The following is a 55351-nucleotide window of genomic DNA, read 5'->3' as shown; positions in this document are numbered from 1 at the left end:
AAAGCTTTGCCAAGGGACTGCAAAAGGAACATGAAAAAATGATAAAAGCGCTGATGAAGGATCCCGACTATCAACAGATGATGATGGACATTTTAAAAGATCCAGAAATGGAAAAGGCCATGATCGAAGTAGTGAAAAGCAAAGAGTTCCGCCAACACTTGCAAAAGGTGGTTACAGAAACGCTAAACAGCCCGCTGTACCAAGCCAAAATTCAAGATATGCTGACAAAAGCGGCGGAATCGCTCCAACAAGGCGCTGAAAAACAAGGAGAAGGGGAAGGGGAAGGAGAAGGAGGAGAAGGGGAAGAAAGCGACGGAGGCAACCAACAAGGCGGGGGAGGATAATCAATCAAAAAAGGTGTCCGGCGGGGGACGGGATCGCAACGTTCCAAAGAGCAGGCGATGCAATGCAGTTCCGCGCCATCGGACACCTTTTTCGTTATTCCCCTTAATATTTCTCCGCTATTTTGCGGGCGATGTCCATATAAATTTTTCCGATCGGATGATCTTCGGCGTAAATGGACGGAGCGAAATCATCATCGTTCCAGTCCGGCTGCTGAAGGGGCAGCTGCCCGAGCAACTCCGTGTTCAGCTCCTTTGCCAGCTTTTCCCCGCCGCCTTTGCCAAAGACGTATTCCCGCTCACCCGTTTTCCGGCTTTCGTAATACGACATATTTTCAATGACACCGATAATTTCGTGGTCGGTGCGCAGCGCCATCGCTCCGGCGCGGGCGGCGACAAACGCGGCGGTCGGGTGCGGAGTGGTGACGATAATTTCTTTGCATGACGGCAAAAGCGTGTGCACGTCTAACGCGACATCGCCGGTGCCTGGAGGCAAGTCGAGCAGCAAGTAATCCAAGTCGCCCCACTCAACTTCTTTGAAGAAGTTGTTCAGCATTTTTCCAAGCATCGGGCCGCGCCAAATGACCGGAGCATTGTCCTCGACGAAAAAGGCCATCGAAATGACTTTCACCCCAAACCGCTCGACGGGGATGATTTTATCGCCCCGCACTGTCGGACGCTGAGTAATTCCCATCATGTCTGGAACGCTAAACCCATAAATATCGGCGTCGATCAACCCGACTTTTTTGCCAAGCCGGGCGAGCGCGACCGCTAAGTTGACGGAAACCGTTGATTTTCCGACGCCGCCCTTGCCGCTGGCGATGGCGATATACGTCGTTTTTTGCGGATTGTCGCTGTATTTCTCAACCACTTCGCGCGGCAGTTCGGCAAACCGCAAGCCGACGGATGCGGCGCCAGCCTCTTTCAGCTGCTGGACGATCGCCGTTTGCACGCGCAGTTGGTCAGGCGTGCCGGTTTTGGCAAGCGCGATCTTTACGCTGACATGGTTTTTCTCTTCCTTAATTTTAATTTCTTGAATGGCGTTTGTTTCCTTAAAGGTCTTGTTTAAAAACGGGTCTTTCATGTTTTCAAGAATGGCTCGCACTTCGTTTTCCGTCAGCATCGTATTCACCAACCCTTTTTCAAATCAATAGTTCCCTTATATATTTACTATACCATAAACCGCCAGATGGCTTCCATTTCGGCCCCCTGCCTGTCCCGGCTTTTCGGCATTCGTTACATTGAGTGTTCTTTTCAGATGTATGAATGGCGATGGCGCGCTTTTGGACGGGGGAGAACGGTTCTCTCGCCTTGGCCGTTCTTCCCCGCTTGGAAGCAGGGCCTTTCCCGCTTCGGGACGATAAAAAACCCCGCTATTCGCGAGGGGTAGGTTCGTTCGAAAAGTAACGCAGCACTCCTTTGTAAATCGAGGCGGCGAGTTTCGTCTGGTAATGGTCAGAGGCGAGCAGATCCCGCTCGTCCGGATTCGATAAAAATCCAACTTCAACGAGCGCTCCGGGCTTTTTGGCATGCTTTAGCAAATAAACGGTATCAATCATTTTCGCTACCCGGTGGGTGTTTTCCAAGTTGCGCCGCAACTCGGCTTGGATGAATTTGGCGAGCCGCTCGTTTTCGATGAGCGAGCCGTAATAAAACGTCTGTGCCCCCCGCCAGCGCGGGGATGGAATGGCATTGAGGTGAATGCTGATAAACAAATCCGCATCGGAATGGTTAATGAATGATGTTCGTTCGTGCAAATCTTCCGTTTTCCGCCGGCTGTAGCCGCGCGTGGACGGGCTGGCCAAATCGCGGTCTGTCTCCCGCGTCATCAGAACGAGCGCTCCTTGTTGCTGCAAGTAGTCCCGCAATTTTTTCGCGACGTTGAGCGCGATTTCTTTTTCCAGCACCTCGCCGCCGACCGCCCCGCCATCCGGCCCGCCATGGCCGGGGTCTAGGACGATAATTCGCCCGGACAATGGGAGATTCCACGGTTTTGTTGAGGTCAGATCAGAAAATAAAGACGGAAATAACAAAATTCCCGCAATGGCAGCCGCGGCAAAGGCGACAAGCCACTTCCATTTTTCTTTCATCGTTTCTCCTCCCGCACGTTTCCCTTCTCTATCTTATATGGGACAAGGGGCGGGAATAGAACTTATTCAGTGAAGTTTTAGGCGGCGCCGTTTTTTTCCCCGTTCAAACCCTTCGGTCCACCAGCCGACGATATATTGCTCGCAGGCGTAATAGAGCGACTGGCCGAGCAGATCGTCGTCGATGTTGCCCCAAAAGCAGAGAAAATCAAAAAGTGTGTCAATTAAATATTTCTCCTCTTGCGCGCAACGTCGGCGCACGCTGTCCACAGACTCCCCATAATAGCCGAACCGGCTGTAATGGGCGCCGAGCAAATACGCTTCAATGGCCAGATCAATGCAGCCTTCCTCAACAGTAGATGGGAAAATCCGGTACATTTGATAGAAAGGGGCAAAATGTTCCAACACTTTGGCCCGCAATTTCTCCAGCGACAACTCCCGCAGCATTTTCCGCTCATAGCGGAGCTGCTTTTCCTGCCTTTTTTCCGCGAATGAAGTGATGACTGTCATCGTGTTTCACGCTCCTTTACGATGTAGTGTTTAACGATCGAACGCAAACATGCGCGCGGGCCAAAGGCAGAAATAAGCAAAAAACCCAGCCAAACTGGCTGGGTTGGACAACACGGTTAACGTTTCGAGAACTGCGGAGCGCGGCGGGCGCCTTTGAGCCCGTATTTTTTCCGCTCTTTGACGCGGGCATCGCGCGTCAGCAAGCCAGCGCGCTTCAATACGGTGCGGAATTCCGGATCGACTTGAAGCAACGCGCGGGCGATGCCGTGGCGAATGGCGCCCGCTTGGCCGGCAAATCCGCCGCCGTGAACGTTCACCAACACGTCGTAGCTGCCGAGCGTTTCTGTCAGTACAAGCGGTTGCTTTACCATTTCGATAAGCGCTTCTGTCGGAATATATTCACGAATGTCTTGTTTGTTGACGATGATGCGTCCATCGCCCGGGACGAGGCGGACGCGAGCAACCGAGCTTTTGCGACGACCTGTACCGTAATATTGTACTTGTGCCAAAATAAATACCCTCCCTTGTCAATTATCCGCGAAGTTCGTATACTTCCGGTTTTTGCGCTTGATGCGGGTGTTCGCTTCCGCGGTAAACATGCAGTTTTTTGAACATTTGACGGCCAAGGCTGCCTTTTGGAAGCATGCCGCGCACCGCCCGTTCAATCATTTGTTCCGGATAATTCGTGCGCATTTCGAGCGCCGTTCTCACTTTCAAACCGCCTGGATATAAGCTGTGGCGATAGTACAATTTTTTCGTTAACTTTTTCCCTGTCAGTTCCACTTTGTCAGCATTGATGACGATCACATGATCCCCGCAGTCAACGTGCGGAGTGAACGTCGGTTTATGTTTGCCGCGCAACAGCGCTGCGACTTCGCTGGCCAGACGACCCAACGTTTTGCCGGCTGCGTCGACAACGTACCATTTACGCTCTACTTCATTCGGTTTCGCCATATAAGTCGTACGCAATGTAGTTCCCTCCTAAAAAGAAAAATGAACAAGTAAAGTTGTTTATTTCAACACGATTGCTGTCCGGGGCTAATCGTGGAAAATACATGCCATATGATATAATAGCTTGCCGGAACGCCAATGTCAAGAAGATGTTACACGGGGACTCGTTGTCTTCACTTATGGCGCCCCGGTTTTTTGTCATCTAAAAGCGTGAGACGACTTTCGAACACGGTGTTCACCACCGGTCAACTGACGGCGAAAAACTCATCATCATAGTACACCCGCCATAAATACAATCCTTCCGCCGGCGCCGTCGGGCCAGCGAGTCTCCGGTCTTTGGCTGCAAGCAATGCTGCAATGTCTGCCGGGGACCGCCTCCCTTGGCCAATTTCAAGCACTGTGCCGACGATGATGCGCACCATGTTGTACAAAAAGCCGCTGCCGATGAACCGGAATTCCATCATCGAACCGTCGGTTTCCACCTCTGCCTGGTAAATGGTGCGTATGCGATCCTCCATTTCCGTTTTGGCGGAGCAGAAGCTCGTAAAGTCATGCGTCCCGATCAGTTGGCGAAGCGCTTCATCCATGGCGCCGATATGCAGCGGGTATGGATGCCACGCGCAGTAATGGCGGCGAAAGACGTCGCGGTCGGCGGCAGTCCACACTTTGTAGCGGTACTCTTTTGCCTTGGCCGAAAAGCGGGCATGAAAGGTGCTGTCTGCCTCCTCTGCCGAACGAACGGCGATATCGTCCGGAAGCTGGGCGTTTAACGCTCTTTTCCACTGTTCAGGAGAAAGCACAAGCGCCGTATCGAAGTGGATGACTTGCCCATAGGCGTGAACCCCGGCATCCGTCCTCCCGGAAGCCGTTACACGCACGGCTTTCCCTTTATGCATCCGTTTGAGCACTTCCTCAATCTCGCCTTGCACCGTCCGTTTTCCCGGCTGAATTTGATAACCGGAAAAATGGGTGCCGTCATACGCTACCACGCATTTGATCCGTCTCGTCATGGCCTTCCTCCGCTATGAGCGTAATAAAAAGAGCAACAGCGCCAGCAGGGCCGTAGCGGCTAACAACACGGTGTCTGCCGGCTTCCAAGCAAGTTGGCGGAGTTTCGTCCGCCCTTCGCCGCCGCGGTAGCCGCGCGCTTCCATCGCCGTCGCCAGCTCATCCGCCCGCTTGAACGAACTGATAAACAGCGGCACAAGAAGCGAGACGATCGCCTTCATCCGCTCAGAGAACCGGCCGCCGGAAAAGTCGACGCCGCGGGCGGCTTGCGCTTTCATAATTTTTTCTGTTTCTTCCATTAAAGTTGGAATGAAGCGGAGCGAAATCGCCATCATTAAGGCGAGCTCATGAACCGGCACGCGCCATTTTTTCAATGGACTAAGCAAGCTTTCGACGCCATCGGTCACTTCAATCGGCGTTGTCGTCAGCGTCAGCATCGTCGTCATGAGCACAAGGAGCAAAAATCGCATGGAAATAAAAATTCCTTGCCGAATGCCGCCTTCGTAAACGGACAGCGCGCCAATCCGGTAGAGGACATCCCCTTCTTTCGTCATCAATACATGCAATAACAACGTAAACAACACGACCCATAAAATCGGCTTTAAGCCGCGCAAAATGAAAGAAAGCGGGATGCGCGACAGGGCTGCAAAAGCAAACGTAAACAACGACAGCACCGCATACGTCACCGCATTATTCGCCAAAAAAACGATGAAAACATAGGCGAATACGATCAGCAGCTTCGCCCGCGGATCTAAGCGGTGAATGAGCGAATGGCCGGGCACGTATTGCCCGATAATGAAATGATTAGTCATGAATGCTCACCCTAGAAAACAGTTGCTGGATGGCCTCCACCGTCTGTTCGATCGTCAAACACGGAGAGGGAATGGCGACCCCAAACCGCGCTTCCAGCTCCCGCTTCAACTTGACCGTCTCCGGTACGCTAAGGCCAATGGCGGCAAGCCGATCGGCATCGCGGAACACCTCTTCCGGCGCTCCCTGCCCCCACACCGTCCCTTCATGCATGACGATGATTTGGTCGGCATAGCGGGCGGCATCTTCCATACTATGAGTCACGAGCACCGTTGTTAACCGTTTTTCGCAATGAAGACGGTAAAACATCTCCATAATCTCTTTCCGCCCGCGTGGGTCCAGCCCAGCGGTCGGTTCATCAAGCACCAGCACTTCCGGTTCAAGCGCCAGCACGCCGGCAATGGCGACGCGCCGCATTTGCCCGCCGCTTAAATCGAACGGCGATTTGGCCAACACATCCTCGCTGAGCCCGACTAGTTTGATAAGCTCTCGCGCTTTCCGTTTCGCCTCTTCTTCGGAAACGCCGAAATTAAGCGGGCCAAAACAAATATCCTTCTCGACCGTTTCCTCAAACAACTGGTGTTCCGGAAATTGGAACACAATCCCAACCTTTTTGCGCAGCGGTTTGAGCTGCTTCGGCCGCTTGTCGCCGGTGATGATCTCATCGCCGACTTTTATCGTGCCGCTTGTCGGTTGCAGCAAGCCGTTTAAGTGTTGAAGGAGCGTCGATTTGCCCGAACCGGTGTGGCCAACGATGGCGACGTATGCCCCACTGGGAATCGACACATTCACATTATACAGCGCCCGGCGGGCGAGCGGCGAACGGGCATTGTATACATGTTCTACTTTTTCGAATACAATGTCCATAGCTCTTCGACCAACTCCTCCGTCGTCAAGTGTGCGGAACGAAGCGGAATGCCTTGTTCCCGCAAACGGCTGCCCATTTTCACGGCAAACGGCAAATCAAGGCCGATGCGCTCGAGCTTGCCCCCAAGCCGAAAGATTTGCTCCGGCGTCCCTTCCGCCATGACCTCACCTTTGTTCATCACGATGATGCGGTCGGCTTTCGCCGCTTCCTCCAAATCGTGCGTGATCGACAATACTGTAATGCGCTGTTGCCGGTTCAAGCGGCGAACCGTCTCGAGCACCTCTTCCCTTCCCCGCGGGTCGAGCATCGATGTCGCTTCATCCAAAATGATCATATCAGGGTGAAGCGCCAAAATGCCGGCGATAGCGACACGCTGCTTTTGCCCGCCGGAAAGCCGGTGCGGCTCGTGTTCGAGAAACGCCTCCATATGCACCAGGCGGATGGCTTCACGGATGCGCTCAATCATTTCATCGCGCGGAACACCATTATTTTCAAGGGCAAAGGCGATATCATCCTCGACAGTTGTCCCGACAAATTGGTTATCTGGATTTTGAAACACCATGCCGACGCGCCGGCGCACCTCCCAGACGGTCGTTTCATCGAGAGGACGCCCAAACAGGCGAATGACGCCCCGCTCCGGCCGAAGCAAACCGATTAACAGCCGGGCAACGGTCGACTTGCCGGATCCGTTATGGCCGACAATCGCCAGCCACTCCCCGCGTCCGGCCTGGAAGCTCACGTTTTGCACTGCATACTCCGATTGGTTCGGATAACGGAAGTACACTCCTTCGATCGAAAGGATCGGTTCGGCCATGATTGTTTCTCCTCGCCTTGGCACGTTTCCGGCCGTGCCTTGCTAAATGATGGTAAACAAAAAAAGGGCATAGATCCAGTTCAAACGAAACTGTCTCGCCCTTGTTGAAATGAAACCGTTACACGAGCTCAATAATGACCATCGGCGCCCCGTCTCCGCGGCGAGGACCAAGTTTCATAATGCGTGTATAGCCGCCTTGGCGGTCTTGGTAGCGCGGCGCAATGTCACTGAACAGCTTTTGCAGTGCATCTTGGCCGGTTTCACTGTTGGCGACTTCCTTGCGGATAAATGCCGCTGCTTGACGACGGGCATGCAAATCGCCGCGTTTGCCGAGCGTGATCATTTTTTCGATAACCGAGCGCAATTCTTTTGCTCGCGCTTCCGTCGTTTCGATGCGTTCATTGATGATTAAATCTGTCGCTAAATCGCGAAGCAATGCTTTCCGTTGAGAAGTCGTGCGTCCTAGTTTTCTGTACGACATCAAATGTCCCTCCCTTTTAAAATGATGTGTTCCTCATTGCTGTCGTAGTCGATCGGCGCTTAACGCCAAATCTATGGCCAACGCGCATGTCCGCCCCACCGGGCGGGGCTGGCGCTTAATCGTCTTTACGGAGGCTAAGCCCCAGCTCCGCTAACTTCGCTTTCACTTCTTCGAGCGATTTGCGGCCGAGGTTGCGCACTTTCATCATATCCTCTTCCGTTTTTTGCGTCAGCTCCTGAACGGTGTTAATGCCGGCACGCTTCAAGCAGTTGTAGGAACGGACAGACAGATCGAGCTCCTCGATCGTCATTTCCAGCACTTTTTCTTTTTGATCGTCCTCTTTCTCTACCATGATTTCAGCATTTTGCGCTTCATCTGTCAAGCCGACAAAAATGTTCAAGTGCTCGGTTAAAATTTTCGCCCCAAGGGAAATGGCTTCTTTCGGCCCGATGCTCCCATCGGTCCAAACGTCGATCGTCAATTTGTCATAGTCGGTCACTTGGCCGACCCGTGTATTTTCGACCTGATAGGAAACACGGGAGACCGGCGTATAGATGGAGTCGATCGGAATCACGCCGATTGGCTGGTCCTCGCGCTTGTTCGCCTCGGCCGGGACATACCCACGTCCCCGTCTGGCGGTCATGCGCATGCGCAGGCGACCGCCTTCCGCCAGCGTAGCAATATGAAGGTCCGGGTTTAAAATTTCTACATCGCTGTCGTGAGTAATATCGGCAGCCGTGACAACTCCTTCACCCTGCACATCAATTTCCAACGTTTTCTCTTCGTCTGAATAAATCTTCAACGCCAATTTTTTGATATTCAAGATGATGGCTGTCACATCCTCGACGACGCCGTCAATCGTTGAAAACTCGTGCAGTACACCGTCGATTTGCACCGATGTCACAGCCGCACCAGGGAGTGAAGACAATAGGATACGACGTAAGGAGTTCCCTAAAGTTGTACCATATCCACGCTCAAGCGGTTCGACGACGAATTTGCCGTATTTGGCATCTTCGCTCAGTTCGACCGTTTCAATTTTCGGCTTTTCAATTTCAATCATCGATTATTATACCCTCCTTCAAAACGTCGAGACCCCGACCAAACGGTACACGCCTAATAACATTCCCCCATGAATCTCTCTCTTTCAGCTTGCCGGCGGCCAAAGCCGGCTTCCCTGTCACGGTCTTTATCATATCCCATTATTGACAATGGTTCAAATTCTATACAGGGGCGTTACACGCGGCGACGTTTTGGCGGACGGCATCCATTGTGCGGGATTGGAGTGACGTCTTTGATCGCCGTAATTTCCAACCCGGCTGCCTGCAACGCACGGATCGCTGCCTCACGGCCAGCCCCCGGACCTTTGACGTTCACTTCGACTGTTTTCATGCCGTGTTCCATCGACGCTTTCGCTGCCGCTTCGGCTGCCATTTGCGCCGCAAACGGCGTCGATTTACGCGAGCCTTTGAATCCGAGCGAACCGGCGCTCGCCCAGGCGATGGCGTTGCCATGAACGTCCGTAATCGTCACGATCGTGTTGTTGAAAGTCGAACGGATATGAGCGATGCCAGTGTCAATATTTTTTCTCACCCGGCGTTTGCGAGTGTTTGTTCTGCGTGCCATTCGTCAAATGACCTCCTTTGCGTGATTATTTTTTCTTATTCGCTACCGTACGGCGCGGACCTTTGCGCGTGCGGGCATTGTTTTTCGTGTTTTGGCCGCGAACCGGCAATCCGCGGCGATGGCGGAGTCCGCGATAGCAACCGATTTCCATCAGCCGTTTAATGTTTAACGATACTTCGCGGCGCAAATCCCCTTCCACTTTTAAGCGGCCGACGATTTCGCGAATGCGGCTAAGCTCTTCTTCCGTTAAGTCACGGACGCGCGTGTCTTCCGATACCCCTGCTTCTTTTAAGATTTTTTGCGCCGTTGGTTTGCCGATCCCGTAAATGTATGTTAACGAAATGACTACGCGCTTGTCGCGCGGAATGTCAACACCTGCAATACGTGCCATCGTAGTACACCTCCTTGGAAATTACCCTTGACGTTGTTTGTGTTTTGGATTTTCACAAATGACCATGACTTTGCCGCGTCTGCGAATAACTTTGCATTTTTCGCAAATCGGTTTGACAGATGGTCTCACTTTCATGTTGTTTACCTCCTTATTAAACGGAGTGCAATCTTTTATTTATACCGATACGTGATTCGTCCACGCGTCAAATCATAGGGCGACAATTCCACCGTCACTCGGTCGCCGGGCAAAATGCGGATGAAGTGCATGCGGATTTTGCCGGACACATGGGCCAATACCGTATGCCCATTTTCTAATTCTACACGAAACATCGCATTTGGCAATGTTTCAATGACGGTGCCTTCTACTTCAATGACATCGTCTTTTGCCATCGAGCGGCTCCCCCTCCTTCGAATGAGTAACATTGTGTTACGCAAAACCGGACGGACATAAGGCGGCGCAATTGTCCACGGTGAGCGGGAAGGTCGGTAAGCGGCCGCCTTGATCGCGGAATCGGCGAAACAGCTTTAGACAACTGCAAACGTTGAAAACGGTTCGCCGATCTGCCCGAGCGCCTCGAGGCGGCTCTGCCTCGATCCGTTCACGTTAAAATTTCATAGCCATTTTCCGTAATCACAATCGTATGTTCAAAATGGGCACACCGTTTTCCGTCCGCCGTCACGACGGTCCAGTCATCAGCCAACGTTTTGACATGGCGGCTGCCCGCATTGACCATCGGTTCGATGCATAGCGTCATCCCCGGACGCAAAATCGGCCCTTTATTCGGCGGCCCATAATGCGGGACTTGCGGGTCTTCATGTAAGTGTTGACCAATTCCATGCCCCACATACTCGCGAACGACGGAAAAATGGTGCGCTTCAACATACGTTTGAATCGCATGAGAAATGTTCGTCAAACGAGCGCCTGGCTTCGCCTCGGCGAGTCCGACATACAACGATTGTTCTGTTACGTCGAGCAGCCGCTTCGTCTCCGCATCGATCTCCCCAACGGGATACGTCCAGGCGGAGTCGGCGTGATACCCTTCATACTGGGCGCCCACATCGATCGTAATAATGTCGCCCTCGCATAACACACGGTCGCCGGGAATGCCGTGCACAAGCTCCTCATTGACTGAAGCGCAAATGCTTCCCGGGAACCCTTGGTATCCTTTAAACGATGGAACGGCGCCATGGGAACGAATCACTTCCTCCGCGATGGCATCCAGTTCCTTTGTCGTGACCCCGGGGCGAATATGGTTTTTCAACTCTTCCAACGTAGCGGAAACAATTTTTCCAGCCTCGCGCATGAGGGCGATTTCGTGCGCGGTTTTGCAAATGATCATCGAGCAAGTCCCCCGAGCAATTCACGAATATCGGCAAACACCTTTTCCATGTCCTGTTCGCCGTTAATGTGGCGCAAATAGCCTTTTTGTTCGTAAAAGTCAAGGAGCGGCTTCATTTGTTTCATATTCACTTCGAGCCGGTTCGCCACTGTCGCTTCGTTATCATCGGCGCGCTGGTACAATTCCCCCCCGCACTTATCGCAAACACCCGGTTTCGCCGGCGGATGAAAAACAAGATGGTACGTCGCTCCGCAGTTGCGGCAAATCCGTCTGCCGGTCAAGCGCTCCATTAAAACGTCTTGGCGGACATCGATATGGATGACATAGTCAAGTTTGCGGCCGATGTCGGCCAACATCGTTTCTAGCGCCTCCGCTTGAGCGACCGTGCGCGGGAATCCATCGAGCAAAAAACCGTTTTGGCAATCGTCTTTGCTCAGCCGTTCACGGACAATGCCGATCGTCACTTCATCCGGAACAAGGTCGCCGCGGTCCATATATTGCTTCGCTTGAAGCCCTAGCGGCGTTCCTTCCTTCATCGCCGCCCGAAACATATCGCCCGTTGAAATGTGCGGAATACCGTAAGCCGCTACGATTTTCTCGGCCTGCGTGCCTTTGCCGGCACCCGGCAGCCCCATCAGCACTAAATTCATCCTAACTCCCCCTATCGGCAAGGGATGCCCGCTCTTGCCTTCTTTATTTGATGAATCCACGGTAATGGCGTTTCACCAGCTGGCTCTCAAGCTGTTTCATTGTCTCCAGCGCCACGCCGACGACAATGAGCAAGCTCGTACCGCCAATTTGCGCAGAAGGTGGCAAGTTCGCAACGTTCACGAAGAACACCGGCAGCACGGCAATGACCGCTAAAAAGACAGAGCCGACGAGCGTCAGCCGGTACAAAATTCTCGTTACATACTCTTGTGTATTCTTTCCAGGACGGATGCCTGGAATGTAGCCGCCTTGCTTCTTCAAATTCTCCGCCATTTGCTCCGGGTTGACTTGGACGAACGCATAAAAGTACGTAAACGCGATAATAAGCACGACGTAAATCGTCATGCCAATCGGATGGGTATAATCAAACGTTCGGCGAATCCACAATGTTACATCATTCGTACCAAAAAACGATGCGATCGTCGGTGGTGCAATTAAAAATGAGATCGCAAAAATCACTGGAATAACCCCGGCCGGGTTCACTTTTAACGGCAAGTGGGTGGAATGGCCGCCAACCGGACTCCGGCCTTCAAGCCGTTTGGCATATTGGATCGGAATTTTCCGGAACGCCTGCTGGATGTAAATGACCCCAACGATGACGGCGATGACCGCCAACGCCACGAGCAGGAGCCGGACGATGCGCAAAAACAAATCTTCCCCGACATTTTCAAACTGCTGGGCGTAGATTTGGTTTAGGACTGTCGGAATGCCGGAGACGATCCCTGCAAAAATAATGATCGAAATCCCATTTCCGACGCCTTTGGCGGTGATTTGCTCACCGAGCCACATTAAAAATGCGGTGCCGGCCGTCAAGACGACCGCGATCAGCAAATACGTGCCGATGCCCGGATTTCGAATGAGCATCCCGCCGGCTAAATTGTTGAAGCCGTACGACATGCCAAGCGCTTGGATAAACCCGAGCACGATCGTGAAATAGCGGGTAAACTGAGCTAATTTACGCCGGCCAACCTCGCCTTGCTTCGACCATTCTGTAAATTTCGGAACGACGTCCATTTGCAGCAGCTGGACGATAATCGACGCGGTGATGTAGGGCATAACCCCCATGGCAAAAATTGAAAAGTTTTGCAGCGCCCCGCCGCCAAAAATGTTCAGGACGCCGAACGCATTTAATTCATCTTGCAGCTTGAGCACATCGGTGTTCACGCTCGGAACCGGGATGAACGTTCCGATGCGGAACACGATCAGCATAAGAAGAGTGAAAATGATTTTGTTTCGAATATCACTGACGCGCATAAAGTTGGAGATTGTCCGAAACATTAAATCACCTCAGTTTTACCGCCAGCCGCCTCAATGGCCTCTTTCGCCGATGCCGAGAACTTATGCGCTTTGACCGTCAGCTTTTTCTCGATTTGGCCTTTGCCCAAAATTTTCACGCCCGATTTCAACTTGCTAATAACGCCCGTTTCAAGGAGCAATTCCGGCGTTACTTCCGTTCCGTCTTCAAAACGGTTCAGTTTTTCCAAGTTCACGACTGCATATTCTTTCCGGTTGATGTTCGTGAAGCCGCGCTTCGGCAAACGGCGGAACAACGGTGTTTGACCGCCCTCAAAACCGAGGCGAACCCCCCCACCCGAGCGGGCATTTTGACCTTTTTGACCACGTCCGGACGTTTTGCCGTTGCCTGACCCGATCCCGCGGCCGACACGAACCGCTTTCTTCCGGGAACCCGGCGCTGGTTGCAATTCATGAAGTTTCATGGCGAAGCACCTCCTTACGATTATTCCTCAATTTCTTTCACTTTGACCAGATGAGCGACTTTGTTGATCATCCCGCGGATGGCAGGATTGTCGTTATGGACGACCGTTTGATGCATTTTCCGCAAGCCGAGCGTTCTGACGGTAATGCGCTGATCTTCCGGACGGCCAATCACGCTGCGCGTGAGGGTAATCGCCAGTTTTTTTGCCATGATCGTTCCCTCCTTATCCTAACAGTTCCTCGACTGTTTTGCCGCGCAATTTTGCTACGTCTTCGGCGCGTTTTAATTGTTTCAACCCATCGAACGTGGCGCGCACCATGTTGATTGGCGTGTTCGAGCCGATCGATTTTGACAAAATGTCGCTGATGCCCGCCAGCTCTAATACGGCACGGGCCGGACCGCCGGCGATAACCCCGGTACCTTCAGAGGCCGGTTTTAAAATGATTTCCCCAGCGCCGAAGTGGCCGATGACTTCATGTGGAATCGTTGTGCCGACGATCGGCACTTCAATTAAGTTTTTCTTCGCATCTTCAATGGCTTTGCGGATCGCTTCCGGAACTTCTTGCGCTTTCCCGGTGCCAAATCCGACGTGGCCGTTTTTATCGCCGACGACGACGAGAGCTGAAAAGCGCAGGCGACGTCCGCCTTTCACGACTTTTGCTACACGGTTGACCGCGACTACACGCTCTTCGAGTTCGAGTTTATTTGGATCGATACGACGCATCGTTGTCCCTCCTTTGTGATTAGAATTCCAGACCGGCTTCGCGGGCGGCATCCGCTAGTGCTTTCACCCGGCCATGGTACAAATATCCGCCGCGATCGAAGACGACTTGTTTGATGCCTTTTTCCAACGCCCGTTTGGCGACAAGTTCGCCGACTTTTTTCGCCGCCTCAATGTTGTTCGTCGAATCTAAGCCGAACTCTTTATCCAATGTCGACGCGCTGACAATCGTTGCTGATTTTGTATCATCAATAATTTGTGCATAAATATGTTTGTTCGAACGGAACACGCTCAACCGCGGACGTTCAGTCGTGCCGAAGATTTTTTTCCGGATGCGCGCGTGTCTTTTTTTGCGGACCGCGTTTCGGTCAACTTTTGTGATCATCGAGTGTCACTCCTTTCGCTTCGCTATGCCGCGTTATTTACCAGTTTTGCCTTCCTTCAGGCGCACCAATTCGCCTTCGTAGCGAATGCCTTTGCCTTTATACGGCTCCGGTGGGCGTACAGCACGAATGTTGGCTGCCAATTCGCCGACGCGTTGTTTGTCTGCCCCTTTGACGATAATTTTCGTTTGGGACGGCACTTCGATTTCGAGCCCTTCCTCTGGCTCAATTTCTACCGGATGGGAGTAACCGACGCTCAACACAAGCTTTTTCCCTTGTTTGGACGCCCGGTACCCGACACCAACGAGTTCGAGCGCTTTTTCATACCCTTTCGAAACGCCTTCGACCATGTTGGCGAGCAAGCTGCGCGTCGTGCCGTGGAGCGCGCGGTGATGTTTTTCATCGCTTGGGCGCGTAACGGTGATCACATTGCCCTCAACGGTGATCGTCATATCCGGATGGAACGTGCGGGTTAATTCCCCTTTCGGCCCTTTGACCGTAACCGTGTTGCCGTTGACCGTAACGGTGACACCGGCAGGAATTTCAATTGGTTTTTTGCCGACACGTGACATGTCAAACACACCTCCATTCTTGAGCAAATAAATTACCAAACGTAGGCGATTACTTCGCCGCCCGTGCCTTTTTGCCGTGCTTCTTTGTCCGTTAAGACGCCTTGCGATGTCGAAAGAATCGCGATGCCTAAGCCGTTTAAGACGCGCGGCACTTCATGAGCCTTGACGTATACGCGCAAACCGGGTTTGCTGATGCGTTTCAGCCCTGTAATGACGCGTTCATTGTTCGGGCCGTACTTCAAGAAGATGCGGAGAATGCCTTGTTTGTTGTCTTCGATATATTCATAATCACGAATAAACCCTTCGCGCTTTAAAATTTCGGCGATTTCCCGCTTGATTTTCGAAGCCGGGACTTCGAGCTTTTCGTGACGAACCATATTCGCATTCCGAATGCGGGTCAGCATATCAGCAATTGGATCTGTCATCACCATTTTGTTTTACCTCCTTCCCAATCAATGGGTTGATTACCAGCTGGCTTTTTTGATGCCAGGAAGTTGACCTTTATATGCGAGTTCACGGAAACAAATACGGCAAAGTTTAAACTTGCGGTAAACCGAATGCGGGCGGCCGCAGCGCTCGCAGCGGGTATACGCTCTTACTTTAAACTTCGGCGTCCGTTTTTGTTTCGCGATCATCGATTTTTTAGCCACGATTTCGCCTCCCTTGCCTTATGGGATCATTATTTTTGGAATGGCATGCCCAGCAACGCCAGCAGTTCACGCGCTTCTTCGTCCGTGTTGGCCGTTGTGACGATCACGATATCCATGCCGCGCACTTTGTTCACTTTATCGTAGTCAATCTCCGGGAAAATGAGCTGCTCTTTAATGCCGAGCGTATAGTTGCCGCGGCCATCGAACGCTTTTTTCGATACCCCGCGGAAGTCGCGCACGCGCGGGAGCGAGACCGAGATCAACTTATCAAGAAATTCATACATCCGTTCACCGCGCAACGTTACTTTTGCACCGATCGGCATCCCTTGGCGGAGACGGAAGCCCGCAATCGATTTTTTCGCGCGCGTCACAACCGGACGCTGGCCGGCGATCAACGTCAGCTCTTCGACGGCGCTGTCTAATGCTTTCGGGTTTTGCACCGCGTCGCCGACACCCATGTTGATGACGATTTTTTCGATTTTCGGCACTTGCATGATCGATTTATAGTTGAACTTGCTCATCAGAGCAGGAACGACTTCTTTTACATACTTCTCTTTTAGGCGGTTCATAAAGGTACCTCCTTTCCTGCGTCACGATTATTTATCTAAAATCTCTCCGGATTTTTTCGCGTAGCGCACTTTTTTACCGTCGACAATTTTGTAGCCGATGCGCGTCGGTTCGCCTGTTTTCGGATCTAACGGCATCACTTTCGACACGTGGATCGGCGCCTCTTTTTCGATGATGCCGCCTTGCGGATTCGCTTGCGACGGTTTCGCATGCTTTTTCACAATGTTGACGCCCTCAACGATGACGCGGTTTTTCTTCGGAAACGCCGCCAGGATGACGCCTTGTTTGCCTTTGTCTTTGCCGGAGATTACTTGCACTTTGTCACCTTTTTTTACATGCATCGCATTCGCACCTCCTTGAAACGTGCTTCCGTCCCATTAGATAACTTCCGGGGCTAACGAAATGATTTTCATGAAATCTTTGTCGCGCAGTTCGCGGGCAACCGGCCCAAAAATACGCGTGCCGCGCGGGCTTTTGTCATCGCGGATGATGACGCAGGCGTTCTCGTCAAAACGGATATATGAACCGTCCGGACGGCGCACCCCGCGTTTTGTGCGGACGACCACCGCTTTTACGACTTGACCTTTTTTAACAACGCCACCTGGCGTCGCATCTTTAACCGTAGCGACAACAACATCGCCGATGTTCGCATAGCGGCGGCCCGAGCCTCCGAGCACTTTAATGACAAGCACTTCGCGTGCGCCAGAGTTATCAGCTACTTTTAAGCGAGATTCTTGTTGAATCATCGACGAAACCTCCTTTCGGACTTATCTCCCCGAACTGGAATGAAATGATTACAGAACAACTGCTTTTTCAACGATCTCGACGAGGCGGAACCGTTTCGTTGCCGACAGCGGGCGGGTTTCCATGATTTTGACGATGTCGCCCACTTTCGCTTCGTTATGTTCGTCATGTGCTTTATATTTTTTCGAATATTTCACGCGCTTGCCGTATAACGGATGTTTTTTGTACGTTTCAACCAAAACGGTAATCGTTTTGTCCATTTTGTCTGATACGACCCGTCCGACGTACACTTTTCGTTGATTGCGTTCGCTCATTCCGCAAACCTCCTCTCAAACATTATTTATTGGCAGCGAGCTCACGTTCGCGAATGATCGTTTTCATACGGGCGATGTCTTTGCGCACTTGGCGGATGCGCGCCGTGTTTTCCAGTTGGCCCGTCGCCAGCTGGAAGCGAAGGTTGAACAACTCTTCCTTCAACGCTTTAATTTTTTGTTCGATTTCGGCAGTGGTTAACTCACGGATTTCTTTCGCTTTCATTACGCTTCACCACCAGTTTCTTCACGTTTTACGAATTTGCATTTGATCGGAAGTTTGTGAGAAGCCAAACGCAACGCTTCACGTGCCACTTCCTCGGAAACACCGCCCACTTCAAACATCACTTTGCCTGGTTTGACAACGGCAACCCAGCCTTCCGGAGCCCCTTTACCGGAACCCATCCGCACTTCAAGCGGTTTCGCTGTGTATGGTTTCGAAGGGAAAATGCGAATCCATACTTTTCCGCCCCGTCTCATGTAGCGGGTCATTGCCCGACGGGCGGCCTCAATTTGCCGGTTCGTAATCCAAGCCGATTCCAGCGCTTGCAGGCCGAATTCACCGAAATGAACTTCCGTACCGCCTTTGGCGCGGCCTTTCATCCGTCCGCGATGTTCACGGCGATATTTGACGCGTTTTGGCATTAACATGATTATTTTCCTCCTTCCTCAGCTTTTTTCTTTGTCGGAAGGACTTCCCCACGGTAAATCCATACTTTCACGCCGATTTTTCCGTACGTCGTATCGGCTTCTGCCGTCGCATAGTCAATGTCAGCGCGCAGCGTATGGAGTGGAACCGTCCCTTCGCTGTAATGTTCCGAACGTGCAATCTCTGCACCGCCTAAGCGGCCGGACACCATCGTTTTGATCCCTTTCGCCCCGGCGCGCATCGCCCGTTGAATCGCTTGTTTTTGCGCCCGGCGGAACGATACGCGGTTTTCAAGCTGGCGGGCAATATTTTCCGCAACAAGTTTCGCATCCAAATCCGGTTTTTTGATTTCAACGATGTTGATGTGAACGCGTTTGCCGGTCAATTGCGTGAGCGCTTTGCGGAGCGCTTCCACTTCCGAACCGCCTTTCCCGATGACCATGCCCGGTTTCGCCGTATGGATCGTCACGTTGACGCGGTTGGCGGCGCGTTCAATCTCTACGCGGGAAACGGCTGCGTCCTGCAAACGTTTGTTGATGTATTCACGGATTTTTAAGTCCTCATGCACGAGGTCTGCATAGTCTTTTTCCGCATACCATCTCGATTCCCAGTCACGAATGATGCCGATGCGCAGACCGATCGGATTGACCTTTTGACCCACGGATTATCCCTCCTTCTTTTCTGACACGACGATTGTAATATGGCTTGTGCGTTTATTAATGGCGCTTGCCCGGCCCATCGCACGCGGACGGAAACGTTTCAACGTTGGACCTTCATCAACGTACGCTTGGGAAATGACCAGGTTGTTGACGTCCATGTCATAGTTGTGTTCAGCGTTGGCAACAGCCGATTTCAACACTTTTTCAATGATCGGGGAAGCCGCTTTTGGCGTGTGGCGCAAAATCGCGAATGCTTCGCCCACTTCCTTCCCACGGATCAAGTCAATGACTAAGCGCGCTTTACGAGGAGCGATGCGAACGGTTCTCGCAACAGCTTTAGCTTGCATATCCAGAACCTCCTCTCATTACCGTTTTGTTTTCTTGTCATCGCCAGCATGGCCGCGGAACGTGCGCGTCGGCGCAAATTCACCCAATTTGTGCCCGACCATGTCTTCTGTGATGTATACCGGTACATGTTTGCGACCGTCATATACGGCGATCGTATGGCCGACAAACTGCGGGAAGATCGTCGAACGGCGAGACCATGTTTTGATCACTTGTTTTTGCCCAGTTTCATTGAGCTTTTCGATTTTTTTCATCAAATGTTCATCGCAAAACGGACCTTTTTTCAAGCTGCGACCCATAAGTGAACCTCCCTTCTGAATTGCGCTCGTTCATTATTTCTTACGGCGGCGAATGATGAATTTATCCGATTTGTTTTTCTTTTTGCGCGTTTTGTATCCGAGCGTCGGTTTGCCCCACGGCGTCATCGGCGACTTGCGTCCGATCGGTGCTTTCCCTTCACCACCGCCGTGCGGATGATCAACTGGGTTCATAACCGAACCGCGAACAGTCGGACGGATGCCTAACCAGCGAGCGCGCCCTGCTTTCCCGATGTTGACAAGTTCGTGCTGCTCGTTGCCGACTTCACCGACAGTAGCGCGGCATTTGCCCAAAATCATGCGCACTTCGCCCGAAGCGAGGCGAACGATGACATATTTGCCTTCTTTCCCGAGCACTTGCGCCGACGTTCCGGCTGCGCGCACCAATTGCCCGCCGCGGCCCGGCTTCAATTCGATGTTGTGGACAAGCGTACCGACCGGGATGTTTTCAAGCGGCAATGCATTCCCGATTTTAATGTCCGCATCCGGACCCGACATGATTTCCATGCCGACTTTTAAGTTTTTCGGCGCGATGATGTACCGTTTTTCACCGTCTGCATAGTGGATGAGCGCGATGTTCGCCGAGCGGTTCGGATCGTACTCAATCGTAGCAACGCGTCCTGGAATTCCATCTTTGTCACGCTTAAAGTCGATAATCCGGTATTGACGCTTATGACCCCCGCCTTGATGGCGAACGGTAATTTTCCCTTGGTTGTTGCGGCCTGCTTTTTTCTTTAATGGAGCAAGCAGCGATTTTTCCGGCTGGTCTGTCGTGATCTCCGAGAAATCAAGCACCGTCATGCCGCGACGGCCGTTCGATGTCGGTTTGTATTTTTTAATCGCCATCGGAATGTCCCTCCTTCGCTTTTAGTCTTACACTTCAAACAGTTCGATTTCTTTGCTGTCTGGCGTCAGCGTAACGATCGCTTTGCGGCGGCGGTTCGTATAGCCGCTGTAGCGGCCGACGCGTTTAAATTTCCCTTTATAGTTCATGATGTTGACTTTCTCGACTTTGACGCCAAAAATTTTCTCGACCGCGTCTTTCACTTCCGTTTTGTTCGCTTTGACGTCGACCTCAAACGTATATTTCTTTTGCCCGATCAAATTCATTGTGTTTTCCGTGATGATGGGGCGCTTAATAATGTCGCGAGGGTCTTTCATTATGCAAGCACCTCCTCTACTTTCTCCACGGCCGCCTTCGTAATGACGAGCTTATCGTGGTTTAACACGTCAAGCACGTTGATGCCGTTGGCCGGAACGACTTTGACGCCCGGGATGTTGCGCGCCGACAAATATACATTCTCATTGAGCTCGTCGGTCACAATGAGTGCTTTCCGATCCACCGAGAGATTGTTTAAAATTTTGACCATTTCCTTCGTCTTCGGTGCTTCAAGCGACAATTGGTCCAGTACCACGATGTCGTTTTCGAGCACTTTTGAAGACAATGCCGATTTGATCGCTAAACGGCGGACTTTTTTCGGCAATTTGTAGCTGTAGCTGCGCGGAACCGGACCAAAGACCGTGCCGCCGCCGCGCCATTGCGGAGCGCGAATCGAACCTTGGCGGGCGCGTCCTGTCCCTTTTTGACGCCACGGTTTGCGGCCGCCGCCGCTCACTTCCGCGCGGTTTTTCGTTTTGTGCGTTCCTTGGCGCATCGAGGCGCGCTGCATAATGACAGCTTCGAACAATACGTGTTTATTCGGTTCAATCCCAAAAACGGCATCGTTCAGCTCGATTTCTCCGACTGTCTGCCCGTTTTGGTTATATAATGCTACTTTTGGCATTACGTAGTTCCTCCTTTCTCGGCCAAATGTTATTTCGCCTTCGCTTTCGCTTTAACGGCGCTTTTTACGATCACTAATCCTTTTCTCGGGCCCGGTACGTTCCCTTTGATGAGCAACAAGTTACGTTCCGGATCGACCTTGACAATTTTCAAGTTTTGAATCGTCACACGCTCGCCGCCCATGCGTCCCGGCAAGTTTTTCGTTTTGAATACGCGGTTTGGCGCGATGGCACCCATCGAACCCGGGCGACGATGATAGCGAGAACCGTGAGCCATTGGCCCGCGCGACTGGCCGTGGCGCTTAATGGCCCCTTGGAACCCTTTCCCTTTGGAAATGCCTGTGACATCGACGATGTCGCCTTCGCTGAAAATGTCCACTTTTACTTCTTGGCCAACTTCATACTCATTGATGTTGGCGCCGCGAATTTCACGAATGAAGCGCTTAGGTGCCGTGTTTGCTTTGGCAGCATGGCCAATTTGCGGTTTGTTGGCGCGTTTTTCGCTAATATCTTCAAACCCTAATTGGATCGCTTCATAACCGTCGTTTTCGATCGTTTTCTTTTGCAACACGACGTTTGGCGTTGCATGGATGACAGTAACCGGAATCAAATCGCCATTTTCCGCAAATATTTGCGTCATACCGATTTTTCTGCCTAAGATTCCCTTCGTCATTCGTCACACCTCCTAATCGATTAAAGTTAAAGTTTAATTTCAATATCAACGCCCGACGGCAAATCCAGCCGCATCAACGAATCAACCGTTTGCGGAGTCGGATTGATAATGTCAATCAAACGTTTGTGTGTCCGCATTTCGAATTGTTCACGAGAGTCCTTGTACTTGTGAACGGCACGCAAAATCGTATAGACCGTTCTTTCCGTCGGCAGCGGGATCGGCCCCGACACTTTCGCCCCAGAACGTTTTGCCGTTTCGACGATTTTCTCTGCCGATTGATCTAAAATTCGATGATCATAAGCCTTTAAACGAATACGGATTTTTTCTTTTGCCATTTTGGTTTCCCTCCTTCTTCGCCTATTTTGAAAATAGACTTCTCCATGGAAATTTCCTGCACACCGCCGTGGCAAAGCGGCCGGGTGTGTCAGCAACCTTCCACTTCATCGCAGTCAAAGACCAACATTTGATATTATACTCGTATGTAAGCGAGATTGCAAGTGATTTCTTCGCTTTTCCCACACTTCCTCATTATACATAGCGGCCGCCTCATTTTCAATAAGACACCCAAACGGTGAAGTTTGGCAAAGCCGCGTCAAAGATTGAAAGAACGGTGATGAATAGGATTCTCTGGTAGCCAGGATAAAGAAAAAAGGATGTCCAACGATTGGACATCCTTTTTTCTTGATTACTCGATGATTTCCGATACGGAACCAGCGCCAACTGTACGGCCGCCTTCACGGATCGAGAATTTCGTTCCTTCCTCGATCGCGATCGGCGCGATCAGCTCAACCGTCATCTCAACGTTGTCGCCAGGCATAACCATTTCAACGCCTTCCGGAAGCGTGATGATGCCTGTTACGTCCGTTGTGCGGAAGTAGAATTGCGGACGATAGTTCGAGAAGAACGGAGTATGGCGTCCGCCTTCCTCTTTCGTCAGAACGTAAACTTGTGCTTTAAATTTCGTATGCGGCGTGATCGAGCCCGGTTTTGCCAATACTTGGCCGCGCTCAACTTCGTCGCGCGATACACCGCGGAGAAGCGCGCCGATGTTGTCTCCAGCTTCTGCTTGGTCAAGAAGTTTACGGAACATTTCAACACCCGTAACCGTCGTGGCTTTCGGCTCGTCAGAAAGACCGATGATTTCAACCGGGTCGCCGACTTTGAGCGTACCGCGCTCAACACGGCCCGTCGCAACCGTACCACGGCCTGTGATCGAGAAAACGTCCTCAATCGGCATCATGAACGGTTTGTCAACTTCACGTTGCGGAGTCGGGATGTACTCATCAACCGCGTTCATCAATTCAATGATTTTTTCTTCCCATTGCGGATCGCCTTCGAGCGCTTTTAATGCCGAACCTTTGATAACCGGCACTTCATCGCCCGGGAAGTCGTATTCAGAGAGAAGGTCGCGAACTTCCATTTCAACGAGTTCAAGCAATTCTTCGTCGTCCACCATGTCGCATTTGTTCAAGAAAACAACGATGTACGGAACGCCGACTTGGCGGGAGAGAAGAATGTGTTCGCGCGTTTGCGGCATCGGACCGTCAGCTGCCGATACAACAAGGATCGCGCCGTCCATTTGCGCTGCGCCCGTGATCATGTTTTTGACGTAGTCAGCGTGGCCCGGGCAGTCAACGTGCGCATAGTGACGAGCATCTGTTTCATACTCGACGTGCGCTGTCGAAATCGTGATCCCGCGTTCACGCTCTTCCGGAGCTGCGTCGATTTGGTCGTACGCTCTTGCTTCCGCTTTCCCTTGTTTCGCAAGAACTGTTGTGATCGCAGCTGTCAACGTCGTTTTCCCATGGTCAACGTGGCCGATCGTGCCAATGTTGACGTGCGGTTTCGTGCGCTCAAATTTCGCTTTAGCCATGAGAAAGATCCTCCTTAAAAGTAAAATATGAATTTGTATAGTTAGGTAAGTATAGGATGCTTGGGAACAAAATGTTCCCAAGTCTTACTTACATAAGTATTTATAGCGAAACTAACAAGAGAAATCAATTATTCGCCTTTATTTTTTTTGATAATTTCATCGGCGATGTTTTTCGGAACTTCTTCATAGTGATCAAATACCATCGAGAATGTTCCGCGCCCTTGCGTGTTCGAACGGAGCGATGTCGCATAACCGAACATTTCGGCCAGCGGTACCATCGCGCGCACGACTTGGGCGTTCCCGCGCGCTTCCATCCCTTCAACGCGGCCGCGGCGAGATGTGATGTCACCCATAATGTCGCCGAGGTATTCCTCAGGGATGACAACTTCGACTTTCATGATCGGCTCAAGGAGAACCGGCTCGCACTTCGTCGCGGCGTTTTTCAGCGCCAATGAAGCGGCGATTTTGAACGCCATTTCACTCGAGTCGACGTCGTGGTACGATCCGTCGAACAGTTTCGCTTTAATGTCGACGACCGGATAGCCAGCTAAGACGCCATTTTGCATCGCTTCTTCCAAACCAGCTTGGACGGCCGGCACATACTCTTTCGGAACGACACCGCCGACGATGGCGTTTTCGAATTCAAAGCCTTTGCCGCGTTCGTTCGGCGAGAATTCGATCCAAACATGACCGTATTGACCGCGGCCGCCGGACTGGCGAACGAATTTGCCTTCGACTTGGGCCGATTTGCGGAACGTTTCGCGGTAAGCAACTTGCGGCGCGCCGACGTTCGCCTCAACTTTGAACTCACGGCGCATCCGGTCAACGATGATGTCAAGATGCAGCTCGCCCATTCCGGAAATGATCGTTTGCCCCGTTTCCGGGTCGGTGTGAGCGCGGAACGTCGGGTCTTCTTCTTGCAGTTTTTGCAGCGCTTGACCCATTTTGTCTTGGTCCGCTTTCGATTTCGGTTCGATCGCCACCGAAATAACCGGCTCTGGGAATTGCATCGACTCGAGGATGACGAGATTTTTCTCATCACATAGAGTATCGCCGGTTGTCGTATCTTTTAAACCTACTGCTGCCGCAATGTCGCCGGCATAGACTGTTGAGATTTCTTGACGGTGGTTCGCGTGCATTTGCAACAAGCGGCCGATCCGTTCGCGTTTGCGTTTCGTCGAGTTCATGACGTACGAACCGGAATCAAGCGTTCCCGAGTATACGCGGAAGAACGTCAATTTCCCGACATACGGGTCGGTCATGATTTTGAACGCCAGCGCTGCAAACGGAGCGTCGTCACGCGCTTCGCGAGTCACTTCTTCTTCCGTATCCGGAATGACGCCGCGAATCGCCGGAATGTCAACCGGAGACGGCAAGTAGTCGACAACGCCGTCAAGGAGCAGCTGAACACCTTTGTTTTTGAATGCCGAGCCGCAGAAGACCGGGAAGAATTCAACACTGATCGTCGCTTTGCGGATGGCGGCTTTCAGCTCTTCTTTCGTGATCTCTTCGCCTTCCAAATATTTCATCATTAATTCTTCGTCCAGCTCAGCGACCGCCTCAACCAGCTTGTTATGGTACTCTTCTGCCATATCGCGGTATTCTTCCGGAATGTCAATGCGCTCAATGTTTTTGCCGAGCTCGTCGTGGTAATGGTATGCGCACATTTCAACCAGGTCGATAATGCCAGAGAACTGGTCTTCGGCGCCGATCGGCAGCTGCACCGGGTGAGCGTTTGCTTGCAAGCGGTCGTGGAGCGTTTTTACCGCATACAAGAAGTCCGCACCGATTTTGTCCATTTTGTTGACGAACACGATCCGTGGAACACCGTATGTGGTTGCTTGACGCCAAACCGTTTCCGTTTGCGGTTCTACGCCGGATTGGGCATCAAGAACTGTAATGGCTCCATCCAACACGCGCAACGAACGTTCAACCTCAACCGTGAAGTCGACGTGCCCCGGCGTGTCGATGATGTTGATGCGATGGCCTTTCCATTGCGCCGTTGTCGCCGCCGACGTAATCGTAATCCCGCGCTCTTGCTCTTGCTCCATCCAGTCCATCGTGGCTGCGCCTTCGTGCACTTCCCCGATTTTATGAACGCGTCCTGTGTAGAACAAGATCCGTTCCGTCGTCGTCGTTTTCCCGGCGTCAATGTGCGCCATGATCCCTATGTTGCGAGTGTTTTCTAAGGAGAACTCTCTTGCCATAGTGGTTATTTTCTCCTTCCTTACAAAATAAAATATAAGCAGATGGCGCCGCCATCTATGGCGCAATCTCTTTTTTTAGAGAAGTTATACAGCACGCAGCCGAAAGGGCCACAATATATAGGAAGATAGGTGAACAGGCAACATCAGCCGTGCCTTCTCACCTATTCCCTTAAGGCAGCGCTCCTTACCAGCGGTAATGGGCAAACGCTTTGTTCGCTTCAGCCATTTTATGCGTATCTTCGCGTTTTTTCACCGCTGCGCCTGTGTTGTTGGCAGCGTCCATGATCTCGTTCGCCAAGCGTTCTTCCATCGTTTTCTCTCCGCGAAGGCGGGCGTATTGCACAAGCCAGCGCAATCCGAGGGAAACGCGGCGGTCCGGACGGACTTCGACCGGAACTTGGTAGTTCGCCCCACCGACGCGGCGAGCGCGCACTTCCAACACCGGCATCACGTTTTTCAGCGCTTGTTCAAACACTTCCATTGGATCTTTACCCGTGCGTTCACGAATAATATCAAAGGCAGTGTAAAGAATTTTTTGTGCTTTTGATTTTTTTCCATCGATCATAATTTTATTGATCAAACGGGTAACAAGTTTTGAATTGTAAATTGGGTCTGGCAATACGTCACGTTTAGCAACAGGGCCTCTACGTGGCATAGTTTTTCCTCCCTTCAGGAAAACATTCTCTTCACTTCATTATTTTTTCGCTGCTTTTGGTTTTTTCGCGCCGTATTTCGAACGACCTTGCATCCGGTTGGCAACGCCAGCCGTATCAAGCGCACCGCGGATGATATGGTAGCGCACCCCTGGCAAGTCTTTAACACGTCCGCCGCGGATCAGCACAACGCTGTGTTCTTGCAAGTTATGGCCGATCCCCGGGATGTAAGCCGTTACCTCGATCCCGTTCGTCAGACGGACACGGGCATATTTCCGAAGCGCCGAGTTCGGTTTTTTCGGCGTCATCGTGCCGACACGCGTGCAGACGCCGCGTTTTTGCGGAGACGCCACATTTGTTTGTTCTTTTTTGAAGCTGTTGTACCCTTTGTTCAACGCAGGGGATTTCGATTTAAATACTTTTTTCTCGCGTCCTTTGCGGACTAATTGGTTGATTGTAGGCATGAAAAAGTTCCTCCTTTCACATGTATCGTTTAAGCCCACATATCCAGGTGGTTCATCATGTATGCAAACAAAGGTTTAAAGGCAAACGGATCAACGGAGAATCGCCACTGCAGCCGCGCCGACTTGGATTTTGCATGCTTTGCCGAGCTTTTTCATCGAGTCGACTTTCGTGACCGGCACGTTCGCTTCATTGGCAGCAGCGGTCACTTTTTCGATAATCGGCAAATCGGCATCTTCCGCTACGATCACTTCCGTTGCTTTCCCTTCCTTTAAAGCCCTTATCGTTTGTTTGGTTCCAATGACGATTTTCCCAGCCTGCAATACTTTTTCATAAGACATGTAACATATCCTCCAAAGTACCAGGTTGTTGGAACACCTTTATTAGACTACCATTTTCTTTGTTCATTGTCAACCGGATTTTTTTATCAAGGACCGGCCGGTCAAAGGCTGCCTTGAACCGGCCGATCTCTGCTTTTTACTTCGATGGAACCGTATCGCCAGCCGTTTCCTTCTTGACGGCAGGTTTTACTTTTCGATAGCGGGCCATGCCCGTTCCGGCTGGGACAAGTTTGCCGATAATGACGTTTTCTTTCAAGCCGAGCAGCTCATCCCGCTTCCCTTTGATGGCGGCGTCGGTCAGGACGCGCGTCGTTTCTTGGAACGAAGCCGCGGACAAGAACGAATCCGTTTCAAGCGACGCTTTCGTAATACCGAGCAGCACCGGGCGGGCTGTCGCCGGTCGCTTTCCTTCGCGGATGGCTTGGGCGTTGACATCGGTAAACTGATGGACGTCCAAAAGCGTGCCCGGCAGCACATCCGTATCGCCGGCATCGACAACGCGCACTTTGCGCAGCATTTGCCGCACCATCACTTCAATATGCTTATCGCTGATTTCAACCCCTTGCATCCGGTATACTTTTTGCACTTCGCGGAGCAAGTATTCTTGCACAGAAGTAATGTCGCGCACGCGCAACAGCTGTTTCGGGTCGACCGAGCCTTCTGTCAGCTCCTGACCGCGCTCGACGCGCTGTCCTTCTTCCACTTTGATCCGCGCGTTGTATGGAGCAACGTACGTGCGCGTTTCGACCTCGCCTTGAACAACGATCTCATATTGGTTGTCGCGCGTTTCGTTCACGGAAATGACCGTGCCGTCGATTTCAGAAATGACCGCTTGCCCTTTCGGATTGCGCGCCTCAAACAGCTCCTGCACCCGCGGCAAACCTTGGGTAATGTCGTCCCCGGCGACGCCGCCCGTATGGAACGTCCGCATCGTCAGCTGCGTGCCCGGCTCACCGATCGATTGAGCGGCGATAATGCCGACCGCCTCGCCAACTTCCACATCCATGCCCGTCGCCATATTGCGGCCGTAGCATTTTTTGCATACGCCATGGCGCGTGTTGCAGGCAAAGACGGAGCGGATCCACACTTCCGTGATGCCCGCCTTAATAATTTCGTTTGCAATGTCTTCAGTGATCATTTCGTCTTTGCGGACGATCACTTCACCGGTTTCCGGATGGCGCACCGTTTTGTGCGCATAGCGGCCGACAAGCCGTTCTTCCAGCTTGACGACGACCTCGGTGCCATCCGTCAATGCGCGTGCCAAAATGCCGCGGTCGGTGCCGCAATCCTCTTCGCGGACGATGACATCCTGCGCCACATCGACGAGACGTCTCGTCAAATATCCCGAGTCGGCCGTTTTGAGCGCCGTATCCGCCAACCCTTTCCGGGCGCCGTGCGTCGAGATAAAGTACTCCAATACCGTCAGCCCTTCGCGGAACGACGATTTGATCGGCAGTTCGATGATCCGGCCGGCCGGGTTGGCCATTAAGCCGCGCATCCCGGCGAGCTGCGTAAAGTTCGACGCGTTCCCCCGCGCTCCGGAATCGCTCATCATAAAGATCGGGTTGCGCTTATCGAGCGATTTCATCAAGCGGTCTTGGATTTTATCTTTCGCCGCGCTCCAGATGGAGATGACGCGCTCATACCGCTCTTCGTCGGTGATCAACCCGCGGCGGAACTGCTTTAAGACGGTATCGACCTTCGCTTGCGCCTCATCCAAAATTTCTTGTTTTTCCGGCAAGACGACAATGTCAGCGACGCCGATCGTAATCCCGGCTTTCGTCGAATATTGGAAACCGAGGTCTTTCATGCGGTCCAGCATTTTTGACGTCTCGGTGATTTTGAACCGCTTGAACACTTCAGCAATAATTTGCCCGAGCACTTTTTTCTTAAACGGCGGCACAGGCTCGCGCTTGCGAATCTCCTCGCGCACGTTGACCCCTTTGTCAAGGAAATACTTGTCCGGCGTCCGCCCTTCGATGTTTTCCGTCGTCGGCTCGTTAATGTACGGGAACGAGTTGGGCAAAATTTCGTTGAAAATCAGTTTGCCGACCGTCGTTAAGAGCAGTTTGTTGTTTTGCTCCTCGGTAAACGTTTCATTTTTCAGCGAGCCGGCATGGACGGCGATGCGCGAATGGAGATGGACATAACCGTTATGGTAAGCGAGCAGCGCTTCGTCCGTATCTTTGAACACCATGCCTTCGCCGATCGCCCCTTCGCGTTCCATCGTCAAGTAATAGTTTCCTAACACCATGTCTTGGGAAGGCGTCACGACCGGCTTTCCGTCTTTCGGGTTCAAAATGTTTTGCGCCGCCAGCATCAACAGGCGCGCTTCCGCTTGTGCCTCGGCCGACAGCGGCACGTGCACCGCCATTTGGTCGCCGTCGAAGTCGGCGTTGTATGCCGTACAAACGAGCGGATGAAGGCGGATGGCCCGGCCTTCGACGAGCGTCGGCTCAAAGGCTTGAATGCCGAGACGGTGAAGCGTCGGGGCGCGGTTGAGCAGCACCGGATGCTCTTTAATGACGTCTTCAAGCACATCCCATACCTCAGGGTGGACGCGCTCAATTTTCCGTTTCGCGCTTTTAATGTTGTGCGCCAGCCCCCGCTCCACAAGCTCCTTCATGACGAACGGCTTAAACAGCTCGAGCGCCATTTCTTTCGGCAGGCCGCATTGATACATTTTCAAGTTCGGACCGACGACAATGACGGAACGGCCGGAGTAGTCAACGCGTTTGCCGAGCAGGTTTTGCCGGAAGCGCCCTTGCTTCCCTTTCAGCATGTGGGAAAGCGATTTTAACGGGCGGTTCCCCGGCCCGGTCACCGGACGGCCGCGGCGGCCGTTGTCAATCAAGGCGTCGACCGCTTCCTGGAGCATCCGTTTCTCGTTTTGGACGATAATATTCGGCGCGCCAAGGTCAAGCAGGCGCTTCAGCCGGTTGTTGCGGTTAATGACGCGGCGGTACAAATCGTTTAAGTCCGATGTCGCAAACCGGCCCCCATCGAGCTGGACCATCGGGCGCAATTCCGGCGGAATGACCGGCAATACATCTAGCACCATCCACGCTGGGTCGTTTCCGGAGCTGCGGAACGCCTCAAGCACTTCAAGCCGTTTAATGATGCGGGCGCGCCGCTGTCCTTGCGCCGTCTTCAGTTCTTCTTTCAACGCCGCCACTTCTTTATCCAAATCAATGTCCTGAAGCAGCTTTTTGATCGCTTCCGCCCCCATCGACGCTTGGAACGACTGGCCGTATTTCTCGCGATAGGCGCGGTATTCCTTTTCCGACAGCAGCTGTTTTTTCTCCAGCGGCGTATCGCCGGGATCGGTGACGACGTAAGAGGCAAAATAAATCACTTCTTCGAGCGCCCGCGGCGACATATCAAGCACAAGCCCCATCCGGCTCGGGATGCCTTTGAAATACCAGATGTGGGAAACCGGAGCAGCGAGCTCAATATGCCCCATCCGTTCGCGGCGGACTTTTGACCGCGTCACTTCAACGCCGCAGCGGTCACAGACAACCCCTTTGTAACGGACGCGCTTATACTTGCCGCAATGGCATTCCCAGTCTTTTGTCGGGCCGAAAATGCGTTCGCAAAACAAGCCGTCTTTTTCCGGCTTTAGCGTCCGGTAGTTGATCGTTTCCGGCTTTTTGACTTCACCGTACGACCAAGAACGAATTTTCTCCGGGGAAGCGAGCCCGATTTTCATGTACTCGAATTTATTGACATCTAGCAAGGGGTATACCTCCCTCTTTGATCCGTCGGTTTTGCTCCATGGCTTGTTCGTCATCCGTTCGCCTCAATGGCCGCGGGCGGGGAAACGCTCCCCGCCTTTTCGCCATTGCCGGTTACTCTTTCGTTACCGCATCTTTTTCTTCGCTGGCTTCTTCCGGTTCAGCCGGTTTCACATCGACCATGATCGCATCCGGCGCATGATCATCATCGTCGTCAAAGTTTTCCATGTTGATTTCCTGTTCGTCGCTCGTCAAAATCGTGACGTCCATCCCTAGACTTTGCAGCTCTTTGATCAACACTTTAAACGACTCCGGCACGCCCGGTTCCGGAATGTTTTCCCCTTTGACGATCGCTTCGTACGTTTTGACGCGGCCAACCACATCGTCAGACTTGACGGTCAAAATTTCCTGCAGCGTATACGCCGCACCGTACGCTTCAAGCGCCCATACTTCCATCTCGCCAAAGCGCTGGCCGCCGAACTGCGCCTTGCCGCCGAGCGGCTGCTGGGTGACAAGCGAGTACGGGCCGGTCGAGCGAGCGTGGAGTTTGTCGTCGACCATGTGGGCAAGCTTGATCATGTACATGATCCCGACCGACACGCGGTTGTCAAACGGTTCGCCCGTTCGCCCGTCATACAGCACCGTTTTGGCATCGCGCGCCATGCCGGCTTCTTCAAGAATGTTCCAAACATCTTCCTCCGTCGCTCCGTCAAAGACTGGGGAAGCGATATGCAAGCCAAGTTTTTTCGCCGCCATGCCAAGATGCAGCTCAAACACTTGCCCGATGTTCATCCGCGACGGAACGCCGAGCGGGTTCAACATGATGTCAATCGGCGTGCCATCCGGCAAGAACGGCATATCTTCTTCCGGAAGAATGCGGGAGATAACCCCTTTGTTTCCGTGGCGGCCTGCCATTTTATCGCCTTCGGAAATTTTCCGCTTTTGCACGATGTAGACGCGCACCAACTGGTTCACGCCCGGCGGGAGTTCGTCGCCGTCTTCGCGGTTGAACACTTTGACGTCAAGGACAATGCCGCCGCCGCCGTGCGGGACGCGCAGCGACGTATCGCGCACCTCGCGCGCTTTTTCGCCGAAGATCGCATGCAACAGCCGCTCCTCAGCCGTCAGCTCGGTCATTCCTTTCGGCGTCACTTTGCCGACGAGCAAATCGCCGTCTTTCACTTCTGCGCCGATGCGGACGATGCCGCGCTCATCCAAGTTTTTCAACGCATCTTCACCGACGTTCGGGATGTCGCGCGTAATTTCTTCCGGACCGAGCTTCGTGTCGCGCGATTCGGCTTCATATTCTTCAATATGGATTGACGTATACACGTCTTCTTTGACGAGCCGTTCGCTCATGATGATGGCGTCTTCGTAGTTGTAGCCGTCCCATGTCATAAAGGCAACAAGCACGTTGCGGCCAAGCGCGAGTTCACCTTTGTCCATCGACGGGCCATCGGCCAAAATTTCGCCCTTCTCCACGATATCGCCTTTTTTCACGATCGGCCGCTGGTTGTAGCACGTGCCTTGGTTCGACCGGACGAATTTCAGCAACCGATATTTGTCTAGATCACCCTTGACTTCTTTGCCGTCGACTTCAATGAGCCGGCGCACCCAAATTTCTTTTGCTTCTACGCGTTCGACGATGCCGCGATGCTTGCAAATCACCGCCGCGCCCGAGTCTTTCGCCGAAACATACTCCATGCCTGTGCCGACGATTGGTGCTTCCGGCTCCAACAGCGGCACCGCTTGCCGCTGCATGTTCGCCCCCATCAAGGCGCGGTTCGAGTCGTCATTTTCCAAAAATGGGATGCACGCCGTCGCCGCCGAGACAACTTGCTTTGGCGACACGTCCATATAGTCGACGCGGTCGCGCTTGACGACGATGTTCTCGCCGCGGAAACGGGCGATGACGTTTTCCTCAAGGAACGTCCCGTCTTCCGCAAGCGGCACGTTCGCCTGCGCTACAACGTAATTGTCCTCTTCATCGGCTGTCAAATAATCGATTTGGTCCGTTACCCGCCCTGTTTCCGGATCAACGCGCCGGTATGGCGTTTCAATAAACCCAAACTTGTTCACTTTCGCGTAAGTGGACAGCGAGTTGATGAGCCCGATGTTCGGCCCTTCCGGCGTCTCGATCGGACACATCCGCCCATAGTGCGAATAGTGAACGTCGCGCACTTCAAACCCGGCGCGCTCGCGCGTCAATCCGCCAGGGCCAAGCGCAGAAAGGCGGCGCTTATGCGTCAGTTCAGCGAGCGGGTTCGTCTGATCCATAAACTGCGACAGCTGCGAGCTGCCGAAAAACTCTTTAATCGCTGCGATCACCGGGCGGATGTTGATCAGCTGCTGCGGCGTGATCGTGTTCGTATCTTGAATCGACATGCGCTCGCGCACGACGCGTTCCATGCGCGACAAGCCGATGCGGAATTGGTTTTGCAGCAGTTCGCCGACCGAACGGAGACGGCGGTTGCCCAAATGGTCGATGTCATCCGTATCGCCGACGCCGTGGAGCAAGTTGAAGAAATAGCTGATCGATGCAATGATGTCCGCCGGCGTAATATGTTTGACATCTTCCGCAATAAAGCCGTTGCCGATGATGTTGATTACCTTTTCGTTGTCCGGATCATTCGGTGCATAAATTTTCACGGTCTGCACCTCAATCGGACCATCCGCCACTCCCTCAGCCGGACGGTACGTCCGCAGCCCGACTCCTTTTTCCAAATACGGCAACAGGCGGTTCAGCGTCCGGCGGTCGATCATCGCTCCAGCTTCAGCGATGACTTCTCCCGTTTCCGGATCGACGATCGTTTCCGCCAGCCGCTGGTTGAACAAACGGTTTTTAATATGAAGCTTTTTGTTGATTTTATAGCGCCCGACGCTGGCCAAATCGTAGCGTTTCGGGTCAAAAAAGCGGGACGCAAGCAAGCTTTTCGCATTCTCAAGCGTCGGCGGCTCGCCCGGACGGAGGCGCTCATATATTTCAATCAATGCCTTTTCCGTGCTGTCGGTATTATCTTTTTCGAGCGTATTGCGCAAATATTCGTTATCGCCGAGCAGGTCGATGATTTCTTGATCGGAGCTGAATCCGAGCGCACGAAGAAGCACCGTCACCGGCAGCTTGCGGGTGCGGTCGATGCGGACGTAAACGACATCTTTCGCGTCCGTTTCATATTCAAGCCATGCGCCGCGGTTCGGAATCACGGTTGCCGAATAGCCGCGCTTCCCGTTTTTATCGACTTTATCGCTGTAATACACACTTGGCGAGCGAACGAGCTGGGAGACAATCACGCGTTCCGCCCCGTTGATGATGAACGTTCCGGTTTCCGTCATGAGCGGAAAATCGCCCATAAACACATCCTGCTCTTTCACTTCACCCGTTTCTTTATTGATCAGGCGTACTTTCACACGAAGCGGCGCCGCATATGTAACATCGCGTTCTTTCGCCTCTTCCACCGAATATTTCGGTTCCCCTAAGCTGTAGTCGATAAATTCAAGCGAGAGATTGCCAGAAAAGTCTTCAATCGGGGAAATTTCCTTGAACATTTCCCGCAGCCCTTCATCGAGAAACCATTGATAGGAGGACGTTTGGATTTCAATCAAGTTCGGCAGTTCCAGCACTTCGCTAATGCGTGCGTAACTTCTCCGTTGGCGGTGTCGCCCGTATTGAACTAGTCGGCCTGTCAAGAGTGATTCACCCCTCAAATGTAGACATTAGTGAAAACCGGAAGCGGAACATCGCATTGATCCAGCCGCCTTGGCGGCATATGCCGCCAAGGCCGTCGGCCGCTCCGCCATTCCGGGGCAAAGCGCTAGGCATGCATGCGGCTGGCCCCCCGCCATCCGGACGGAAACGGTTCAGCTATGACGCCGCCGTTTCGGTAAGGGGATTTCACACGCTCCCGGTGCGAGGAAACCAGGCGTTGGATGGAGAAAAAAAGAAAATGGTTTCTATCCAGTAGAAAACCATATGTTTAGCTGTATATTGATTTTATCATTTTTTCCATCATGTCCAAAAATATACGTCATCCCCTCATGTGGGAAATGTGCATATTTAGCATTTTATAATGTTACCACAACCAAAAAAGAGTGTCAACATTTTTTTGCCTTTATGATATAATATCCTTTTTTCTTGGAAGCCACCTCAACAAACGGAAACAGTTCTTTCAGCTTTTCAAGCGCTGATGGCGCCCCTTGTTTTTTTTGAATGACGACCCATAGCTCCCCGCCGTCAAGCAAGTGGTCCCGGCTTTGTTCAAAAATCGCGTGGACAACCCGCTTGCCGGCCCGGATCGGCGGATTGGTGACAACGGCCGCAAACCGCTGTTCCCCGACTTCTGAAAACAAGTCGCTCTGGTAAATGCGCACATTATCGATATGGTTTGCACGCTTGTTTTCCCGCGCCAGCTCCAGCGCCCGCTCATTCACATCGATCATTTGGACGAGCCGGTTCGGAAACGATTTGGCCAGAGCGAGGCCGATCGGTCCGTATCCGCAGCCGACATCCAATAGGTCGCCGGCCACTTCCGGCTCCTCAAACGTTTCGATCAGCAGCTGCGTGCCAAAATCGACACCGCGTTTGGAAAACACCCCGCTGTCGGTTGTAAAGCGAAATTCATGCCCCCGGAGCGTAAACGTCCACGTTTGCGGGTTTCGCTCCGACGTGGGAGCAGCTGAATAATAATGTTCGCTCACCATCATCCCTCCTCTGTCGGCAAGCCGCTTCGGCTCCCGATATATAGTGTAACAAAAAAGAGGCTTTCCCTTGCTTGGGTCAGCCTCTTTTTTTGCAATGACGCCATTACTTCACTTCAACTTTTGCGCCAACTTCTTCAAGTTTGGCTTTAATTTCTTCTGCTTCTTCCTTCGAAACGGCTTCTTTGATCGGTTTCGGCGTGTTGTCAACCAAGTCTTTCGCTTCTTTCAAGCCGAGACCAGTGAGTTCGCGGACAACTTTAATAACTTTGATTTTTTGCGCGCCAGCATCAGCGAGAATGACATCAAATTCTGTTTTCTCAGCTGCTGCTTCAGCGCCGGCTGCCGCACCGCCAGCGACAACAACCGGAGCTGCCGCCGTTACGCCGAATTCTTCCTCGATTGCTTTTACCAGTTCGTTTAATTCCAATACCGTCATATTTTTCACAGCTTCAATGATTTGTTCTTTCGTCATCATCATTTCCTCCTTGTTTGGTTGATGGTGTGTTATGCACATCGGTATGCACGATTACGCGCCTTGTTCTTCTTGCTTGTCAGCCACCGCTTTGACCGCAAGCGCAAAGTTGCGGATCGGGGCTTGGAGAACGCTAAGCAGCATCGAAAGCAGCCCTTCGCGGGACGGGAGCTTCGCCAACGCATCGATTTCTTCTTTGCTGGCGATGTTCCCTTCGATGACGCCGCCTTTGATCTCCAACGCCTCATGCGTTTTCGCAAACTCGCTTAAAATTTTTGCCGGCGCCACAACATCTTCATTGCTGAACGCGATGGCGTTCGGGCCGGTAAACACCTCATCCAATCCTTCCAGGCCGACTTCCGCGAGCGCCCGACGGGTCATCGTGTTTTTATACACTTTGAACTCAATGCCTGCTTCGCGCAGCTGTTTGCGCAGCTCAGTCATTTCCGCCACGTTCAGGCCGCGGTAATCGACGATGACGGTTGCCTTGCTGGCGCGGAATTTGTCCGCAATCTCGGCAACCACTTGTTTTTTCAGTTCAATCGCGCTCGACACGTCCTGCACCTCCTGCAAAGAAAATGGTGGAATACCAGTTATACCGTTTGGCGGCTCAATAAAAAACCTCCATGCCGCGTAGACATGGAGGTAGCGTTCAACGCACGGCCGCCGGCTGCTGCCGGCCTATGGCGCGCTGCTTATCGTCCACATACCTCGGTAGGAAATTAAGCCGGGAACGGCACCTACTGTCTACGGTATAAATGATATTCGTTTGTTCAGCCAAATGGCATTTTATCAGACTCGACGCAGAAAGTCAACCGTTATTGTGCAACAGCCACCGTCGTCGGGTCCACTTTAATGCCAGGACCCATCGTTGACGTAATCGTCACGTTTTTGACGTATGTCCCTTTCGCTGCCGCCGGTTTGGCTTTCAAAATCGCCTCGTAGACGGCGGCGAAGTTTTCGACCAGTTTCTCGTTGTCGAACGATACTTTGCCGATCGGCACATGAATGTTGCCGGCTTTATCAACGCGGTATTCCACTTTACCAGCTTTGATCTCCTGCACAGCTTTCGCAACGTCAAACGTGACCGTGCCGGTTTTCGGGTTTGGCATTAACCCTTTCGGACCCAAAATACGACCGAGTTTCCCGACCTCGCCCATCATATCCGGCGTGGCAACAACGACGTCAAAGTCAAACCAGCCTTGCTGGATTTTATTGATGTATTCTGTATCGCCGACATAGTCAGCGCCAGCTGCTTCTGCTTCTTTCGCTTTTTCCCCTTTTGCGAACACTAACACGCGCGCTACTTTCCCCGTGCCGTGCGGCAGGACGACAGCGCCGCGAATTTGTTGGTCCGCTTTTTTCGGGTCAACGCCCAATCGGAACGCAACTTCCACCGTCGCATCAAATTTCGCGACGTTCGTTTTTTTCACGAGCTCGATCGCTTCTGCAACCGGATAAGCCTTGAAGCGATCAACGAGCTTCAACGCTTCTAAGTATTTTTTTCCTCTTTTCGGCATGTAAAATCCTCCTCAATTGTGGTTTTAGCGGAAAAAACCTCCCACGATCAAACAACCTTCGCTTCTTTCGAAGGCGAACCATTCAGCAGACAGCGACCTTCTGAAAAGGACTGTCCTTCATTCATAAAAGACTTTTTTGCCCATGGAGAGAGAGGTTGCGGAATACGCAACCCCCCGGACAACAAACCAGCCTTAGTCTTCGATCACGATGCCCATGCTGCGAGCCGTGCCTTCAACCATACGCATGGCTGCTTCAATGCTCGCTGCATTCAAATCCGGCATTTTCAATTCAGCAATCTCGCGCACTTTGTCACGTTTGATCGTCGCTACTTTGTTGCGGTTCGGTTCGCCGGAGCCCGATTCGATGCCCGCCGCTTTTTTCAACAGTACAGCGGCCGGCGGCGTTTTCGTGATGAATGTAAACGAACGGTCTTCAAAAACCGTAATTTCAACCGGAATGATCAAGCCTGCCTGGTCAGCGGTACGGGCATTAAACTCTTTGCAAAACGCCATAATATTAACACCGGCTTGACCTAACGCAGGACCTACTGGCGGCGCCGGATTCGCTTTCCCTGCAGGAATTTGCAGTTTGACGATCTTGATTACTTTTTTCGCCACGAGACACACCTCCTTAAGTCCGTGATGTGGTATTAGGGATTGCCCCTCCCACTCCATCCGGCTCCGATCTGACGAGCCGCTTTCATATCTCCCGTTTCGGCCGGGAGGATCAGCGCATCAAGCACGTTCGCTCCCTTATACAGCACGTATAAGTTCATCGCTGCATGCCTTGTCTAAGATTCAAGACATACTGACTTTAAAATAGTATCACTTTTCAATAACGATTGCAAGTTCTTTTCCATTAGATTTTTTCTATTTGCGAAAACTCCAATTCCACCCGTGTTTCGCGGCCAAACATATCGACAAGCAGCTTCACCTTATGTTTGTCGAGGTCAATCGCCTCAATTTTTCCAGTGAAGTTGGCAAACGGCCCTTCTTTAATCCGGACCGTTTCATTCACCTCGTAGTCGACATCAATCTCAGTAAGCGGCATGCCCATCCGCTTCAAAATCATTTTGACTTCTTCCTCCATGAGCGGCGTCGGTTTCGAACCAGCCCCGCTCGAACCGACAAATCCGGTCACGCCCGGCGTGTTGCGCACGACGTACCACGAATCGTCGGTCATGATCATTTCGACAAGCACATAACCGGGGAACACTTTCTTTTTCGTCGTTTTCCGTTTGCCGTTTTTGATGTCCGTTTCCGTTTCTTCCGGGACGACAACACGGAAAATCTTGTCTTGCATTCCCATTGATTCAACGCGTTTCTCCAAATTGGCTTTCACCTTATTTTCGTATCCCGAATATGTATGGACGACATACCAGTTTTTCTCCATCAGCGAGCCTCCCTAGGGCGGTTTTCATTTTGTTTTCTGCGCAAAACAAAAACCCGTTGCCGGGTTCCATGTTCGCACGATTATCTTTCATTATAGCATATCATCCGCCCGCTTATTCAAATACAAGGCGAATCAACTGCGAAATGCCGAGGTCGACAACGGCGAAAAAGATGGTGAAAAACGCCACCGTAGCCAATACGATTCCCGTATAGTTCACTAGTTCTTTCCGGCTCGGCCAGCTTACTTTTTTCAACTCCCGCACGACTTCTTTGAAAAAGTTGGTTACTCGCTGCATCCCTCGTACCTCCACGATTGCTCAAAACTGTCCCCACCGCCTGCTTCGTCTCGCGATGGACGGTATGATTGTTGCTCATCGAGCAAAACTTGTTGACCGCCAAGCGCCTGCACCAAGGCAACCGGCCTGTTTTGCAGCCGTGCAGTTTCGGCTCCCGCATTGCGCGCGAGCCAACGTTGCTCGTTAACATAAACGTTTGACCGTTCCCGCGAGATGTCCATAAAAATTTATCATATCAGCATTTCCGCTGTCAATGCCATCTTTTGGCCTCCGTTCGGCCATCGGCCGATGCGCCGCCTACAAACTGATTTCCCGATATTCCAAATATTTCTCCAACTTCCGTTTGACGCGCTGCAAGGCGTTGTCGATCGATTTGACATGGCGGTTTAACTCTTCGGAAATTTCTTGGTACGAGCGCCCGTCCAAATACAACGCGAGCACTTTCCGCTCCAAATCGCTGAGCAATTCCGCCATTTTCAGCTCAATATCGTCAACTTCCTCGCGGTTGACAATCAGCTCTTCCGGGTCGGTCACCTGCGTGCCGGACAACACGTCCATCAGCGTCCGGTCCGACTCGTCGTCGTAAATCGGCTTGTCCAAGGAAACGTAAGAGTTGAGCGGAATGTGCTTTTGGCGGGTCGCGGTTTTAATCGCGGTAATCATTTGCCTCGTGATGCATAGTTCTGCAAACGCTTTAAATGAAGAGAGCTTGTCCCCCTTAAAATCGCGGACTGCCTTGTACAGCCCGATCATCCCTTCCTGCACAATGTCCTCGCGGTCAGCCCCGACTAAAAAGTATGAGCGGGCTTTGGCGCGCACAAAGTTTTGGTATTTGTGGATCAAAAAATCAAGCGCTTCTCCATCCCCTTCGTGAACAAGTGCAACAAGCTGTTCATCCTCTAAATGTTTATAATCCTTTGGCTTGTCTACTTTTAAGCATTCCCACATGCTGATCCCCCCGACCGCATCAATCGCTAACATTTATTATACAGTACAAATTTTTACAGCGTCAACCGCTCATTTTTGCCCTCTTCGCCATTTTTCAAAAATTTCGGCAACTCGGTCATTGAGCGGCACTTTCAAGGTCGGGGTGTGCTGCTTCATTGACTGCAACTTTTTTGAAATATCCCGCTCCACCTCTTCGATTTCGTGCAGAAGTTCGCGCGCCGATTTGCGCAAGGCGCCTTGACCGAACACCGTCCATTGTTCCGTATAATCCGATGTCGCGACATACACTTTGGTGCGCGCGTTGATGAGCGTTTTCGCCAACCGCTCAATCCGTTCGTCCGCCGTCTCATTTTCCTTTGTAAAAATGACATCGATATCGTAGTTTTTATACTTTTTCTCGTTTCCCTGCACGAGATGGGCGTCAAACACGACCACGACGTGATCCCCGGTGAACCCTTTGTAATCGGCCAGTTTGTCAATCAACAAATCCCTTGCCGCTGCCAGATCGCCTTCCTCTTTCAGCCGGCGCAGCGCCGGCCATGCCCCGATGATGTTGTAACCGTCGACAATTAAAACGTTCATCGGCTATTCCCCTAGCGGATACCGCTTTCGGTACACCTCGTACATGAGCAAACTGGCGGCGACAGAAGCGTTGAGCGAAGTGACGTGCCCCCGCATCGGCAGCCGAAACAAGAAATCACACTTTTCCCGCACTAACCGGCTGATGCCTTTTCCCTCGCTGCCGATGACCAGCGCCAACGGCATCGTGCCGTCAAGGAAGCGGTAGTCATCTTTGGCGTCTGCATCGGTGCCAGCCACCCAAACGCCCCGCTCTTTCAGCTCGTCGATCGTCCGCGCCAAGTTCGTCACGCGCGCGACCGGAACGTGCTCGATCGCTCCGGTTGACGCCTTCGCTACGGTCGGCGTCAACCCCACCGACCGCCGTTTCGGGATGATGAGCCCGTGCGCTCCGACCGCATCTGCGGTGCGCATAATGGCGCCCAAGTTATGCGGGTCTTCGATTTCGTCCAAAATGAGGAAAAACGGCGCTTCTTCCCGTCGGGCGGCGCGGGCAAACAAATCGTCGACCTCGTAATAGCGGTATGCGGCCGCCTGGGCGATCACCCCTTGGTGCACCCCGTCAACCATTTGGTCAAGCTTGCGCTTCGGAACATATTGGACGAGCACGCCCCGCCGCTTCGCCCATTCGAGGACAGGCTCGACGGCGTGGCGCTGCGCTCCTTCCGCGATCCAGATTTTATTGATGTCGCGCCCGGATTTGAGCGCCTCGATAACCGGGTTTCTGCCGATAATGTAATCCATCATTCCAACGCCCTTTCTTCCCTTTCAATAATCGCAAATGAACGGCCGATTAACTCGTCGACCCGCCGGCCGTTGTCCTGTAAAAAATGATAGCCGATCAACGCTTCGAACGCGGTGCTGTGCCGGTATGTCTGCACATCCGTATTTTTCGGAATCGTGCCTGATTTCGCGTTGCGGCCGCGGCGGACGATGGCTTGCTCCTCTTCCGTCAACGCGCCTTCATCAAGCAAGGTTAAAATGACTCTTGCTTGCGCCCGGGCCGACACGTAGCGGATCGCCCGCCGATGCAGCTCGTGCGGCCGTACGCTGCCCATCGCCAGCAAGTGGCGGCGCACGTACACTTCATAAACCGCATCGCCAATATAGGCGAGCGCCAAGCCATTTAATTGTTTGACATCATGAACGGTCTCAAACTGCGCCATTGCTTATGATCCCCGTTTCCATCTTGTCCCTTGCGGCGTATCTTCCAAAATAATGTTTTTGGCCTTCAACTCGTCGCGAATGCGGTCAGCCAGCGCGAAATCGCGGTTTTTCCGCGCTTCGTTGCGCTGTTGGATCAGCGCCTCGATTTCCTCATCAAGCAGCTCTTCTTGCTTTGGCTTTGGATCGAGGCCAAGCACGTCCATCAACTGTTCAAATTCACGCAAAAAGGCGCCAATAACGGTTTCCGATGTCGTCTTTTCCTGCAAATACAAGTTCGCTTGTTTCGCCAGCTCAAATAGAACCGCAATGCCGTTCGCCGTGTTGAAATCGTCGTCCATTTCGCGGATGAACGATTCGCGGACCGCAGCGATGCGCGACAGCCATTTGTCATCGTCGTCGGTTAAATTCGTGCTCGCTCCGAGCCGGTGCTGCAAGTTGCCATATGCCGTCCTTAAGCGTTCGAGCCCGCGCCGGGCGCTCTCGAGCAGCTCTTCGCTGTAGTTGATCGGATGGCGATAGTGCACCGACAACATAAAGAAGCGCAGCACTTGCGGGTCAATCTGCCGGATGATATCGTGGACGAGCACGAAGTTGCCGAGCGACTTCGACATTTTTTCGTTGTTAATATTTAAATACCCGTTGTGCAGCCAATATTTCGCAAACGGTTTGCCGGTCAAAGCCTCTGACTGGGCGATTTCGTTTTCATGGTGCGGGAACGTCAAATCTTGGCCGCCGGCGTGGATATCGATCGTATCGCCTAAATATTTGCGCGCCATCGCCGAGCATTCGATATGCCAACCCGGCCGCCCTTTCCCCCATGGACTGTCCCAACAAATCTCTCCTTCTTTCGCCGCTTTCCAAAGGGCGAAATCGAGCGGGTCGTCTTTTTTCTCGCCGACTTCGATGCGCGCTCCAGCCTGCAATTCATCGATCGATTGGTGCGACAGCTTGCCGTAACCGGGAAACTTGCGCGTCCGGTAGTAGACGTCGCCGTCCACCTTGTACGCATACCCCTTGTCGATGAGCGCTTGGATGAATTCGATAATCGTCCCGATATTTTCTGTCACGCGCGGGTGGATGTCCGCCTTTTTGCAGCCAAGCGCCTGAATGTCTTCAAAATACGCCTCGATAAACCGCTCGGCAATCGCCGGAACGCTTTCGCCAAGCTCGCGGGCCGCCTTAATCAGTTTGTCGTCGACATCGGTAAAATTGGATACGTACGTCACGTCGTAGCCGCGGAACTCCAAATAGCGGCGGATCGTGTCAAAGACGATGGCGGCCCGGGCGTTCCCGATATGGATATAGTTGTAAACGGTCGGACCGCATACATACATTTTGACCTTGTTGGGCTCAAGCGGCTCAAACGGTTCCTTTTTTCGCGTCAACGTATTATAAAGCCGGATGCTGCTCATACTCGCTCTTCCTTTCTTGCTGTTTCAATGCCTCCAACTCGCTTTTCAGCCGGACGATCTCCTCTTCAAGCTCCCGGAACCGGTCAGCGATCGGATCTGGCAGGTCGGTGTGGTTCAAATCTTTTTTCACTTTCACTCCATCACGCACAACCACGCGGCCCGGAATGCCAACGACGGTTGAGTTGGGCGGCACGTCTTTTAACACGACCGACCCGGCGCCAATTTTCGAGTTTTCGCCGATCGTAATCGACCCGAGCACTTTCGCGCCGGCAGCGATCAAACAGTTGTCTTTGATCGTCGGGTGCCGCTTCCCTTTTTCTTTCCCTGTCCCTCCTAATGTGACCCCTTGATAGACCGTGACATTGTCGCCGATTTCGCACGTTTCGCCGATCACCACGCCCATGCCGTGGTCGATGAAAAAGCGGCGGCCGATTTTGGCGCCCGGATGAATTTCAATGCCGGTGAAAAAGCGGCTGATTTGCGAAATCAACCGGGCAAGAAAGTAAAATTTCCGTTTGTAAAGCGCATGAGCGATCCGATGCGCCCAAATGGCATGCAGGCCGGAGTACGTTAAAATGACTTCCAGGTAGCTTCTTGCCGCCGGGTCTTGCTCAAAAATGACCTCAATATCCTCTTTTAACGTTTTAAACATCATGTCCTCCCTCCATCCCTCTAAGTTGTTTTGAATAAAAAAGCGTCCCTGTGCCGAAGACACAGAGACGCTTTTGGCGCGGTTCCACTCTGTTTAGCGAAACGGGAAAACGCCGTTTCACTCGCTCGAGTCCGATAACGGAGAGGCTCCGCTCCTCTCTACTGCAGAACGTCCCTGTTCCGGTTCGAAAGGAGACTCCGAGGCGCATTTCGGATAACGCCGGGCATAAGCCGCTTCCAGCCAAGGCGACTCTCTCTGGGATGACGGCGTTTCCTACTTCTCCTCGTCAACGCTTTTTCACTATGCGCTTGTTCAACCGATAAACTTTGTATTATTATACCACACGCACTACGCAAACGTGCATACCTATTCCACTAAAATTTTTCTTGCAGCGCCCGCTCGAGCCGCTCGATTACTTTTTGTTTGCCGAGCAGCTGAATGGCAAACGGCAGCTCCGGCCCGTGCGTTTGCCCGGTCACCGCGGCGCGAATTGGCATAAACAGCTTTTTCCCTTTTTGTCCGGTCGCCTTTTGCACCGCCTTAATCGCCGCTTTAATTTCGTCGGCTGTAAACGGGTCGAGGTCCCGCACATGGGCCAAAAAGGCCGAAAGCACGTCGGGCACTTGTTCTTCGGCGAGCACTTGGCGCGCCTCATCTTCGTATTCGACTTCTTCCTTAAAGAACAGCTCGGACAACGGAACAATCTCCGCCCCGTAGCTCATTTGCTCTTGATACAGTGCGATTAAATCGCGCGCCCACTGCCGCTGTTCGTCGCTCATGTCCGCCGGCAAGCGCCCGGCTTTCACCAAATGCGGCAAAGCCAATTCGACGAGCCGGTCCAAATCGAGTTTTTTGATGTATTGATTGTTCATCCATGTCAGCTTTTTCGTGTCAAACATCGACGGCGACTTTGACAGCCGCGAAACGTCGAAGATGCGGATGAGCTCGTCTTTCGAAAAAATTTCTTCCTCCCCTTCCGGCGACCAGCCTAAGAGGGCGAAAAAGTTGAACATCGCTTCCGGCAAATAGCCGAGCTCTTTGTATTGCGACACGAACTGAATGATTGACTCATCGCGCTTGGACAACTTTTTCCGCTGTTCGTTGACAATCAACGTCAAATGGGCAAACTGCGGCGGCTCCCAGCCAAAATATTCATACACCATCAGCTGCTTCGGCGTGTTGGACAAATGCTCCTCACCGCGGAACACATGGCTGATCTCCATAAGGTGGTCGTCGATGACGACGGCAAAGTTGTACGTCGGAATGCCGTTCGCCTTCACAATGACCCAATCGCCGATATCTTTCGATTCAAACGTCACTTTGCCGCGCACCAGATCGTCGACTTCGTATGTTTTCCCTTCCGGCACCTTGAGGCGGATCGTATACGGCTTGCCTTGCGCCTCAAGTTCCGCGACCTGCTCCGGCGTCAAACGGCGGCACTTGCCGCTGTATTGCGGAGCGGCGATGCCGGCCGCACGCTGCTCCTCCCGCTCCCGCTCAAGCTCTTCCGGCGTGCAAAAACATTTGTACGCATGTCCTTGCTCGAGCAGTTCGTCCACATACTTCCGGTATATATCAAGCCGCTCCGTCTGGCGGTACGGCCCATAGCCGCCATCTTTATCAACGGACTCGTCATAATCGATGCCGAGCCATTGTAAGTTTTCGAGCTGCGACTGTTCGCCGCCTTCCACGTTCCGTTCGATATCCGTATCCTCGATGCGGACGATCATTTTTCCGCCGTGATGGCGGGCAAACAAATAGTTAAACAGCGCGGTCCGCGCCCCTCCGATATGCAAATGGCCGGTCGGGCTCGGCGCATAGCGCACGCGCACATCTTTTGCCATCGTCCAACCCTCCACTTTCATCCAAACTTGTACCCTTATTGTACCGTTTATCGCAGCAAAGTTCAAAACGGACGGCTCGCCCCATTCGGCGCCTAACAGCCGCGCCTTACTCCTCGCTCTTTTTAAGCAACACGACCGCTTGGGCGGCAATGCCTTCCCCGCGCCCGGTGAACCCGAGTTTTTCCGTTGTCGTCGCCTTGACGTTCACTTGTGTGCGCTCGGCTTCAAGCAGGCGGGCGATCACGGCTTTCATCTCCTCAATGTACGGAGCCATTTTCGGCTTTTGGGCGATAATCGTACAGTCGGCGTTCACCAATGCATACCCTTCCTTCCGGACGAGCGTCCATACGTGCGCCAACAATTCGGTTGAGTCCGCGTCTTTATAGCGCGGGTCATCATCAGGAAAATGCCGTCCGATATCGCCGGCGCCAATCGCTCCAAGGCACGCGTCCGCCACCGCGTGGAGCAGCACATCGGCATCCGAATGGCCGAGCAGCCCTTTCTCATGCGGAATATGTACGCCGCCAATGATAAGCGGACGCCCTTCAACGAGCTGGTGAACGTCAAACCCTTGTCCGATGCGAAACATGTCTTCACCTCCGTTTACTCCGCGACGCGGCTCGCTAAAATCGCCTCGGCAAACAAAATGTCTTCCGGAGTCGTCAGTTTAATGTTGCGGTAGTCCCCTTCTACAATTTTCACCGGCTTGCCGAGCCGCTCGACGAGGCTGGCGTCGTCCGTGCCAAGATAGCCTTCCCGTTTCGCAGCCTCATGCGCCTCGGCGATCAAAGACAGACGAAAAGCTTGTGGCGTCTGCACCGCCCACAAGCTGGAACGATCAATCGTCTGTTCGACAAACAAACCGTCCACTTTTTTGATCGTGTCTTTCACCCGCACAGCCGGGACCGCTGCCCCGTATCGGGCGGCTGCATCCGCCAGCTCATGCAAATGGCGGACGTGAATAAACGGGCGGGCGCCGTCGTGGATCAGGACAATGCCCCGTCCCTCTAACGCCTGCAGCCCGTTATAGACGCTATGCTGCCGCTCCTCGCCGCCCTCAGCGAACGCTGCCACTTTTTTGATACGAAAACGAACGACAAGTTGCTCAAAGCGGCTTCGCTCCGCCGGATTCACGACAAGCACGACGCGGGCGCACCGTTCATCGCGGTCGAACACCTTCAGCGTCCGGACGATGAGCGGTTCGCCGCCTAGTTCAATAAACTGCTTATTCATACCGGCGTTCATCCGCTTTCCTTGTCCGGCCGCCAAGACAATCGCTTCGTAGTTCATTGGACGTTTCCCCTGTTCTGTTTACAGCGCTTTTTGCAACAGCTTCAGCTTGGCAAAAATCATTCTCCCCGCAGATGTTTGTAACACGCTGGTGACTAGGACGTCAACCCGTTTGCCGATATATTCTTTGCCGTCTTCGACAACAATCATCGTTCCGTCATCCAAGTAGGCAACGCCCTGGTTATGTTCCTTTCCGTCCTTAATGACATGCACATTCAGCTCCTCGCCCGGCAGGACGATCGGCTTGACGGCATTAGCCAAATCGTTGATATTAAGGACGCGCACGTTTTGCAGCTCACACACTTTGTTCAAGTTGAAATCGTTTGTGACGACGACGCCTTGAAGCTGTTTGGCTAGTTTGACGAGCTTGCTGTCGACTTCTTGCACATCGCTGAAGTCGGCCTCATGAATTTCCACCTTCATCGCCATCTCTTTTTGAATGCGGTTTAAAATATCCAAGCCGCGGCGGCCGCGGTTTCGCTTCAGCACATCGGAGGAGTCGGCGATATGCTGGAGCTCCTCTAACACAAAACGGGGAATGACAAGCGGGCCTTCCAAAAACCCGGTTTGGCAAATGTCCGCGATCCGCCCATCGATGATGACACTTGTGTCCAAAATTTTCACCGCTCCACCTTTCGGCGCCTCGTTCTCGGTTTCTCCGCCTTTTTTCTTTGTCATTCGATTGGAAAGAGAAAATAAGTTCATCAGCTCATTCCGTTTCTTTAAGCCGACACGAAACCCTAAATAGCCAAGCAAGATCGTCAAAAAAATCGGCAGCACCGTGTTCAACACTTGAATTCGAAACGATTGCAGCGGCATGACGACCAAAAACGCAATAATAAGACCAAAAATCAGCCCGAGGCTGCCAAACAGCACGTCAGCAGCAGGCGCCCTTACCAATGTTTCCTCGACCCAGCGCACCATGTCCACAACATAATCCACAAGCCAAAACGTCAACAAAAAGAAAAGAACAGCGCCCAACACCGCCAACGTATAGGAATTATGGATGAGCGGCATGCCGCTTACATTCAACAGCGCAAGTAAATCAGGCAAAAACATGGCGCCCAGCGTTCCGCCTACGGCGAGAAAAAATAGTTGTACGACACGTTTGACCATCGGCTCATCTTCACCTCCCTATCTAACATTATAAACAGTTTCCAATGTTTGAAACCAACCGAAACCCAATTTTTAACCATTTTTGAACATTCGACATCCGCTTGTAACAATTCGCGCTGGACGCCCGTGCACAGCGGAAGGACGTTGCCCCCCTATATATATTTACGTTGTTCGAAACAAAAAGGTTCGGTCATTTCATGCAAAACATGATCGGGGCGGAGCAAGAGGATGCTTTAGCGAGCGCCCCCAGCCGTTTCCTATTTGCCCGTTCCCCCGAAGAAAGCGTTCAAATCATCGTGTGCTCGAGCGCCTCGGCCACATGGGAAACGCCGATCACCTGAACGCTTGTCGGCGGCTGCCAACCTGCCAAATTGTTTTTCGGTACAATGACACGGGAAAAACCTAGTTTGACAGCCTCTTGCACACGCTGTTCAATGCGGGAGACACGCCGCACTTCCCCGGTCAACCCGACTTCACCGATAATGACGTCGGCCGGATTGGTCGGCCGATCGCGAAAGCTTGAGGCGATGCTGACGGCGATGGCTAGGTCAATGGCCGGCTCATCAAGCTTCACTCCGCCCGCCACCTTCAAATAGGCATCTTGGTTTTGCAACAGCAGCCCGACCCGCTTTTCCAATACGGCCATAAGCAACGACACGCGGTTATGATCGAGGCCGGTCGCCATCCGCCTCGGGTTGCCGAAGCTTGTCGGCGAAACGAGCGCTTGAATTTCCACCAGAACCGGGCGCGTCCCTTCCATGGCCGCCACCACCGTCGAACCCGCCGCCCCGTGCGATCGCTCTTCCAAAAACACTTCGGACGGATTTTCCACTTCCCGCAGCCCGATGTCGCGCATTTCAAAAATACCGATTTCATTCGTCGAACCGAAGCGGTTTTTCACCGCCCGCAAAATGCGGTACGTATGATGCCGCTCCCCCTCAAAATAAAGGACGGTATCGACCATATGCTCGAGAATGCGCGGCCCGGCGATCGCCCCTTCTTTCGTCACATGGCCGACGATAAAAATGGCGACGCCTTTTGTTTTGGCGATTTTCATCAACTCAGCGGTGCACTCGCGCACTTGGGCGACACTGCCCGGCGCTGACGTAATATCCGTCCGGTACACCGTCTGGATTGAATCAATCACGACACAGGCGGGCTGAATCGTTTCAATCGCTGATACAATATATTCCAAATTCGCCTCCGCTAACACATACAGATGATCGGACTCGGCGCGAAGGCGCCCAGCGCGCAGTTTTACCTGTTTGACGGATTCCTCGCCCGATACATACAACACTGTATGCCCAGCCGCCGCCAGTTGCGCTGAGGCCTGCAGCAACAGCGTCGACTTGCCGATGCCGGGGTCGCCGCCGATTAAGACGAGCGACCCTTTGACGATCCCCCCACCGAGCACGCGATTGAACTCTGCACTGTTCGTTTCGATGCGCGGCTCTTGCACCGCGGCAACGGCGGTAATCGGAACCGGTTTAGCGGACCCGGACGGCTCCGAATGGAGAAACGCCCCACGCACAGTGGTTCTGACCGGCTCGATTTCCTCGACGAATGAGTTCCACGTTTGGCATCCCGGGCAGCGGCCGAGCCACTTCGCCGATTCGTATCCGCACTCTTGGCAAACAAATTTCGTCTTCTTTTTCGCCATTGAACTAACCCTTTCTCTCTTGTGTTCCATATGGAAAAAAGGTATGGGCAGCATCGTGCCGCATACCTTTTTTCATCACATCACGGCCTGTTTTGCCAATACGACAAATTCCCCATCTTTCACATCCACGACGACTTTTTGTCCTTTGGCGATCGTGCCTTTTAACAGTTCTTCGGACAAACGGTCTTCAATATGTTTTTGCAAAGCGCGGCGCAACGGGCGAGCCCCGTATTCCGGATCGAAACCTTCAGCAGCGATTTTCTCAATCGCCGCCTCCGTCAATTCAAGGTCAATATCTTGCTCTTTCAGCCGTTTCACCAGCGTATCAGCCATCAGACGGACAATTTGCTTTAGATGGTCTTTTTCAAGCGAATGGAAGACGATAATTTCATCGATCCGGTTCAAAAACTCCGGACGGAACGCTTTTTTCAGCTCATCCATGACCTTGCTTTTCATGTCTTTGTATTGCTGGTTTCCATCCTGGATGTTAAAGCCGACATACTTGTTCCGCTTCAAAGCATCCGCGCCGACGTTCGATGTCATAATGATGATCGTGTTGCGGAAGTCAACCGTCCGCCCTTTCGAGTCAGTCAACCGCCCGTCTTCGAGCACCTGCAGCAAGATGTTAAACACGTCCGGATGCGCTTTTTCCATCTCATCCAACAGAACGACCGAGTATGGCTTGCGGCGCACTTTTTCGGTCAGCTGGCCGCCTTCTTCGTAGCCGACATACCCCGGCGGCGAACCGATGAGCCGCGATGTCGAGTGTTTTTCCATATACTCGGACATATCGATGCGAATGAGGGCATCTTCATCTCCAAACATTGCCTCGGCCAATGCACGGGCCAATTCCGTTTTCCCGACGCCGGTCGGGCCGAGGAAAATGAACGAACCGATCGGGCGTTTCGGGTCTTTGAGGCCAGCCCGGGCGCGGCGCACCGCTTTGGCCACCGCTTTGACCGCCTCGTCTTGGCCGACGACGCGCGAATGCAAAATTTCTTCCAGTTTCAACAGCCGCTCGGTTTCCGTCTCGGCCAGCTTCGATACCGGAATCCCGGTCCAACTCGAGACGACCGCGGCAATGTCTTCGACCGTCACTTCCAAATTTTCTTGGCCTTGTTTTTCTTTCCACGCACGTTTCGTTTCTTCAAGCTCTTCACGCAGCCGCTGCTCCATATCACGCAGCGACGCCGCTTTTTCAAATTCTTGGCTTTGCACGGCCGCATCTTTCTCTTTTCGCACTTCTTCAAGTTTTTGCTCCAGTTCTTTCAGTTTCGGCGGCGCCGTGAACGAACGGAGACGCACTTTCGAGCAAGCTTCATCAATCAAGTCGATCGCTTTATCCGGCAGGAACCGGTCGGTAATATACCGGTCGGAAAGTTTGACTGCCTGAATGATCGCCTCATCGGAAATCGAGACGCGATGATGCGCTTCATACCGGTCGCGCAGCCCTTTTAAAATTTGAATCGACTCTTCAACTGTCGGCTCATCGACGTGAATCGGCTGGAAGCGGCGCTCGAGCGCAGCATCTTTCTCAATGTATTTGCGGTATTCATCAAGCGTTGTCGCACCGATACATTGCAATTCTCCACGCGCCAAGGCCGGCTTTAAAATGTTCGACGCGTCGATGGCCCCTTCGGCTCCGCCAGCGCCGATTAACGTATGGAGTTCATCGATGAACAAAATGATATTGCCCGCCTGGCGAATTTCGTCCATCACTTTTTTCAGCCGGTCTTCAAATTCGCCGCGGTATTTCGTCCCGGCGACGACCGTCCCCATATCGAGCGTCATGACCCGTTTGTCGCGCAGCGTTTCCGGCACTTCGTTGTTGACGATTTGCTGGGCCAATCCTTCCGCGATCGCTGTTTTTCCAACCCCCGGTTCACCGATGAGCACCGGGTTGTTTTTTGTCCGTCGGCTCAACACTTCAATGACACGCTGAATTTCTTTGCTGCGGCCGATGACCGGATCAAGCCGCCCTTCGCGGGCAATCGCCGTCAAATCGCGGGCAAGGCTGTCAAGCGTCGGCGTGCTTACATGCGACGCCCCCCCGCCGCCATGGCCCGACACCGATTCATTGCTGCCGAGCAGTTGCAACACTTGTTGGCGCGCCTTGTTCAAGCTCACCCCGAGGTTGTTCAGCACGCGGGCGGCCACGCCTTCCCCCTCGCGGATCAAGCCAAGCAAAATATGCTCCGTGCCGACATACGAATGGCCAAGTTTCCTCGCTTCGTCCATTGACAGCTCGATCACTTTTTTCGCCCGCGGCGTGTAATGGAGCGTATGGGACACTTCATTGCCGCGGCCGATGAGCGATTCGACTTCTTTTTGGATTTTATCCGGGCCAAGTCCAAGCGCCATGAGCGCTTTAGCAGCGATTCCTTCCCCCTCACGGATCAGCCCAAGCAAAATATGTTCGGTTCCGATATTGTTATGGCCGAGGCGGATGGCTTCCTCTTGCGCCAACGCCAGCACTTTTTGCGCCCGTTCCGTAAATCTGCCAAACATCATCGTTCATCACCCTCCATCTTTCTTCGTGTTTCCATCCTTAAGCGTTCCCGAATCAACGCCGCCCGGCGGACATCCCGTTCCTCAGGGCGAAGCACCCCTCCGGCATATTGTTGCAAAAATCCTGGCTGCGTCAAAATCATCAGCTCATTTAAAATGTTGCGCGGGACGTTTTTGATATATCCTAAATCGATCCCTAAACGCACATCCGACAGGCATTGCGCCGCCTCCTTCGAATCGATGACGCGGCAGTTGGCCAATATGCCGTATGAACGGAATACCTTGTCTTCTAATTGTATGCCCAACGTTTTCACTAATGCCTGGCGAGCCGCCCTTTCTTGGGCGATGAGCTGCTCAACGATCGTATGCAAATCAGCGACAATATCTTCTTCTGATTTTCCGAGCGTAATTTGGTTCGAAATTTGGAAAATGTTCCCTAAAGCCTCACTTCCTTCCCCGTACGTGCCGCGGACGACGAGTCCCAACTGGTTGATGGCAGGGATGATGCGGTTGATCTGCTGCGTCAGCACCAGCGCCGGAAGATGCATCATCACCGACGCCCGCAACCCCGTTCCGACGTTCGTCGGACAGCTCGTTAAGTAACCAAGCCGTTCATCGAACGCATAGTTGACATGCCCTTCAATCCAATCATCCAACTCGCTCGCCGCCTCAAGCGCCTCGGCAAGCTGAAGCCCTGGAAACAGACACTGAATGCGGATATGGTCTTCCTCGTTGATCATAATGCTGATTTCCTCATTTTCCGAAAGCAGGCAGGCGCCAAACGGCGAATCTTCAGCCAAATGCGGGCTGATTAAGTGCTTTTCCACCAATACCCGTTTTTCAATCGGTTGAAGCTCCGACATTTTCAACAGTTCAAACCGTCCCGCTTCCCCATACGGACGATGGACGAACGCGCGCTCAAACAAGGCAACGATTTGTTTCGCCTCTTCGCTGCTAAACAGCGTTGGGAAACGAAAATCAACAATATTGCGCGCCAGCCGGATGCGGCTGCTCAACACGATGTCCGAATTCGGCCCCTCCTGGCTCATCCAAGCGCTGACCGCTGTGTTGAAAAACTTTCCAAATGACATACCGCTACATCTCCCCCTCTCCACGTCGGCGAAGTTCGTCCTCTAACGAACGAATCTGGTCGCGCACCTCGGCCGCCCGCTCAAATTCCTCGCGGGCAACTAATTCCTGAAGCTTTTGTTTCAACGTGGCCAGCTGCTTCCGCAAATGGAGGACGCCGCCTTTTCGCTTCGGAATTTTCCCTGAATGAGCAGTATTTCCGCTATGAAGCCGTTTTAAAATCGGCGGAAGGTAACGGGCAAACGTCCGATAGCAGTCGGCGCAACCGAACCGCCCAATTTGCGTAAACTGGTGGTATGTCATTTGGCACGTCTCGCATTGAAGCAAATCCGGATTCGGGAACGCATTGGCCGTCACTTCTTTCATCGGAGCTTGAAAGTTGAGAAGCCCCGCTAACAAATTGTTAAGCGGAAAGTCGTCATGGCCATAGAGCATAAACGTATGACCATGTTCTTTGGCGCATTGCTCGCAAAGGTGAAATTCCGTTTTTTCCCCGTTGACTATTTTCGTAAAATGCATCGTCGCCGGGCGTTGCTTGCATTCTTGGCAAATCAATGCCTCCCCCTCCCCTACTTATACTTTAGCGACGTCAGTATCGCCTTTAACATGCGCGCCCGCAGTTCATCCCGCTCGGGCAAATCGATATATAAAACGGAGCGATCCATCACGCTCAACATCATTTTCGCTTCCCGCTCCGAAATCACCTTTTCTTCCATAAGTCGTTTTATCACATCTTCGGCGCTCGACTGGCTGATGCGGTGGCCGATCAGCTCGAGCAACTGGTCAATCAGCTGCGCCTCGCTTTTCGTCTTTACTTTCATAATGCGGATATAGCCGCCGCCACCGCGCTTGCTTTCAACAATATATCCGCGCTCGAGCGTGAATCTCGTGTTGATGACATAGTTGATTTGCGAGGGAACACATTGGAATTTATTAGCAATTTCACTTCGTTTAATTTCAACGATGTCTTGGTCGCTCATATTGAGTACTTGCTTCAAATATTGCTCGATAATGTCGGAAATGTTTGGCACTCTACCTCCCACCTTCCTCACAACCAAGCTGCTTGGCGGTCAAGCTGCTCCCTGCCCAATAAACGGGCATTCCTTGGGAGGAAGCATCACCGCCATCTTGTTGACTTTGACTATATTTGACCTTACTTTTACTATACAATGTATGACGAAAAATTGCAAGGGTTACCGAAACAAGGGAGACTATCTATAGAATATCCGTTTTTTCGCCCAGTGAAACGCTTCTCGGTCAGATAAACGAAAAAGCACGCTTTTTCTCCTAATGAAGAAAAAGGCGTGCTTTCTGCTTAGCCTAGCAGCGACCTACTCTTGCAGGGGCGCTGGCCCCAACTACCATCGGCGCTGGAGGGCTTAACTTCCGTGTTCGGGATGGGAACGGGTGTTTCCCC

69 protein-coding genes, 1 rRNA gene and 2 other annotated features (1 of these 72 cut by a window edge) are annotated in these 55351 nt (G+C 52.6%); of the genes, 1 reads left to right on the top strand and 69 read right to left on the bottom strand.

All coding sequences use genetic code 11. The annotated features are described in order from the left end of the window. Positions 1 to 344: the 3' portion of a spore germination lipoprotein GerD gene (gerD, locus tag CV944_RS07050; protein WP_033008708.1), read on the top strand. Its footprint begins 292 nt before the window's first position; the window shows 344 of its 636 coding nt (coding positions 293-636); the start codon falls outside the window, past its left edge; its stop codon occupies positions 342 to 344. 103 nt (positions 345 to 447) lie between these two features. Here gerD and CV944_RS07045 read toward each other — a convergent pair whose 3' ends face one another. The 69 genes from CV944_RS07045 to rrf form a co-directional block, all read right to left on the bottom strand. Next, complete coding sequence (locus CV944_RS07045) at positions 448 to 1464, bottom strand: Mrp/NBP35 family ATP-binding protein (protein WP_033008706.1); 1017 nt, start codon at positions 1462 to 1464, stop codon at positions 448 to 450. 250 nt (positions 1465 to 1714) lie between these two features. Then, complete coding sequence (gene cwlD / locus CV944_RS07040; RefSeq protein ID WP_100663996.1) at positions 1715 to 2431, bottom strand: N-acetylmuramoyl-L-alanine amidase CwlD; 717 nt, start codon at positions 2429 to 2431, stop codon at positions 1715 to 1717. A gap of 66 nt (positions 2432 to 2497) precedes the next feature. Continuing rightward, positions 2498 to 2938 (bottom strand): YbaK family protein, encoded by a 441-nt coding sequence (locus CV944_RS07035; RefSeq protein ID WP_033008700.1) that lies wholly within the window; start codon positions 2936 to 2938, stop codon positions 2498 to 2500. A 116-nt stretch (positions 2939 to 3054) separates the two neighbouring features. Next, a complete protein-coding gene (gene rpsI, locus CV944_RS07030) occupies positions 3055 to 3447 on the bottom strand; it encodes a 30S ribosomal protein S9 (protein WP_033008697.1) in 393 nt (130 codons plus the stop codon). Positions 3448 to 3469: 22 nt separating this feature from the next. Next, the gene (rplM, locus tag CV944_RS07025; RefSeq protein ID WP_011229651.1) at positions 3470 to 3907 is read right to left on the bottom strand and encodes a 50S ribosomal protein L13; all 438 of its coding nucleotides are present in this window, start codon (positions 3905 to 3907) and stop codon (positions 3470 to 3472) included. 227 nt (positions 3908 to 4134) lie between these two features. After that, on the bottom strand, positions 4135 to 4899 hold the full coding sequence (truA, locus tag CV944_RS07020; protein WP_033008695.1) for a tRNA pseudouridine(38-40) synthase TruA: 765 nt from the start codon (positions 4897 to 4899) through the stop codon (positions 4135 to 4137). Between the two features lie 12 nt (positions 4900 to 4911). Beyond that, positions 4912 to 5709, bottom strand: a complete 798-nt coding sequence (locus tag CV944_RS07015) for an energy-coupling factor transporter transmembrane component T family protein (RefSeq protein ID WP_033008694.1) — start codon at positions 5707 to 5709, stop codon at positions 4912 to 4914. Beyond that, positions 5702 to 6574: an energy-coupling factor ABC transporter ATP-binding protein gene (locus CV944_RS07010; RefSeq protein ID WP_044746819.1), complete on the bottom strand. Its 873-nt coding sequence runs from the start codon at positions 6572 to 6574 to the stop codon at positions 5702 to 5704. Before CV944_RS07010 ends, CV944_RS07015 begins: the two co-directional genes overlap by 8 nt. Then, the gene (locus CV944_RS07005) at positions 6550 to 7389 is read right to left on the bottom strand and encodes an energy-coupling factor ABC transporter ATP-binding protein (protein WP_033008690.1); all 840 of its coding nucleotides are present in this window, start codon (positions 7387 to 7389) and stop codon (positions 6550 to 6552) included. Before CV944_RS07005 ends, CV944_RS07010 begins: the two co-directional genes overlap by 25 nt. A 118-nt stretch (positions 7390 to 7507) precedes the next feature. Beyond that, complete coding sequence (rplQ, locus tag CV944_RS07000; protein WP_033008689.1) at positions 7508 to 7870, bottom strand: 50S ribosomal protein L17; 363 nt, start codon at positions 7868 to 7870, stop codon at positions 7508 to 7510. Between the two features lie 115 nt (positions 7871 to 7985). Next, on the bottom strand, positions 7986 to 8930 hold the full coding sequence (locus tag CV944_RS06995) for a DNA-directed RNA polymerase subunit alpha (protein WP_033008688.1): 945 nt from the start codon (positions 8928 to 8930) through the stop codon (positions 7986 to 7988). Between the two features lie 173 nt (positions 8931 to 9103). Beyond that, the gene (gene rpsK / locus CV944_RS06990) at positions 9104 to 9493 is read right to left on the bottom strand and encodes a 30S ribosomal protein S11 (RefSeq protein WP_011229644.1); all 390 of its coding nucleotides are present in this window, start codon (positions 9491 to 9493) and stop codon (positions 9104 to 9106) included. A gap of 25 nt (positions 9494 to 9518) precedes the next feature. After that, positions 9519 to 9884, bottom strand: a complete 366-nt coding sequence (gene rpsM, locus CV944_RS06985) for a 30S ribosomal protein S13 (RefSeq protein ID WP_015373728.1) — start codon at positions 9882 to 9884, stop codon at positions 9519 to 9521. Positions 9885 to 9905: 21 nt separating this feature from the next. After that, positions 9906 to 10019: a 50S ribosomal protein L36 gene (gene rpmJ, locus CV944_RS06980; RefSeq protein ID WP_003247619.1), complete on the bottom strand. Its 114-nt coding sequence runs from the start codon at positions 10017 to 10019 to the stop codon at positions 9906 to 9908. Between the two features lie 35 nt (positions 10020 to 10054). Then, positions 10055 to 10273, bottom strand: a complete 219-nt coding sequence (gene infA / locus CV944_RS06975) for a translation initiation factor IF-1 (protein ID WP_011229642.1) — start codon at positions 10271 to 10273, stop codon at positions 10055 to 10057. 209 nt (positions 10274 to 10482) lie between these two features. Beyond that, a complete protein-coding gene (gene map, locus CV944_RS06970) occupies positions 10483 to 11223 on the bottom strand; it encodes a type I methionyl aminopeptidase (protein WP_044746820.1) in 741 nt (246 codons plus the stop codon). Next, the gene (locus CV944_RS06965; RefSeq protein WP_033008686.1) at positions 11220 to 11873 is read right to left on the bottom strand and encodes an adenylate kinase; all 654 of its coding nucleotides are present in this window, start codon (positions 11871 to 11873) and stop codon (positions 11220 to 11222) included. The genes map and CV944_RS06965 overlap by 4 nt, the downstream gene beginning before the upstream one ends. Positions 11874 to 11916: 43 nt before the next feature. Next, positions 11917 to 13209, bottom strand: a complete 1293-nt coding sequence (gene secY, locus CV944_RS06960; RefSeq protein WP_033008685.1) for a preprotein translocase subunit SecY — start codon at positions 13207 to 13209, stop codon at positions 11917 to 11919. Further along, complete coding sequence (rplO, locus tag CV944_RS06955; RefSeq protein ID WP_011229638.1) at positions 13209 to 13649, bottom strand: 50S ribosomal protein L15; 441 nt, start codon at positions 13647 to 13649, stop codon at positions 13209 to 13211. The genes secY and rplO overlap by 1 nt, the downstream gene beginning before the upstream one ends. A 20-nt stretch (positions 13650 to 13669) precedes the next feature. Next, the gene (rpmD, locus tag CV944_RS06950; RefSeq protein ID WP_033008683.1) at positions 13670 to 13858 is read right to left on the bottom strand and encodes a 50S ribosomal protein L30; all 189 of its coding nucleotides are present in this window, start codon (positions 13856 to 13858) and stop codon (positions 13670 to 13672) included. Between the two features lie 13 nt (positions 13859 to 13871). After that, the gene (gene rpsE / locus CV944_RS06945) at positions 13872 to 14372 is read right to left on the bottom strand and encodes a 30S ribosomal protein S5 (RefSeq protein WP_033008682.1); all 501 of its coding nucleotides are present in this window, start codon (positions 14370 to 14372) and stop codon (positions 13872 to 13874) included. A 19-nt stretch (positions 14373 to 14391) separates the two neighbouring features. Continuing rightward, complete coding sequence (rplR, locus tag CV944_RS06940) at positions 14392 to 14754, bottom strand: 50S ribosomal protein L18 (protein ID WP_033008681.1); 363 nt, start codon at positions 14752 to 14754, stop codon at positions 14392 to 14394. Positions 14755 to 14787: 33 nt separating this feature from the next. Further along, positions 14788 to 15324 carry a 50S ribosomal protein L6 gene (gene rplF, locus CV944_RS06935; RefSeq protein ID WP_011229634.1) on the bottom strand — a complete coding sequence of 179 codons (537 nt, stop codon included), beginning with the start codon at positions 15322 to 15324 and terminating at the stop codon, positions 14788 to 14790. A 32-nt stretch (positions 15325 to 15356) separates the two neighbouring features. Beyond that, the gene (gene rpsH / locus CV944_RS06930) at positions 15357 to 15755 is read right to left on the bottom strand and encodes a 30S ribosomal protein S8 (RefSeq protein ID WP_033008676.1); all 399 of its coding nucleotides are present in this window, start codon (positions 15753 to 15755) and stop codon (positions 15357 to 15359) included. Positions 15756 to 15788: 33 nt separating this feature from the next. Next, positions 15789 to 15974 (bottom strand): type Z 30S ribosomal protein S14, encoded by a 186-nt coding sequence (locus CV944_RS06925; RefSeq protein ID WP_003247599.1) that lies wholly within the window; start codon positions 15972 to 15974, stop codon positions 15789 to 15791. A 29-nt stretch (positions 15975 to 16003) separates the two neighbouring features. After that, positions 16004 to 16543: a 50S ribosomal protein L5 gene (gene rplE, locus CV944_RS06920; RefSeq protein ID WP_033008675.1), complete on the bottom strand. Its 540-nt coding sequence runs from the start codon at positions 16541 to 16543 to the stop codon at positions 16004 to 16006. 27 nt (positions 16544 to 16570) lie between these two features. After that, positions 16571 to 16882 (bottom strand): 50S ribosomal protein L24, encoded by a 312-nt coding sequence (gene rplX / locus CV944_RS06915; RefSeq protein ID WP_011229631.1) that lies wholly within the window; start codon positions 16880 to 16882, stop codon positions 16571 to 16573. Between the two features lie 36 nt (positions 16883 to 16918). Continuing rightward, entirely contained in the window at positions 16919 to 17287 is a 369-nt protein-coding gene (gene rplN / locus CV944_RS06910; RefSeq protein WP_011229630.1) for a 50S ribosomal protein L14, read from the bottom strand. A gap of 48 nt (positions 17288 to 17335) precedes the next feature. Further along, positions 17336 to 17599: a 30S ribosomal protein S17 gene (gene rpsQ, locus CV944_RS06905; protein WP_033008672.1), complete on the bottom strand. Its 264-nt coding sequence runs from the start codon at positions 17597 to 17599 to the stop codon at positions 17336 to 17338. Between the two features lie 22 nt (positions 17600 to 17621). After that, the gene (gene rpmC, locus CV944_RS06900; protein WP_011229628.1) at positions 17622 to 17822 is read right to left on the bottom strand and encodes a 50S ribosomal protein L29; all 201 of its coding nucleotides are present in this window, start codon (positions 17820 to 17822) and stop codon (positions 17622 to 17624) included. Beyond that, complete coding sequence (rplP, locus tag CV944_RS06895) at positions 17822 to 18247, bottom strand: 50S ribosomal protein L16 (RefSeq protein WP_011229627.1); 426 nt, start codon at positions 18245 to 18247, stop codon at positions 17822 to 17824. Before rplP ends, rpmC begins: the two co-directional genes overlap by 1 nt. Positions 18248 to 18249: 2 nt before the next feature. Then, positions 18250 to 18906: a 30S ribosomal protein S3 gene (rpsC, locus tag CV944_RS06890; protein WP_033008670.1), complete on the bottom strand. Its 657-nt coding sequence runs from the start codon at positions 18904 to 18906 to the stop codon at positions 18250 to 18252. A 3-nt stretch (positions 18907 to 18909) separates the two neighbouring features. After that, positions 18910 to 19251, bottom strand: coding sequence for a 50S ribosomal protein L22 (rplV, locus tag CV944_RS06885; protein ID WP_033008668.1), 342 nt, complete (start codon positions 19249 to 19251; stop codon positions 18910 to 18912). Between the two features lie 18 nt (positions 19252 to 19269). Further along, on the bottom strand, positions 19270 to 19548 hold the full coding sequence (gene rpsS / locus CV944_RS06880; protein WP_003247570.1) for a 30S ribosomal protein S19: 279 nt from the start codon (positions 19546 to 19548) through the stop codon (positions 19270 to 19272). A gap of 33 nt (positions 19549 to 19581) precedes the next feature. After that, positions 19582 to 20412 carry a 50S ribosomal protein L2 gene (rplB, locus tag CV944_RS06875; protein WP_094239433.1) on the bottom strand — a complete coding sequence of 277 codons (831 nt, stop codon included), beginning with the start codon at positions 20410 to 20412 and terminating at the stop codon, positions 19582 to 19584. A gap of 27 nt (positions 20413 to 20439) precedes the next feature. Beyond that, a complete protein-coding gene (gene rplW, locus CV944_RS06870) occupies positions 20440 to 20727 on the bottom strand; it encodes a 50S ribosomal protein L23 (protein ID WP_033008663.1) in 288 nt (95 codons plus the stop codon). Then, on the bottom strand, positions 20727 to 21350 hold the full coding sequence (gene rplD / locus CV944_RS06865; protein ID WP_033008661.1) for a 50S ribosomal protein L4: 624 nt from the start codon (positions 21348 to 21350) through the stop codon (positions 20727 to 20729). Before rplD ends, rplW begins: the two co-directional genes overlap by 1 nt. A 29-nt stretch (positions 21351 to 21379) precedes the next feature. Beyond that, positions 21380 to 22021, bottom strand: coding sequence for a 50S ribosomal protein L3 (gene rplC, locus CV944_RS06860; RefSeq protein WP_033008659.1), 642 nt, complete (start codon positions 22019 to 22021; stop codon positions 21380 to 21382). 26 nt (positions 22022 to 22047) lie between these two features. Beyond that, the gene (gene rpsJ, locus CV944_RS06855) at positions 22048 to 22356 is read right to left on the bottom strand and encodes a 30S ribosomal protein S10 (protein WP_008881945.1); all 309 of its coding nucleotides are present in this window, start codon (positions 22354 to 22356) and stop codon (positions 22048 to 22050) included. A gap of 350 nt (positions 22357 to 22706) precedes the next feature. Beyond that, positions 22707 to 23894, bottom strand: coding sequence for an elongation factor Tu (gene tuf / locus CV944_RS06850; RefSeq protein WP_044746821.1), 1188 nt, complete (start codon positions 23892 to 23894; stop codon positions 22707 to 22709). A 128-nt stretch (positions 23895 to 24022) separates the two neighbouring features. Next, positions 24023 to 26101 (bottom strand): elongation factor G, encoded by a 2079-nt coding sequence (gene fusA / locus CV944_RS06845; RefSeq protein ID WP_050368061.1) that lies wholly within the window; start codon positions 26099 to 26101, stop codon positions 24023 to 24025. 184 nt (positions 26102 to 26285) lie between these two features. Then, a complete protein-coding gene (gene rpsG, locus CV944_RS06840; RefSeq protein WP_033008652.1) occupies positions 26286 to 26756 on the bottom strand; it encodes a 30S ribosomal protein S7 in 471 nt (156 codons plus the stop codon). A 39-nt stretch (positions 26757 to 26795) separates the two neighbouring features. Further along, positions 26796 to 27218 (bottom strand): 30S ribosomal protein S12, encoded by a 423-nt coding sequence (rpsL, locus tag CV944_RS06835; RefSeq protein ID WP_033008650.1) that lies wholly within the window; start codon positions 27216 to 27218, stop codon positions 26796 to 26798. A gap of 90 nt (positions 27219 to 27308) precedes the next feature. After that, entirely contained in the window at positions 27309 to 27557 is a 249-nt protein-coding gene (locus CV944_RS06830) for a 50S ribosomal protein L7ae-like protein (RefSeq protein ID WP_047817642.1), read from the bottom strand. Between the two features lie 136 nt (positions 27558 to 27693). After that, complete coding sequence (gene rpoC / locus CV944_RS06825) at positions 27694 to 31293, bottom strand: DNA-directed RNA polymerase subunit beta' (RefSeq protein WP_047817641.1); 3600 nt, start codon at positions 31291 to 31293, stop codon at positions 27694 to 27696. 112 nt (positions 31294 to 31405) lie between these two features. Next, entirely contained in the window at positions 31406 to 34978 is a 3573-nt protein-coding gene (gene rpoB / locus CV944_RS06820; RefSeq protein WP_044746823.1) for a DNA-directed RNA polymerase subunit beta, read from the bottom strand. Between the two features lie 405 nt (positions 34979 to 35383). Then, positions 35384 to 35986, bottom strand: coding sequence for a class I SAM-dependent methyltransferase (locus CV944_RS06815; protein WP_033008715.1), 603 nt, complete (start codon positions 35984 to 35986; stop codon positions 35384 to 35386). A 106-nt stretch (positions 35987 to 36092) separates the two neighbouring features. After that, a complete protein-coding gene (gene rplL / locus CV944_RS06810) occupies positions 36093 to 36461 on the bottom strand; it encodes a 50S ribosomal protein L7/L12 (RefSeq protein ID WP_033008641.1) in 369 nt (122 codons plus the stop codon). A 54-nt stretch (positions 36462 to 36515) separates the two neighbouring features. Further along, on the bottom strand, positions 36516 to 37016 hold the full coding sequence (rplJ, locus tag CV944_RS06805) for a 50S ribosomal protein L10 (protein ID WP_033008639.1): 501 nt from the start codon (positions 37014 to 37016) through the stop codon (positions 36516 to 36518). A gap of 51 nt (positions 37017 to 37067) precedes the next feature. Next, positions 37068 to 37232, bottom strand: a sequence feature (ribosomal protein L10 leader region). A gap of 47 nt (positions 37233 to 37279) precedes the next feature. Continuing rightward, positions 37280 to 37981, bottom strand: a complete 702-nt coding sequence (gene rplA, locus CV944_RS06800) for a 50S ribosomal protein L1 (protein WP_050368058.1) — start codon at positions 37979 to 37981, stop codon at positions 37280 to 37282. 192 nt (positions 37982 to 38173) lie between these two features. Then, positions 38174 to 38599 (bottom strand): 50S ribosomal protein L11, encoded by a 426-nt coding sequence (gene rplK, locus CV944_RS06795; protein ID WP_008882034.1) that lies wholly within the window; start codon positions 38597 to 38599, stop codon positions 38174 to 38176. Positions 38600 to 38840: 241 nt separating this feature from the next. Continuing rightward, positions 38841 to 39374, bottom strand: a complete 534-nt coding sequence (gene nusG, locus CV944_RS06790) for a transcription termination/antitermination protein NusG (RefSeq protein WP_033008634.1) — start codon at positions 39372 to 39374, stop codon at positions 38841 to 38843. Between the two features lie 112 nt (positions 39375 to 39486). Beyond that, positions 39487 to 39669, bottom strand: coding sequence for a preprotein translocase subunit SecE (gene secE / locus CV944_RS06785; RefSeq protein ID WP_033008632.1), 183 nt, complete (start codon positions 39667 to 39669; stop codon positions 39487 to 39489). A gap of 297 nt (positions 39670 to 39966) precedes the next feature. Beyond that, complete coding sequence (gene sigH, locus CV944_RS06775) at positions 39967 to 40617, bottom strand: RNA polymerase sporulation sigma factor SigH (protein WP_094239430.1); 651 nt, start codon at positions 40615 to 40617, stop codon at positions 39967 to 39969. A gap of 69 nt (positions 40618 to 40686) precedes the next feature. Beyond that, positions 40687 to 41199 carry an NYN domain-containing protein gene (locus tag CV944_RS06770; RefSeq protein WP_033008628.1) on the bottom strand — a complete coding sequence of 171 codons (513 nt, stop codon included), beginning with the start codon at positions 41197 to 41199 and terminating at the stop codon, positions 40687 to 40689. Between the two features lie 3 nt (positions 41200 to 41202). Then, a complete protein-coding gene (rlmB, locus tag CV944_RS06765; RefSeq protein ID WP_033017258.1) occupies positions 41203 to 41940 on the bottom strand; it encodes a 23S rRNA (guanosine(2251)-2'-O)-methyltransferase RlmB in 738 nt (245 codons plus the stop codon). Further along, entirely contained in the window at positions 41940 to 42362 is a 423-nt protein-coding gene (locus tag CV944_RS06760) for a Mini-ribonuclease 3 (protein WP_033008625.1), read from the bottom strand. Before CV944_RS06760 ends, rlmB begins: the two co-directional genes overlap by 1 nt. Before the next feature lie 3 nt (positions 42363 to 42365). Further along, a complete protein-coding gene (gene cysS, locus CV944_RS06755; protein WP_100659899.1) occupies positions 42366 to 43775 on the bottom strand; it encodes a cysteine--tRNA ligase in 1410 nt (469 codons plus the stop codon). Beyond that, the gene (gene cysE / locus CV944_RS06750) at positions 43753 to 44490 is read right to left on the bottom strand and encodes a serine O-acetyltransferase (RefSeq protein ID WP_080706580.1); all 738 of its coding nucleotides are present in this window, start codon (positions 44488 to 44490) and stop codon (positions 43753 to 43755) included. The genes cysS and cysE overlap by 23 nt, the downstream gene beginning before the upstream one ends. Next, positions 44488 to 44726 (bottom strand) — a binding site (T-box leader). It overlaps the preceding gene by 3 nt. A 75-nt stretch (positions 44727 to 44801) precedes the next feature. Beyond that, positions 44802 to 46271: a glutamate--tRNA ligase gene (gltX, locus tag CV944_RS06745; RefSeq protein ID WP_033008710.1), complete on the bottom strand. Its 1470-nt coding sequence runs from the start codon at positions 46269 to 46271 to the stop codon at positions 44802 to 44804. A gap of 106 nt (positions 46272 to 46377) precedes the next feature. After that, positions 46378 to 46860, bottom strand: coding sequence for a 2-C-methyl-D-erythritol 2,4-cyclodiphosphate synthase (ispF, locus tag CV944_RS06740; protein WP_100659898.1), 483 nt, complete (start codon positions 46858 to 46860; stop codon positions 46378 to 46380). Between the two features lie 14 nt (positions 46861 to 46874). Further along, positions 46875 to 47561: a 2-C-methyl-D-erythritol 4-phosphate cytidylyltransferase gene (gene ispD, locus CV944_RS06735; RefSeq protein WP_033008621.1), complete on the bottom strand. Its 687-nt coding sequence runs from the start codon at positions 47559 to 47561 to the stop codon at positions 46875 to 46877. 21 nt (positions 47562 to 47582) lie between these two features. Continuing rightward, positions 47583 to 48677, bottom strand: coding sequence for a PIN/TRAM domain-containing protein (locus tag CV944_RS06730; protein WP_033008620.1), 1095 nt, complete (start codon positions 48675 to 48677; stop codon positions 47583 to 47585). Positions 48678 to 48963: 286 nt separating this feature from the next. Continuing rightward, on the bottom strand, positions 48964 to 50337 hold the full coding sequence (radA, locus tag CV944_RS06725; RefSeq protein WP_100663995.1) for a DNA repair protein RadA: 1374 nt from the start codon (positions 50335 to 50337) through the stop codon (positions 48964 to 48966). Between the two features lie 75 nt (positions 50338 to 50412). After that, positions 50413 to 52848, bottom strand: a complete 2436-nt coding sequence (clpC, locus tag CV944_RS06720) for an ATP-dependent protease ATP-binding subunit ClpC (RefSeq protein ID WP_033008616.1) — start codon at positions 52846 to 52848, stop codon at positions 50413 to 50415. After that, positions 52845 to 53936, bottom strand: a complete 1092-nt coding sequence (gene mcsB, locus CV944_RS06715) for a protein-arginine kinase McsB (RefSeq protein ID WP_033008614.1) — start codon at positions 53934 to 53936, stop codon at positions 52845 to 52847. Before mcsB ends, clpC begins: the two co-directional genes overlap by 4 nt. A gap of 4 nt (positions 53937 to 53940) precedes the next feature. Beyond that, a complete protein-coding gene (gene mcsA, locus CV944_RS06710) occupies positions 53941 to 54489 on the bottom strand; it encodes a protein-arginine kinase activator protein McsA (RefSeq protein WP_033008611.1) in 549 nt (182 codons plus the stop codon). Positions 54490 to 54503: 14 nt separating this feature from the next. Then, positions 54504 to 54965 carry a transcriptional regulator CtsR gene (gene ctsR, locus CV944_RS06705; protein WP_100660150.1) on the bottom strand — a complete coding sequence of 154 codons (462 nt, stop codon included), beginning with the start codon at positions 54963 to 54965 and terminating at the stop codon, positions 54504 to 54506. Between the two features lie 287 nt (positions 54966 to 55252). Continuing rightward, positions 55253 to 55351: ribosomal RNA gene (gene rrf / locus CV944_RS06700) — 5S ribosomal RNA — on the bottom strand; the annotation flags it as partial.

Source organism: Geobacillus sp. WSUCF-018B (assembly GCF_002809985.1).
GTDB lineage: Bacteria > Bacillota > Bacilli > Bacillales > Anoxybacillaceae > Geobacillus > Geobacillus thermophilus.
The sequence above is the reverse complement of the archived record's forward strand: the minus strand, read 5'-3'. Positions and strand labels throughout refer to the sequence as shown.

Bases quoted from the DNA above. Each gene is read 5' to 3' on its own strand.
- truA (WP_033008695.1), bottom strand. From the start codon at position 4,899: ATGACGAGACGGATCAAATGCGTGGTAGCGTATGACGGCACCCATTTT.
- CV944_RS06965 (WP_033008686.1), bottom strand. From the start codon at position 11,873: ATGAATTTAGTGCTGATGGGGCTGCCGGGTGCCGGCAAAGGCACGCAG.
- radA (WP_100663995.1), bottom strand. From the start codon at position 50,337: ATGGCGAAAAAGAAGACGAAATTTGTTTGCCAAGAGTGCGGATACGAA.
- rplV (WP_033008668.1), bottom strand. From the start codon at position 19,251: ATGCAAGCTAAAGCTGTTGCGAGAACCGTTCGCATCGCTCCTCGTAAA.
- rplE (WP_033008675.1), bottom strand. From the start codon at position 16,543: ATGAACCGCCTAAAAGAGAAGTATGTAAAAGAAGTCGTTCCTGCTCTG.
- rpmJ (WP_003247619.1), bottom strand. From the start codon at position 10,019: ATGAAAGTGAGACCATCTGTCAAACCGATTTGCGAAAAATGCAAAGTT.
- infA (WP_011229642.1), bottom strand. From the start codon at position 10,273: ATGGCAAAAGACGATGTCATTGAAGTAGAAGGCACCGTCATTGAAACA.
- rpsS (WP_003247570.1), bottom strand. From the start codon at position 19,548: ATGGGTCGCAGCTTGAAAAAAGGTCCGTTTTGCGATGAACATTTGATG.
- CV944_RS07035 (WP_033008700.1), bottom strand. From the start codon at position 2,938: ATGACAGTCATCACTTCATTCGCGGAAAAAAGGCAGGAAAAGCAGCTC.
- CV944_RS06770 (WP_033008628.1), bottom strand. From the start codon at position 41,199: ATGAACGTTTTAATTGTCGACGGTTACAACATCATCGGGGCATGGCCG.
- sigH (WP_094239430.1), bottom strand. From the start codon at position 40,617: ATGTGGGAATGCTTAAAAGTAGACAAGCCAAAGGATTATAAACATTTA.
- map (WP_044746820.1), bottom strand. From the start codon at position 11,223: ATGATCATTTGCAAAACCGCGCACGAAATCGCCCTCATGCGCGAGGCT.
- tuf (WP_044746821.1), bottom strand. From the start codon at position 23,894: ATGGCTAAAGCGAAATTTGAGCGCACGAAACCGCACGTCAACATTGGC.
- CV944_RS07010 (WP_044746819.1), bottom strand. From the start codon at position 6,574: ATGGACATTGTATTCGAAAAAGTAGAACATGTATACAATGCCCGTTCG.
- rplX (WP_011229631.1), bottom strand. From the start codon at position 16,882: ATGCATGTAAAAAAAGGTGACAAAGTGCAAGTAATCTCCGGCAAAGAC.
- CV944_RS07015 (WP_033008694.1), bottom strand. From the start codon at position 5,709: ATGACTAATCATTTCATTATCGGGCAATACGTGCCCGGCCATTCGCTC.
- rpsE (WP_033008682.1), bottom strand. From the start codon at position 14,372: ATGCGTCGTATCGATCCAAATAAACTCGAACTCGAAGAGCGTGTAGTC.
- ispD (WP_033008621.1), bottom strand. From the start codon at position 47,561: ATGAACTACGAAGCGATTGTCTTGGCGGCCGGACAAGGAAAGCGGATG.
- ispF (WP_100659898.1), bottom strand. From the start codon at position 46,860: ATGTTTCGCATCGGACAAGGGTTTGACGTTCACCAGCTCGTTGAAGGG.
- gltX (WP_033008710.1), bottom strand. From the start codon at position 46,271: ATGGCAAAAGATGTGCGCGTGCGCTATGCGCCGAGCCCGACCGGCCAT.
- rplO (WP_011229638.1), bottom strand. From the start codon at position 13,649: ATGAAACTTCATGAATTGCAACCAGCGCCGGGTTCCCGGAAGAAAGCG.
- clpC (WP_033008616.1), bottom strand. From the start codon at position 52,848: ATGATGTTTGGCAGATTTACGGAACGGGCGCAAAAAGTGCTGGCGTTG.
- rplB (WP_094239433.1), bottom strand. From the start codon at position 20,412: ATGGCGATTAAAAAATACAAACCGACATCGAACGGCCGTCGCGGCATG.
- rplP (WP_011229627.1), bottom strand. From the start codon at position 18,247: ATGTTAATGCCAAAACGCGTCAAATATCGCCGTGAACATCGCGGACGG.
- CV944_RS06830 (WP_047817642.1), bottom strand. From the start codon at position 27,557: ATGTCTTATGAAAAAGTATTGCAGGCTGGGAAAATCGTCATTGGAACC.
- cysS (WP_100659899.1), bottom strand. From the start codon at position 43,775: ATGAGCAGCATCCGGCTTTATAATACGTTGACGCGAAAAAAGGAACCG.
- rpsL (WP_033008650.1), bottom strand. From the start codon at position 27,218: ATGCCTACAATCAACCAATTAGTCCGCAAAGGACGCGAGAAAAAAGTA.
- mcsB (WP_033008614.1), bottom strand. From the start codon at position 53,936: ATGTCATTTGGAAAGTTTTTCAACACAGCGGTCAGCGCTTGGATGAGC.
- CV944_RS07005 (WP_033008690.1), bottom strand. From the start codon at position 7,389: ATGGCCGAACCGATCCTTTCGATCGAAGGAGTGTACTTCCGTTATCCG.
- rpsG (WP_033008652.1), bottom strand. From the start codon at position 26,756: ATGCCACGTAGAGGCCCTGTTGCTAAACGTGACGTATTGCCAGACCCA.
- rplA (WP_050368058.1), bottom strand. From the start codon at position 37,981: ATGCCGAAAAGAGGAAAAAAATACTTAGAAGCGTTGAAGCTCGTTGAT.
- rpsH (WP_033008676.1), bottom strand. From the start codon at position 15,755: ATGGTGATGACAGATCCAATTGCTGATATGCTGACCCGCATTCGGAAT.
- secY (WP_033008685.1), bottom strand. From the start codon at position 13,209: ATGTTTCGGACAATCTCCAACTTTATGCGCGTCAGTGATATTCGAAAC.
- rpmC (WP_011229628.1), bottom strand. From the start codon at position 17,822: ATGAAAGCGAAAGAAATCCGTGAGTTAACCACTGCCGAAATCGAACAA.
- rplF (WP_011229634.1), bottom strand. From the start codon at position 15,324: ATGTCACGTGTCGGCAAAAAACCAATTGAAATTCCTGCCGGTGTCACC.
- rplQ (WP_033008689.1), bottom strand. From the start codon at position 7,870: ATGTCGTACAGAAAACTAGGACGCACGACTTCTCAACGGAAAGCATTG.
- rpsM (WP_015373728.1), bottom strand. From the start codon at position 9,884: ATGGCACGTATTGCAGGTGTTGACATTCCGCGCGACAAGCGCGTAGTC.
- rplC (WP_033008659.1), bottom strand. From the start codon at position 22,021: ATGACGAAGGGAATCTTAGGCAGAAAAATCGGTATGACGCAAATATTT.
- rplL (WP_033008641.1), bottom strand. From the start codon at position 36,461: ATGACGAAAGAACAAATCATTGAAGCTGTGAAAAATATGACGGTATTG.
- secE (WP_033008632.1), bottom strand. From the start codon at position 39,669: ATGCAGCGAGTAACCAACTTTTTCAAAGAAGTCGTGCGGGAGTTGAAA.
- CV944_RS06730 (WP_033008620.1), bottom strand. From the start codon at position 48,677: ATGGTCAAACGTGTCGTACAACTATTTTTTCTCGCCGTAGGCGGAACG.
- rplN (WP_011229630.1), bottom strand. From the start codon at position 17,287: ATGATTCAACAAGAATCTCGCTTAAAAGTAGCTGATAACTCTGGCGCA.
- rlmB (WP_033017258.1), bottom strand. From the start codon at position 41,940: ATGGATTACATTATCGGCAGAAACCCGGTTATCGAGGCGCTCAAATCC.
- rpsK (WP_011229644.1), bottom strand. From the start codon at position 9,493: ATGGCACGCAGAACAAACACTCGCAAACGCCGGGTGAGAAAAAATATT.
- fusA (WP_050368061.1), bottom strand. From the start codon at position 26,101: ATGGCAAGAGAGTTCTCCTTAGAAAACACTCGCAACATAGGGATCATG.
- CV944_RS07045 (WP_033008706.1), bottom strand. From the start codon at position 1,464: ATGCTGACGGAAAACGAAGTGCGAGCCATTCTTGAAAACATGAAAGAC.
- CV944_RS06995 (WP_033008688.1), bottom strand. From the start codon at position 8,930: ATGATTGAAATTGAAAAGCCGAAAATTGAAACGGTCGAACTGAGCGAA.
- rpsQ (WP_033008672.1), bottom strand. From the start codon at position 17,599: ATGAGCGAACGCAATCAACGAAAAGTGTACGTCGGACGGGTCGTATCA.
- rpmD (WP_033008683.1), bottom strand. From the start codon at position 13,858: ATGGCAAAAAAACTGGCGATTACCCTCACGCGCAGCGTGATTGGCCGT.
- rplW (WP_033008663.1), bottom strand. From the start codon at position 20,727: ATGAAAGACCCTCGCGACATTATTAAGCGCCCCATCATCACGGAAAAC.
- rplR (WP_033008681.1), bottom strand. From the start codon at position 14,754: ATGATCACAAAAGTTGACCGAAACGCGGTCCGCAAAAAAAGACACGCG.
- rpsJ (WP_008881945.1), bottom strand. From the start codon at position 22,356: ATGGCAAAAGAAAAAATCCGTATTCGTTTAAAGGCTTATGATCATCGA.
- cwlD (WP_100663996.1), bottom strand. From the start codon at position 2,431: ATGAAAGAAAAATGGAAGTGGCTTGTCGCCTTTGCCGCGGCTGCCATT.
- rplD (WP_033008661.1), bottom strand. From the start codon at position 21,350: ATGCCAAAAGTAGCATTATATAACCAAAACGGGCAGACAGTCGGAGAA.
- CV944_RS06760 (WP_033008625.1), bottom strand. From the start codon at position 42,362: ATGGCGCAGTTTGAGACCGTTCATGATGTCAAACAATTAAATGGCTTG.
- nusG (WP_033008634.1), bottom strand. From the start codon at position 39,374: ATGGAGAAAAACTGGTATGTCGTCCATACATATTCGGGATACGAAAAT.